At 33.7% G+C, this 57671-nt stretch carries 48 protein-coding genes (2 of these 48 only partly in view); 28 read left to right on the top strand and 20 right to left on the bottom strand.

The features are described from left to right. A protein-coding gene (locus AC6CH4_RS16875) for a GumC family protein (RefSeq protein WP_498104982.1) crosses the window boundary here: on the top strand, positions 1-1257 show its 3' portion. The gene continues 1140 nt to the left of window position 1, outside the view; the window shows 1257 of its 2397 coding nt (coding positions 1141-2397); the start codon falls outside the window, past its left edge; its stop codon occupies positions 1255-1257. Between the two features lie 67 nt (positions 1258-1324). Here the strand turns inward: AC6CH4_RS16875 and AC6CH4_RS16870 are convergent, their stop codons facing one another. Continuing rightward, complete coding sequence (locus tag AC6CH4_RS16870) at positions 1325-2068, bottom strand: tyrosine-protein phosphatase (RefSeq protein ID WP_498104980.1); 744 nt, start codon at positions 2066-2068, stop codon at positions 1325-1327. 149 nt (positions 2069-2217) lie between these two features. On the opposite strand from AC6CH4_RS16870, the gene AC6CH4_RS16865 reads away from it, so the two are divergent. Further along, positions 2218-3408 (top strand): DUF5009 domain-containing protein, encoded by a 1191-nt coding sequence (locus tag AC6CH4_RS16865; protein WP_498104978.1) that lies wholly within the window; start codon positions 2218-2220, stop codon positions 3406-3408. A gap of 64 nt (positions 3409-3472) precedes the next feature. On the opposite strand, the gene AC6CH4_RS16860 is transcribed toward AC6CH4_RS16865, so the two are convergent. Further along, positions 3473-3871 carry a hypothetical protein gene (locus AC6CH4_RS16860; protein ID WP_498104976.1) on the bottom strand — a complete coding sequence of 133 codons (399 nt, stop codon included), beginning with the start codon at positions 3869-3871 and terminating at the stop codon, positions 3473-3475. A 4-nt stretch (positions 3872-3875) separates the two neighbouring features. Further along, on the bottom strand, positions 3876-4448 hold the full coding sequence (locus AC6CH4_RS16855) for a hypothetical protein (RefSeq protein ID WP_498104974.1): 573 nt from the start codon (positions 4446-4448) through the stop codon (positions 3876-3878). 147 nt (positions 4449-4595) lie between these two features. On the opposite strand from AC6CH4_RS16855, the gene AC6CH4_RS16850 reads away from it, so the two are divergent. The 14 genes from AC6CH4_RS16850 (at position 4596) to AC6CH4_RS16785 (ending at position 15549) form a co-directional block, all read left to right on the top strand. Continuing rightward, positions 4596-5780, top strand: a complete 1185-nt coding sequence (locus tag AC6CH4_RS16850; protein WP_498104972.1) for a hypothetical protein — start codon at positions 4596-4598, stop codon at positions 5778-5780. Positions 5781-5810: 30 nt separating this feature from the next. Beyond that, a complete protein-coding gene (locus tag AC6CH4_RS16845) occupies positions 5811-6974 on the top strand; it encodes a glycosyltransferase family 2 protein (RefSeq protein ID WP_498104970.1) in 1164 nt (387 codons plus the stop codon). An 84-nt stretch (positions 6975-7058) separates the two neighbouring features. After that, a complete protein-coding gene (locus AC6CH4_RS16840) occupies positions 7059-8384 on the top strand; it encodes a dihydrolipoamide acetyltransferase family protein (RefSeq protein WP_498104968.1) in 1326 nt (441 codons plus the stop codon). Between the two features lie 216 nt (positions 8385-8600). Next, entirely contained in the window at positions 8601-9371 is a 771-nt protein-coding gene (locus AC6CH4_RS16835; RefSeq protein WP_498104966.1) for an exonuclease domain-containing protein, read from the top strand. Between the two features lie 88 nt (positions 9372-9459). Next, positions 9460-10071: a fumarylacetoacetate hydrolase family protein gene (locus AC6CH4_RS16830; RefSeq protein WP_498104964.1), complete on the top strand. Its 612-nt coding sequence runs from the start codon at positions 9460-9462 to the stop codon at positions 10069-10071. Further along, complete coding sequence (locus tag AC6CH4_RS16825) at positions 10071-10415, top strand: Hpt domain-containing protein (protein WP_026984878.1); 345 nt, start codon at positions 10071-10073, stop codon at positions 10413-10415. The genes AC6CH4_RS16830 and AC6CH4_RS16825 overlap by 1 nt, the downstream gene beginning before the upstream one ends. Before the next feature lie 223 nt (positions 10416-10638). Then, positions 10639-11892, top strand: a complete 1254-nt coding sequence (locus tag AC6CH4_RS16820) for a CinA family nicotinamide mononucleotide deamidase-related protein (protein ID WP_498104962.1) — start codon at positions 10639-10641, stop codon at positions 11890-11892. 71 nt (positions 11893-11963) lie between these two features. Beyond that, positions 11964-12200: a 50S ribosomal protein L28 gene (gene rpmB, locus AC6CH4_RS16815; protein WP_007805815.1), complete on the top strand. Its 237-nt coding sequence runs from the start codon at positions 11964-11966 to the stop codon at positions 12198-12200. Positions 12201-12227: 27 nt separating this feature from the next. After that, a complete protein-coding gene (gene rpmG / locus AC6CH4_RS16810; protein ID WP_008253902.1) occupies positions 12228-12410 on the top strand; it encodes a 50S ribosomal protein L33 in 183 nt (60 codons plus the stop codon). 74 nt (positions 12411-12484) lie between these two features. Next, the gene (locus AC6CH4_RS16805) at positions 12485-12637 is read left to right on the top strand and encodes a DUF4295 domain-containing protein (RefSeq protein ID WP_007805819.1); all 153 of its coding nucleotides are present in this window, start codon (positions 12485-12487) and stop codon (positions 12635-12637) included. Positions 12638-12805: 168 nt separating this feature from the next. After that, a complete protein-coding gene (gene ftsY, locus AC6CH4_RS16800; protein WP_056196222.1) occupies positions 12806-13759 on the top strand; it encodes a signal recognition particle-docking protein FtsY in 954 nt (317 codons plus the stop codon). 199 nt (positions 13760-13958) lie between these two features. Next, complete coding sequence (locus AC6CH4_RS16795) at positions 13959-14564, top strand: Zn-dependent protease (RefSeq protein ID WP_498104960.1); 606 nt, start codon at positions 13959-13961, stop codon at positions 14562-14564. 267 nt (positions 14565-14831) lie between these two features. Continuing rightward, positions 14832-15272 carry a hypothetical protein gene (locus AC6CH4_RS16790; RefSeq protein ID WP_498104958.1) on the top strand — a complete coding sequence of 147 codons (441 nt, stop codon included), beginning with the start codon at positions 14832-14834 and terminating at the stop codon, positions 15270-15272. Continuing rightward, entirely contained in the window at positions 15253-15549 is a 297-nt protein-coding gene (locus tag AC6CH4_RS16785) for a DciA family protein (protein ID WP_498104956.1), read from the top strand. The genes AC6CH4_RS16790 and AC6CH4_RS16785 overlap by 20 nt, the downstream gene beginning before the upstream one ends. A 152-nt stretch (positions 15550-15701) precedes the next feature. Here the strand turns inward: AC6CH4_RS16785 and AC6CH4_RS16780 are convergent, their stop codons facing one another. From AC6CH4_RS16780 to bshC, 3 genes are all read right to left on the bottom strand, one after another. After that, on the bottom strand, positions 15702-16121 hold the full coding sequence (locus AC6CH4_RS16780) for a nucleoside-diphosphate kinase (protein WP_026984871.1): 420 nt from the start codon (positions 16119-16121) through the stop codon (positions 15702-15704). Positions 16122-16365: 244 nt separating this feature from the next. Continuing rightward, the gene (locus AC6CH4_RS16775) at positions 16366-17637 is read right to left on the bottom strand and encodes an acyltransferase family protein (RefSeq protein WP_498104954.1); all 1272 of its coding nucleotides are present in this window, start codon (positions 17635-17637) and stop codon (positions 16366-16368) included. Positions 17638-17825: 188 nt separating this feature from the next. Further along, on the bottom strand, positions 17826-19415 hold the full coding sequence (gene bshC, locus AC6CH4_RS16770; protein ID WP_498104952.1) for a bacillithiol biosynthesis cysteine-adding enzyme BshC: 1590 nt from the start codon (positions 19413-19415) through the stop codon (positions 17826-17828). A 343-nt stretch (positions 19416-19758) separates the two neighbouring features. On the opposite strand from bshC, the gene AC6CH4_RS16765 reads away from it, so the two are divergent. Next, positions 19759-21036 carry an MFS transporter gene (locus AC6CH4_RS16765; RefSeq protein WP_498104950.1) on the top strand — a complete coding sequence of 426 codons (1278 nt, stop codon included), beginning with the start codon at positions 19759-19761 and terminating at the stop codon, positions 21034-21036. 56 nt (positions 21037-21092) lie between these two features. Here the strand turns inward: AC6CH4_RS16765 and AC6CH4_RS16760 are convergent, their stop codons facing one another. Then, positions 21093-26264, bottom strand: a complete 5172-nt coding sequence (locus AC6CH4_RS16760; protein WP_498104948.1) for a T9SS type B sorting domain-containing protein — start codon at positions 26262-26264, stop codon at positions 21093-21095. A 122-nt stretch (positions 26265-26386) separates the two neighbouring features. On the opposite strand from AC6CH4_RS16760, the gene AC6CH4_RS16755 reads away from it, so the two are divergent. Together AC6CH4_RS16755 and AC6CH4_RS16750 are read left to right on the top strand one after the other, a co-directional pair. Further along, the gene (locus AC6CH4_RS16755; RefSeq protein WP_498104946.1) at positions 26387-28594 is read left to right on the top strand and encodes a B12-binding domain-containing radical SAM protein; all 2208 of its coding nucleotides are present in this window, start codon (positions 26387-26389) and stop codon (positions 28592-28594) included. A 51-nt stretch (positions 28595-28645) separates the two neighbouring features. Further along, positions 28646-28960 carry a GIY-YIG nuclease family protein gene (locus tag AC6CH4_RS16750; protein ID WP_498104944.1) on the top strand — a complete coding sequence of 105 codons (315 nt, stop codon included), beginning with the start codon at positions 28646-28648 and terminating at the stop codon, positions 28958-28960. A 307-nt stretch (positions 28961-29267) separates the two neighbouring features. Here the strand turns inward: AC6CH4_RS16750 and AC6CH4_RS16745 are convergent, their stop codons facing one another. From AC6CH4_RS16745 to AC6CH4_RS16735, 3 genes are all read right to left on the bottom strand, one after another. Further along, complete coding sequence (locus AC6CH4_RS16745; protein ID WP_498104942.1) at positions 29268-30032, bottom strand: MBL fold metallo-hydrolase; 765 nt, start codon at positions 30030-30032, stop codon at positions 29268-29270. Positions 30033-30152: 120 nt separating this feature from the next. Further along, entirely contained in the window at positions 30153-30839 is a 687-nt protein-coding gene (locus AC6CH4_RS16740; protein ID WP_498104940.1) for a response regulator transcription factor, read from the bottom strand. After that, a complete protein-coding gene (locus AC6CH4_RS16735; RefSeq protein WP_498104938.1) occupies positions 30836-32098 on the bottom strand; it encodes a sensor histidine kinase in 1263 nt (420 codons plus the stop codon). Before AC6CH4_RS16735 ends, AC6CH4_RS16740 begins: the two co-directional genes overlap by 4 nt. Before the next feature lie 164 nt (positions 32099-32262). Between AC6CH4_RS16735 and AC6CH4_RS16730 the strand changes: the two genes are divergently transcribed. Both AC6CH4_RS16730 and AC6CH4_RS16725 read left to right on the top strand, forming a co-directional pair. Continuing rightward, the gene (locus AC6CH4_RS16730) at positions 32263-32670 is read left to right on the top strand and encodes a DUF1573 domain-containing protein (RefSeq protein WP_498104936.1); all 408 of its coding nucleotides are present in this window, start codon (positions 32263-32265) and stop codon (positions 32668-32670) included. A 174-nt stretch (positions 32671-32844) separates the two neighbouring features. Beyond that, positions 32845-34425, top strand: coding sequence for a L,D-transpeptidase family protein (locus tag AC6CH4_RS16725; RefSeq protein ID WP_498104934.1), 1581 nt, complete (start codon positions 32845-32847; stop codon positions 34423-34425). Between the two features lie 132 nt (positions 34426-34557). Here the strand turns inward: AC6CH4_RS16725 and AC6CH4_RS16720 are convergent, their stop codons facing one another. Next, positions 34558-34968 (bottom strand): C40 family peptidase, encoded by a 411-nt coding sequence (locus AC6CH4_RS16720; protein WP_498104932.1) that lies wholly within the window; start codon positions 34966-34968, stop codon positions 34558-34560. 308 nt (positions 34969-35276) lie between these two features. On the opposite strand from AC6CH4_RS16720, the gene AC6CH4_RS16715 reads away from it, so the two are divergent. The 5 genes from AC6CH4_RS16715 to AC6CH4_RS16695 all read left to right on the top strand — a co-directional run bounded on the left by AC6CH4_RS16715 (position 35277) and on the right by AC6CH4_RS16695 (position 42410). Next, positions 35277-36362 carry an SGNH/GDSL hydrolase family protein gene (locus tag AC6CH4_RS16715; protein WP_498104930.1) on the top strand — a complete coding sequence of 362 codons (1086 nt, stop codon included), beginning with the start codon at positions 35277-35279 and terminating at the stop codon, positions 36360-36362. After that, complete coding sequence (locus AC6CH4_RS16710) at positions 36352-37731, top strand: sialate O-acetylesterase (protein ID WP_498104928.1); 1380 nt, start codon at positions 36352-36354, stop codon at positions 37729-37731. The genes AC6CH4_RS16715 and AC6CH4_RS16710 overlap by 11 nt, the downstream gene beginning before the upstream one ends. A 271-nt stretch (positions 37732-38002) precedes the next feature. Then, entirely contained in the window at positions 38003-40297 is a 2295-nt protein-coding gene (gene bglX / locus AC6CH4_RS16705; RefSeq protein WP_498104926.1) for a beta-glucosidase BglX, read from the top strand. 313 nt (positions 40298-40610) lie between these two features. Further along, on the top strand, positions 40611-41567 hold the full coding sequence (locus tag AC6CH4_RS16700; RefSeq protein WP_498104924.1) for an aldo/keto reductase: 957 nt from the start codon (positions 40611-40613) through the stop codon (positions 41565-41567). 33 nt (positions 41568-41600) lie between these two features. Beyond that, positions 41601-42410 (top strand): hypothetical protein, encoded by an 810-nt coding sequence (locus tag AC6CH4_RS16695; protein WP_498104922.1) that lies wholly within the window; start codon positions 41601-41603, stop codon positions 42408-42410. 14 nt (positions 42411-42424) lie between these two features. Here the strand turns inward: AC6CH4_RS16695 and AC6CH4_RS16690 are convergent, their stop codons facing one another. The 9 genes from AC6CH4_RS16690 to AC6CH4_RS16650 all read right to left on the bottom strand — a co-directional run bounded on the left by AC6CH4_RS16690 (position 42425) and on the right by AC6CH4_RS16650 (position 54586). Next, on the bottom strand, positions 42425-44404 hold the full coding sequence (locus tag AC6CH4_RS16690) for a retaining alpha-galactosidase (protein ID WP_498104920.1): 1980 nt from the start codon (positions 44402-44404) through the stop codon (positions 42425-42427). 147 nt (positions 44405-44551) lie between these two features. Further along, positions 44552-45847, bottom strand: a complete 1296-nt coding sequence (locus AC6CH4_RS16685; protein WP_498104918.1) for a glycoside hydrolase 5 family protein — start codon at positions 45845-45847, stop codon at positions 44552-44554. 24 nt (positions 45848-45871) lie between these two features. Then, positions 45872-47596 carry an alpha-L-arabinofuranosidase family protein gene (locus AC6CH4_RS16680; RefSeq protein ID WP_498104916.1) on the bottom strand — a complete coding sequence of 575 codons (1725 nt, stop codon included), beginning with the start codon at positions 47594-47596 and terminating at the stop codon, positions 45872-45874. Between the two features lie 173 nt (positions 47597-47769). After that, positions 47770-49017 (bottom strand): glycoside hydrolase family 26 protein, encoded by a 1248-nt coding sequence (locus tag AC6CH4_RS16675; protein WP_498104914.1) that lies wholly within the window; start codon positions 49015-49017, stop codon positions 47770-47772. Between the two features lie 4 nt (positions 49018-49021). Next, entirely contained in the window at positions 49022-49579 is a 558-nt protein-coding gene (locus AC6CH4_RS16670; RefSeq protein WP_498104912.1) for a hypothetical protein, read from the bottom strand. A gap of 47 nt (positions 49580-49626) precedes the next feature. Next, complete coding sequence (locus AC6CH4_RS16665) at positions 49627-50814, bottom strand: AGE family epimerase/isomerase (protein ID WP_498104910.1); 1188 nt, start codon at positions 50812-50814, stop codon at positions 49627-49629. A gap of 6 nt (positions 50815-50820) precedes the next feature. Further along, on the bottom strand, positions 50821-52011 hold the full coding sequence (locus tag AC6CH4_RS16660; RefSeq protein WP_498104908.1) for a glycoside hydrolase family 130 protein: 1191 nt from the start codon (positions 52009-52011) through the stop codon (positions 50821-50823). Positions 52012-52039: 28 nt separating this feature from the next. Beyond that, entirely contained in the window at positions 52040-53431 is a 1392-nt protein-coding gene (locus AC6CH4_RS16655) for an MFS transporter (protein WP_498104906.1), read from the bottom strand. Between the two features lie 36 nt (positions 53432-53467). Then, the gene (locus tag AC6CH4_RS16650; protein WP_498104904.1) at positions 53468-54586 is read right to left on the bottom strand and encodes a glycoside hydrolase family 26 protein; all 1119 of its coding nucleotides are present in this window, start codon (positions 54584-54586) and stop codon (positions 53468-53470) included. A gap of 322 nt (positions 54587-54908) precedes the next feature. Here AC6CH4_RS16650 and AC6CH4_RS16645 point away from each other — a divergent pair, with 322 nt between their 5' ends. Together AC6CH4_RS16645 and AC6CH4_RS16640 are read left to right on the top strand one after the other, a co-directional pair. After that, complete coding sequence (locus AC6CH4_RS16645; protein WP_498104902.1) at positions 54909-55787, top strand: helix-turn-helix domain-containing protein; 879 nt, start codon at positions 54909-54911, stop codon at positions 55785-55787. Positions 55788-56099: 312 nt separating this feature from the next. Then, positions 56100-57671 carry the 5' portion of a SusC/RagA family TonB-linked outer membrane protein gene (locus AC6CH4_RS16640; protein WP_498104900.1) on the top strand. Its footprint extends 1623 nt past the window's final position, so only the first 1572 of its 3195 coding nucleotides appear in the window; it begins with the start codon at positions 56100-56102; its stop codon lies off the right edge, out of view.

Below are 57671 nucleotides of genomic sequence, written 5' to 3'. Positions count from 1 at the left end.
TCATACAATCAGTTAGTTTTAGATCGAAATAGAATTCTGAAATCGGCTACAGTGGAGAATCCTTCAGTAGTAAAACTAGATCAACAGATATCTTCTTTAAAATCTAATGTTGCTGCTAGTTTAAGACGTATGCAGTCTAATTTGCAAATTCAAAATCGCGATTTAAAGAGTCAGGAAGGAATTTTAAATAGTAAGATTGGTAAAATTCCGGTTCAGGAACGTCAATTTAGGGTGATAGCCAGACAGCAAAAGGTAAAAGAAGAACTATATTTGTATTTGCTTCAAAAACGTGAAGAAACAGCTATTTCATTAGCAGCGACAGAACCTAATGCTCGTGTTATTGATGCGGGAAAAGCAGAAAAAGAGCCGATAAGCCCAAAGAAGAAAATTATCTATTTAGCGGGTATGTTACTAGGGTTGCTTGTGCCGTTTGGTATTATTTATGCTGATGATTTATTAGATACAAAAATCAAGAGTAAGTTAGATTTAGAAGGTAAAACACAAATTCCGTTTATTGGAGATGTACCAACTTCAGATGATATCGCAGAATTGATTAAATCTGAAAGTAGAACGAGTTCAGCCGAGGCTATACGTATAGTTAGAACCAACTTGGAATTTATGCTAAATAAAGTTCCTGATGGACTCGCTAAAACAGTGTTTGTTACGTCTACGTTTCCCTCAGAAGGAAAGACATTTATATCAGTAAATCTTGCAGCGACTTTTGCCTTGTCGGGAAGAAGGGTTTTACTTATTGGTGCTGATATTAGGAACCCTAAATTTGGTGAGTATATTGATGTTCCAAGTTTAGGTTTAACAAATTACTTATCATCAAATGATAAAAATGTTCAGGATTTTATAATTAAGCATAAAGGATATGAGAATTTCTTTATTCTGCCATCAGGTGTAATTCCGCCCAATCCGGCTGAGTTATTAATGAGTAAAAGAGTCGACCAACTTTTTGCTGAGCTTAAAAAAGAATACGATTATATTATCGTAGATACAGCTCCTGTAAGTTTGGTTACTGATACGTTATTAATAGCCAAAAATGCAGATACTTTTGTATATGTAATGCGTGCAAATGTATTAGAAAAGCGTATGCTCTCAATTGCAAATACTTTTTATAAAGAAAAAAAATTACCAAATATGTGTATCGTTCTTAATGATACAGACTCTACAAAAGGTTATGGCTATGGTTATGGTTATGGTGTGAGAGAAGAGAAAAAAGCATGGTACAAAAAGTTATTTTTTAGAAAATAAAATAAAAGCACAAAAAAAGGGATCAATTAATTGATCCCTTTTTTTGTGCTTTATAGTTTAAAAAAAATTAGAATTTGAAAAATTGATTATTCGAAATGATTTCTTTTAAGAGAGGAACATTTTTATTATCAATTTTTATTTTTTGATTAAATGATGCGATGTGGTTATTATGATGCACATCAGTACCAACAAAATCATACATTCCTTTTTTTAGGAGTTCTTCTGCTACTTTAGTAATTTCGCTTCCATAATAACCAACTACTGCCAATAAGTTTAATTGGAACATGCACCCCGCTTTTTTTAGCTTATTATATTCATTAAAGTTTTTATGATAAAATAAATATCTTTCCGGATGCGCTAATACTGGAATATATCCTGCAACCTGCAAATCGAAGAGAATTTTATACAATTGAACAGGAGCATTCATATAGGACATTTCAACTAAGACGTAATTATCTTTTAAGGTCAGGAGTTTCTCGTTTTGAAAATGGCTTTCAAACCAATCATCCATGAAATATTCAGCTGCAGCCTGGAAGGGCATTTTAATATTTTCGCCTTCTAATAATAGTTTAGTTTCACTGTGTTTGGCAATAATGACTTCTGGAGAGTTATTCCAAATGTAGTGGCTAATATGGGGTGTTGTGATAAATTGAGATACACCAATTTCCTCAAAAGAATTGGTAAGTTTAATTGTATCTGCTATTGTTTTGGCACCATCATCAATACCTGGTAATAAATGTGAATGTATATCAACATAATTGCCAGCAAGAAGATCTTTTAAGTACGGTTTTGATTTTAAGAATGATAACATGGGTGCAAAAATAAAGAATTAGATAGTATTTTTAATGGTTAATTGTAATGATTTTATAGCAAAATCATTACAATAGATTTATTATCTAAATCAAATCTGATATTTAGTCTATTATTCTATATTTGTTACTATCAATAATGTAGCATTTTATGAGAATTAAGGAGAACTTGTATAATAAAAGAATTATTTCTATTGACGCTTTGCGCGGAATTACCATTTTTGTAATGATTTTTGTAAATGAACTTGCCAGCGTTAAAAATGTACCACAATGGATGAAACACATGCCGGCTGATGCAGATGCAATGACATTTGTGGATGTTGTTTTTCCATCTTTCTTATTTATTGTCGGGATGTCAATTCCGTTTGCATTTAATACGAGGTTAATTAAAGGAGATAGTGCCAAAACAATTTGGACTCACACCTTAAAACGAGCAGTAGCATTAATTGTTATTGGTGTATTTATGGTGAATGCAGAATATGGTTACGATGCATCAAAAATGTTAATCGCACCAGCTTTTTGGGGACTTTTAGCTTATGCGATGCCAATTCCAATCTGGAATAAATATCCTAAAGATTTTCCATCGTGGTTAAAAAACACATTGCAATATGGAGGAATATTAGTTTTAATAGCTCTTTATTTTTTATATGTTCAGGATACTGGAGAAATCGGAATGACACCTAAATGGTGGGGAATTCTCGGTTTAATTGGTTGGGCATATCTTTTTACAGTAGTATACTATTGGCTGGTTTCTGGAAGATTGTGGGCGATGATTGCTTTTTTAGTAATTTGTATAGCAGCAAATTCTATGAATTTAATTGAAGGATCTGCTATTCAGCAATTCTCATGGCTTAGTTTTATAGCCGGACATTTAACCCATGCATCTGTTGTTAGTGCTGGTGTAATTATTTCGTTATTATTTTTCGATCGAAAAGCAGCACCTAAAATCAATTGGCCAGTAATTGGTTTTGCTGTTTTCTTTTTTGTTTTGGGCTATTTTCTTCGTCCTTATTTTGGAATTTCAAAAATAAAAGGCACACCTTCATGGACCATGTTTTCAGCTGGAATTTGTACTGTCTTGTTTTACTTTCTTTATTGGTTAATGGAAATCAAAAAACAAACAAAATGGAGTAATTTCTTCATGCCTGCTGCAGCAAATCCATTATTGATTTATATTTTACCAGGCGTAATTTATTATTTCAATTTATCTTTCAAAATAGAAATTATACCTGAATATTTCCGTGAAGGAGTTCCAGGGATTATGTGGAGTTTAGTCTTTTCAACAATTATGTTATTCGTGATGAAAATCTGCAATAAATATAAAATACAATTACAACTATAAATAAGGTTTAAAAGTTTCAGGTTTCAAGTTCGCACGAACCTGAAACCTGAAACTTGAAACAATTTTATCGAACCCTTTTAAAAGAAATAGATCCTTCTCTTTTTTTATTATCTATAAAAGTGCCTTCAAGTGTATTTCCGTCTTTGGATAATGTTAAAGTATGCGTTCCTTTTGTTGCCCATCCTTCAATCGGAAGCGTGACATCAACAGTATAAATAATAGTGTTCCCATTTCTTTTTCCTGTGCCGCTTTCAACGAATTTTTGTCCCTTCCATTCTAAATAATGAGAAAAAATAACTTTTCCATTTTGTTCGGATATAATAGCAACTGCATTTTGAACGCCCGAATTAATGTCTTCCCAAACACCATTAATATCTTCTTTAGAAACGTCAGATTTGTTTTGGCTAAAGCCGAAATTTGAAAATAGTACAAAGAAAAACAAAAGGCTAAGTAGTGTTTTCATAGTTTTAAATTTGAACGATAACTGATTTTATTTCTAAAAATGCTCCAGAAATGGGATTATAATTTACAAAATTGAATTTGCAGAGATTATGAATGTTTAAAGGTTTTCCGTCAGGTAATCCATCTTGTTTAAAATGGGACCAGGGAATTTTAAGGGTAGTAAATTTTTTGGGAGATGCTGGCAAATCAGTTCTCGGATGCGAACCTCCATGTACACAACCAGTTCCTTCTTCGTTTCCTTCCCTGGCCTGAATTTTTATTAGATGTGATGATTTATAAGTAATAATTAGATACTTTGATTCATCAGATAAATTCTGCGGAATACCATCATTCGATTCTGATGGCGTAATGGCTACATTCAATTCAATTTCTCCAACAGGATTATTTTTTGCTGTAATTTTAATAATACCCTTTTTTAAACGAACGGTATTTATAATTTCCTGATTTTCTATAACAGGGCCGGCAATAAACCACGTATTTGATTTGACCAGATTTGTCTCTTTTTCTGAAACACTTTTTCTATCAAAACTAGAAGTGAAAATGGCAATTACCGATAATAAGAAATACAAACGAATCATAATCACAAACTTCTTTTATAATAAATATTTTATTTCAAATATACCCTTTCTAAACGATTTTGTTTTCTTCCTTAATTCTTTTCGAAATCATGTATTTGTCTTAATAAAATTTTAAATTTGTAAGAATACATTCTTAAAGGCTTTTTAATGAGTAGTTTAAAAATCAAATTCATCTGGTTTGTTTTTTTTATTTCACCATTTTGTTTCTCGCAAAATGACAGTACAGCTGTGGAGAGCAAAGATATTTTAGATGTCATTCGGAAAATTTTCAAAAAGAATGATTCGACAAATATCCAAAAAGATAGAAAATTAGCTTTTTCGTTATTGCCTGTTCCTGTGGGTGCTAATAATTCAAATGGATTGGTGATTTCTTTTTTAACGACTTTTTATTTAGGCGAAGATCACGAAACAACCAATATGTCGCAGGTTTCTTTTTCCCCTTATTTTAGTTTTAGCAAACAATATGTTTTCCCGATTCAGTCTTATATTTATACGAAAGAGAATAAATGGAATTTTATTGGAGATTATCGTTATATGATTTATCCCCAGCTTACTTACGGGTTAGGTGATCATAATTCAAAAGAAGAAATGTCTACTTTAGATTATCAACAATGGCGTTTTTATCAATTTGTGACTCGAAAAGTTGTAGGTAATTACAGATTAGGAATCGGTTTTCTGTATGATAATTATCAAAATATCTCTGAGGACTCTTATATTGATGAAGAAACGGACTATATGAAATATATGAATGGAGATTTCTCAGATGAAACTTCTTTTGGTTTTGCTTTTCAGGGTTTGTATGATTCCAGAAAAAACATCGTTAATCCCGAAGAAGGATTGTATGTTGAAGCCGATTTAAGAATAAACACAAGCGGTGTCGACGGAAATAAATGGCAATCCTTGTATTTTGATGCCCGAAAATATCATTCTTTCAGTAAAATGAAACATCGGGTTTGGGCTTCGCGTGCTTTTTATTGGTCTACTTTTGGAGGTAAACCTCATTATCTTGATTTGCCAAGTATAGGCTGGGATCGCGACGGAAAAACAGGTCGCGGTTTTACCAAAAACAGATATCGAAGCAATGCATTGATTTACTTAGAAACCGAATACAGAACAGATATTACCAGAAATGGTTTTTTTGGAGCGGTATTTTTTGGTAATATTTCGTCAGTTTCAAAATTAGATACTTATCAATTCGACAAATGGCATCCTGCCATAGGGACCGGAATCCGAATTAAGTGGAACAAAAAAAACAATAGTAATCTTGCCTTAGATTATGGAGTCAGTAAAAACGATTGGTCTTTACGGTTGGGATTAACAGAAAATTTCTAACTTTCCAAAAAATCAACAGCCTAATCTTTCATGCAATTATCGGTAATTATCCTTAATTATAATGTGCGTTACTTTCTGGAACAATGCGTTTTAAGTGTTCAGGAGGCAATTATTACACTTGATGCCGAAATTATTGTCATCGACAATAATTCAACAGATGATTCTTGTTTGATGATGAAGAAAAGCTTTCCATCTGTAAAACTTATTCAAAATAAAGAAAATTTTGGATTTCCAAAAGGGAATAATATTGGAGTCTCAGAAGCACAAGGAAAGTACATTTGTATTCTAAATCCGGATACTGTAGTTGCAGAAGATACATTTACTAAAATTTTGGCTTTCGCCGAAGAACAAAAAAATACCGGAATTATCGGCTGTAAATTAATTGACGGGATAGGACAATTTCTGCCAGAAAGCAAACGTGGAATTCCAACACCCTGGGTTGCTTTTACAAAGGTTTTTGGATTGTATAAAATTTTTCCAAAGTGGAAGCTTTTCAATCGATATTACGCACAACATCTAGATGAAAATGAAACCGGAAAAGTAGAAATTCTTGTTGGTGCTTTTATGTTTATGAAACGTGATTTGTATCTTGAACTTGGAGGTTTTGATGAAGATTGTTTTATGTATGCAGATGATATTGATTTGTCTTATCGTGCTTTGAAAAAACAAAAAACAAATTATTACTTTCATGACACCACAGTGTTACATTATAAAGGAGAAAGTACAATAAAAGACGAAAAGTACATGAATCGTTTTCAGGAAGCCATGAATTTCTTTTATCAGAAACATTTCAGGAAATCATGGTTTTTTACACTTTTTATTAAAATCGGAATTGTAGTTTTCTCATTCTTCAAAATGTTTCAGGGGAAACCAAAGGCAAAAGCGTTACCTGAAAGTTATATTTTTTACTCTTCAAATAAAATTTTGTCTGAAAAATTACCTTCTATTTTGAAAAATAAAGTACTCTTTTTCGATTTCAAAAAAGAAAAAATGGTAAATTCGTGCCTGATTTTAAAGGATGCTAAGAGTGAGATAATTTTGGATAATCAGTATGTTTCATTTAAAAAATGTATCAAAATCATAGAAACTCTTAAAGATAAGAACATTACTTTTAAGATTTTCCCCAAAAATGCAAGTTTTATTATCGGAAGCGATTCGCGAAATGACAGGGGACAAATTATAAAAATCAAGTAAAAAATTATATTAAATGTAATTTATATTTAAAATTTTCAGTAATTTCGCAATCAGAAAATCAAAATCACCCTTGAGGTTAACAATATGGCAAGATTTGAATTAAAGCTTCCTAAGATGGGAGAAAGTGTCGCTGAAGCAACTATTACCAACTGGTTAAAAGAAGTAGGAGACAAAATTGAAGCTGATGAAGCAGTACTGGAAATTGCAACTGATAAAGTTGACAGTGAAGTACCAAGCGAAGTATCTGGGATCTTAGTTGAACAATTATTTGGTAAAGATGATTTGGTTCAGGTAGGGCAAACCATTGCGATTATTGAAACCGAAGGAGATGCTCCTGCTGTAAAAGCAGTTGAAGAAGCGGCATTTGCTGCAGAAGTAACTGAAATTGAGAACACAATTGAAGCTGTTAAGGAAACAATGAGTATTCCTCAGGATTTTACTACATCTGATAAATTCTTTTCACCATTAGTAAAAAACATTGCTAAAGAGGAGGGGATCTCTATTGCTGAACTTGACGGAATGCAAGGTTCAGGAAAAGATGGACGCGTTACAAAAGAAGATATTTTAAAATATATTGAAGATCGTAAATCTGGTGCAGTAACTCCCAAAGTTGCTGAACCTGCAAAAACGGTTGAAGCGATAAAAGCTATAGAGCCAGTTGTTCAAAAAAGTCAACAAGCGATGCCTGTTTCTGTAAATGGCGGTGATGAAATCATCGAAATGGACAGAATGCGTAAACTGATTTCAGGATACATGGTGGCTTCTGTGCAAACTTCAGCTCACGTACAATCTTTTATTGAAGTGGATGTAACGAACATTGTAAAATGGAGAGATAAAGTTAAAACGGCTTTCGAAAAAAGAGAAGGCGAGAAGTTGACTTTTACTCCAATTATGATGGAAGCGGTTGCGAAAGCATTGAAAGATTTTCCTGGAATGAATATTTCTGTTGATGGTGATTATATCATCAAAAAGAAAAATATAAATTTAGGAATGGCAGCAGCTTTGCCAAACGGAAACTTAATTGTGCCTGTAATTAAAAATGCAGATCAGTTAAATTTGGTTGGAATGGCAAAAGCGGTTAACGATTTAGGAAACCGTGCAAAAGCTGGAAAATTAAAACCAGACGATACACAAGGCGGAACTTACACAGTAACAAATGTTGGTACTTTTGGAAGTGTTTTCGGAACGCCAATTATCAATCAGCCTCAGGTAGGAATCTTAGCACTTGGTGCAATTCGTAAAGTTCCGGCGGTTATCGAAACTCCTGAAGGTGATTTTATCGGAATCCGTCAAAAAATGTTCTTGTCGCACTCTTACGACCACAGAGTTGTAGATGGTGCTTTAGGAGGAAGTTTTGTAAAAAGAGTAGCTGAATATTTAGAAGCTTTTGATGTAGACAGAGATTTCTAAATCAATTAATAAATAAAATCAACCCCGGAATTTTTAAATTTTCCGGGGTTTTTTTTGTTTTGAGAAAAAATGAGACTAACTTAAATAAATGTGGTAAAAGAATCTTTTTGTAAATTGAAATCACAAATAAATGTCCGTTTTAACTAAAAAAAATAAAAAATAAGAAGGAGAAATTCGGCTTTAAAAATTACATTTGTAATCTTATAAAAACTAAAAATGGAACTGAAACTCAACAAACCAATCTGCTTTTTTGATCTTGAAACAACCGGAATTGATATCGGAAAAGATCGAATCGTAGAGATTTCAATATTCAAAGTTTTTCCAAACGGAAATAAAGAAAGTAAAACTTGGTTGGTGAATCCGACAATTCCAATTCCGCCGCAAACAACCGCTGTTCATGGAATTACTGATGAAAAAGTAGCAAATGAACCCACTTTTAATGAATTGGCGCCACAAATCCATAATATGATTAAGGATAGTGATTTGGGTGGTTTTAATTCAGATCGCTTTGATATTCCGCTTTTGGCTGAAGAATTACTGCGTGCCGGTGTCGATTTTGACATGAAAAATAAAGTTTCTGTTGATGTGCAGACTATTTTTCATAAGATGGAAGAACGTACTTTAAGTGCTGCGCTAAAGTTTTATTGTGGAAAAAGCCTGGAAAATGCCCATTCGGCAGAAGCGGATACAATGGCAACTTACGAAATTCTAAAAGCACAATTAGATCGTTATCCGGATTTAGAAAATGATATGAAATCATTATCTGAATTCACTACCCGAAAAAAAATCGCCGATTTCGCAGGGATGATTGCTTTTGATGCGGACAACGAAGAAGTTTTTACTTTCGGAAAACACAAAGGGGCAAAAGTCGAAAAAGTATTAGAAACAGAGCCAGGATATTTCAGCTGGATTCAAAATGCTGATTTTCCATTGTACACTAAAAAGGTTTTAACAGCGATTAAATTAAGAAGATTAAATACAAAATAAGCTGCTAAGTCGCTAAGATTCTAAGATACAGTTTTATTGTATTTTCTTAGAGTCTTGGCGACTTAGAATCTTAGTAACTTAGAGAAGAATGAAAATTATCTGTATCGGTAGAAATTATACCAATCATATCGAAGAATTAAAAAACGAACGTCCAACGGAACCGGTGATTTTCATGAAACCGGATTCTGCGGTTTTATTGAAACAACATCCGTTTGTAATCCCTGAATTTTCTGAAGAAATTCATCACGAAATAGAGATAATTGTTAAAATTAATAAGGTAGGAAAGTATATTGAGCCTAAGTTTGCACATAAGTATTATGACGAAATTAGTGTGGGTATTGATTTTACTGCCAGAGATTTACAAGATAAGTTAAAGGCAAAAGGATTGCCGTGGGAAAAAGCAAAAGCATTTGATGGTTCTGCGGTTATTGGAGATTTTTTACCAAAAACTGATTTTGTTTCAATGGAAAACCTTAGTTTTGAGTTAACAAATAATTCTCAAACCGTTCAAAAAGGCAATACAGCACTTATGCTCTGGAAAATTGATGAGTTAATTGCTTATGTATCGCAATATTTTACGCTTAAAATTGGTGACATTATTTTTACAGGAACGCCTGCAGGAGTTGCAGCGGTCAAACCAAACGATGTTTTGGAAGGCTTTTTAGAAGAAAAAAAATTATTTAGAATACAAGTAAAATAATGGCTTTAAAATACAACCTTTCGAAAGTATATGCGCTTTCAGACAATGATCCTGAATTTGTAAACGAAATTCTTAAATTGTTTGTTACTGAAGTTCCGGAAGATTTGAAACAAATCAAAGAAGGAATCAAAAAGAAGGATCATAAATATGCCTATGCTTATGCTCATAAAATAAAACCTACTTTAGACTTAATCGGTTTAAATGTAGCTTTTGAAGAAATTCTGCAGGTTGAAGCATGGACAAAAGCGGAAGGTAAGAAGAAAGAAATTATCGAAACTTTCAAAAGCATAAAAATACAGGTTAAAGAAGCGATTAAAGAAATCAAAAAAGACTTTGATGTATAATTTGGGCGCGCCTCTATTTTTGCCCTTTTTTACATCAAGTCAAAAATAGGGTCGTGTCGAAACTTCGGAACATCATATCTTTTGTTCCGGAAAATTTTGTTTAACGAGTTCTTATCGTTTGCTACAAAAGGATGCTGTTCTTACCCCTCGCACAAATCGTTCCGATAACAATCTACTTTCTAATAATGACTTACAATCTGGTAAGTAAAAAAAATACATTTACATGAAAGCAACTATAATTACAATTGGAGACGAAATTCTAATTGGTCAAATCGTTGATACTAATTCTGGCTTTATTGCTAAATCATTGGATAGAATTGGTGTCGAGATACATGAAATGATTTCGATAAGCGATGATAAAAAACATATTTTAGATACGTTTGCCCAGCTACAAAATAAAGTTGATGTTGTGATTATAACCGGAGGTTTAGGTCCAACAAAAGACGATGTGACTAAAAAAACTTTCTGCGAATATTTCGATGATGAACTCGTTGTTAACCCTGAAGTTTTAGCGCATGTAACGCAATTGATTGAAGGTTTTTATAAAAGACCAATTTCTCAATTAAATAAAGATCAGGCTCTTGTTCCGTCAACTTGTACGGTATTGCACAATCAGGTTGGTACAGCACCGGGCATGTGGATGAAGAAAGAAAACACCGTTTTTATTTCGCTTCCCGGGGTTCCATATGAGATGAAATATTTGGTAGAAGAAGAAATAATTCCAAAGATTGTTCGCGAATACAAACGTCCTTATATCATTCATAAAACCATTTTAACGTACGGACAAGGCGAGAGTATGGTGGCAGAGCGTATTGAAGATTGGGAGAATAATCTGCCTGATTTCATTAAATTAGCTTATTTGCCAAATCCTGGAAGAGTGCGTTTGCGATTAACCGGAAGAGGAACTAATAAAGAAGAATTAGAAGCAGCAATTGAAGAAAATGTAAAATCTTTAGATGCGATAATTCACGATATTATAGTGGGTTATGAAGAAAATGAAACAATCGAAACCGTAATCGGAAAAATATTAACGAAACAAAATAAAACAATTTCGACCGCTGAAAGTTTTACTGGCGGAAAAATTGCGTCGCTTTTGGCAGCTGTTCCCGGAGCTTCAAATTATTTTAAAGGAAGTGTTGTTTCGTATGCGACAGAAGCAAAGGTTAATGTTCTCGGTGTCTCGCAAGATATTGTTGATGAATTTTCGGTTGTAAGTGCGCAAGTTGCTTCGGCTATGGCTTTGAATGTGAAAGAGATACTCAAAACAGACTATGCAATCGCGACAACTGGGAACGCCGGACCGTCAAAAGGTGATTCAGATGCTGAAATAGGAGCTGTTTTTATCGCTTTGGCTACCCCAACTGATATAATTGTAGAAGAATTTAACTTTGGCCAACCACGTGAAAAAGTGATAGATAGAGCGACGATTAAGAGTTTAGAAATATTACAGAAAGAAATTTTAAAAAATGTGCAATAATTTTTTGCTACAATGGTTTATTTTTCTTTTCTTTGCACCCTGATTTTGAATAACGATAAAAGATAAGTATAATGTCAAGAGTTTGTGACCTTACAGGTAAAAGAGCGATGGTAGGAAATAACGTTTCTCACGCTATGAACAAAACTAAGAGAAAGTTTTCTGTGAACTTAGTTAAAAAGCGTTTTTATCTTCCAGAAGAAGATAGATGGATTACTCTTAGAGTAGCAGCATCTACGATAAAAACAATTAATAAAAATGGAATTTCTGCAGTTTTGAAAAAAGCGCAGTCAGAAGGATTTATCAAATAATCTTTTCCTAAATAAATATATAGCAAGATGGCAAAGAAAGGTAATAGAATCCAGGTAATTTTAGAATGTACTGAGCACAAGACTTCTGGTGTTCCAGGAACTTCTAGATACATTACAACTAAGAACAAAAAAAATACTCCGGACAGATTAGAGATTAAAAAATTTAATCCAATCTTGAAACGTGTAACTGTTCACAAAGAAATTAAGTAATAATTAGAGATTTTTGTAAATCTCAATGGTTTTGCCATTCGAGTTTTATAAAAGCTTCAAATAACATTTGAATCATGGCAAAGAAAACCGTAGCATCGTTACAAACATCTTCTAAGAGATTATCAAAAGCCATCAAAATGGTGAAATCTCCTAAAACTGGTGCATATACATTCGTAGAATCTATTATGGCTCCTGAAGAAGTTGATACTTTCTTGAAAAAGAAATAATAACAATCACATTATATAGAAAAGCTACTTTCGTTCGGAAGTAGCTTTTTTATTTTTTATATTTGTGTAAAATTTAAAGAAGCAGGATTAATTTTAGGTTTCTTTAAATATTAAGGATTATTTAGATTGTAAAATCATTTAATCTAAAAAACTAACAACCTATAAAAAATGAGTTTTTTTAAAAAATTATTCTCCACTGATAAAAAAGAGACTTTAGACAAAAGTCTTGAAAAATCAAAAACTACTTTTTTCTCAAAGTTAAGTAAAGCCGTTGCCGGAAAATCTAAAGTCGATGACGACGTTTTAGATAATCTGGAAGAAATTCTGGTAGCTTCAGATGTTGGTGTGAATACAACTTTGAAAATTATTTCAAGAATTGAAAACCGGGTTGCTGAAGATAAATACTTAGGAACTGACGAATTAAACCAGATTCTTCGTGACGAAATTGGGGCTTTATTGTCTGAAACCAATAGAGGTGAAGCAACTGAGTTTGATATTCCAAAAGACAAAAAACCATATGTTTTAATGGTAGTTGGTGTTAATGGAGTTGGTAAAACTACGACAATCGGTAAATTGGCTTATCAGTTTAAAAAAGCAGGTTATAAAGTAGTTTTAGGTGCTGCTGATACATTTCGTGCTGCAGCAATTGATCAATTACAAGTTTGGGCAGATCGTGTTGATGTGCCAATCGTAAGACAAAATATGGGAAGTGATCCAGCTTCTGTAGCTTTTGATACTTTACAGTCTGCGGTTGCTCAAAATGCTGATGTGGTTATTATTGATACTGCGGGACGTCTTCATAATAAAATCAATTTGATGAACGAGCTTACAAAAGTGAAACGTGTAATGCAGAAAGTTGTTGCCGACGCTCCTCATGACGTGCTTTTAGTTTTAGATGGTTCAACTGGTCAAAATGCTTTTGAGCAGGCTAAGCAATTTACTGCAGCAACTGAAGTAACATCACTTGCTGTAACTAAATTAGACGGAACAGCAAAAGGTGGTGTTGTAATTGGTATCTCAGATCAGTTTCAGATTCCTGTAAAATATATTGGTGTTGGTGAAGGGATTGAAGACTTGCAGGTCTTTAATAAATACGAATTCGTAGACAGTTTTTTCAAATAAATTTCATAATTCAATGAGTTTTTCTTCTTTAAAAAATATAACGCCTGTTACTTTTTATTTTGCAAGCGTTGTATGTTTTGTTTTGGCCAATGTTCTAAAAGATAAGAGTTTGTCTTCTTATTACGTTTTATTGGTTTTGGGTTTAGGTTTGTTTTTTGCAGGCATGCTTAAAAGAATCCGTACTAAGAAATAAGCTATTATGAAGTACTGTTTTCTTATTCTGTTTTTTAGCGTAATTTCTTGTACAAACAGGAATAATGAAAATAGTGTAGAAAAAATACATGCTCAAAAGGTTATTGTGATTCAGCCTTTAGGTAATTTTGAATTGGAACAATCCAATAAAGTTCTTTCTGAAATCAGGAGTATTAACCCAAATGTAGTTTTGAGACAAAATATTCCTTTTCCTGAAAATGCATATTACAAACCCAGAAACAGGTATCGAGCCGACAGTATTATTAAATCACTTCGTAATACTATTGGAAAAGATTCAGTAATTGTTGGATTATCACATTCTGATATAAGTACTACTAAAAACGGAATTAAAGATTGGGGTGTTATGGGATTGGGTTATCGACCTGGAAAATCTTGTGTTGTTTCTAATTTTAGAGTATCCGCCAAAAATGAAAATCAACAGTTTTATAAATTAGTTTTGCATGAACTTGGTCATACAGAGGGTTTGTCTCATTGTAAAGAGAAGACTTGCCTGATGAGGGATGCCGAAGGTGGAAATCATTTGGATGAAGAAAATGATTTTTGCCTCAATTGCAAAAACTTTTTATTGAAAAATGGCTGGAAATTGATTTAGATTGATCTTTTGAGTAATCTTCTCCTTTGCATAAAATTCCTTTTTTCTTTTAGTCAATTTATATTTACTTTTAGTTAGATAAAGTTAACTTTGTAGTTCACGAAATTTCTTTTAAAAATTGGAGCCCTAGCCCTGATGGGAGGGGAAATCCTTTTGTGCAGGTCCCGAGGCTTCGGGAGGCGTAAAAGATTGGAAGGACAGCAGGAAATAGCTCCTAATTCTTCGACTTCGTTCAGAATGACATTAATTGATTTTAATATAATAAATATGAAAAACACTTTTATGATTTTGGTTTTGTCGCTTTTGTTTGTAAGCTGCAAACAGGAAATTAAACCTGCAGATATTGCAAAATTGAATGGTTATTGGGAAATTGAAAAAGTCGTTTTTGATAAAGGTGAAGAGAAGGCATATGGAATGAATGAGAATTTTGATTATTTTCAAATTAAAGGTACTAAAGGAACTCGAACGAAAGTTATGGCGCAGCTTGATGGCACTTTTCTGACTACAAATACATTTGAAAATGTTTCAGTTCGATTTACAGATAAAGGAGCTTTTCTGGATTATAAAACAGATTATGCTAAATGGAGTGAGGAATTAATTTCGATTTCGGACAAAGAGTTTATCGTTAAAAATGACCAACAAAAGGAATATCATTATAAAAAAGCAGCACCAATAAATATTTTAAACGATGGCAAAAAGACTAAATAATCAAAGTACGATTGGCGATGTTTTGCACCAGATTATTCAGGTAAATAAATTACAGCCCGGAATGGATCAGATTGATGTAAAAGAAGCTTGGGGCAGCTTAATGGGAAATGGTGTAAAGACGTATACTAAAAACGTTGTTTTGAAAGGAAGTACGCTTTATGTCGAACTTGGATCTGCCGTTTTAAGAGAAGAATTAAGCCACGGTAAATCTAAAATCGTTAAAATGATTAATGAAGAGTTAGGGCGCGAAGTGGTTAAGGATGTAGTTTTACGATAGACTTTCTTAGACTAGCTTAGATTTTTAGACTGCTTAGACTTATATAGGAATTTATATAAAAAAGGAAAAACCCACTTCATTGAAGTGGGTTTTTCCTTTTTTATGAGATTTTAGGAAATCTAAGTTAGTCTAAAAATCTAAGAAGTCTAAAATTAGAACTGCTCTCTTCCAGCAAAATGGAATGCACCTTCAATAGCAGCATTTTCGTCGCTATCAGAACCGTGAACTGCATTTTCTCCGATAGAAGTTGCGTATGCTTTACGTATAGTTCCTTCAGCAGCTTCAGCTGGATTTGTAGCTCCAATTAAAGTTCTGAAATCTTCTACTGCGTTATCTTTTTCTAAAATAGCAGCAACAATTGGTCCGCGTGACATAAATTCAACTAATTCTCCGTAGAAAGGTCTTGCAGCGTGTACAGCGTAAAAAGCCTGAGCATCAGCTACAGTTAATTGAGTTAATTTTAATGAAACGATTTTGAAACCTCCGTTAGTAATCATTGCTAAGATGTTCCCGATGTGTCCGTTTGCAACAGCATCTGGTTTAATCATTGTAAAAGTTCTATTTGTTGCCATTTTATTGCTTATTTTTAATTTTGTGCAAAAGTATACTTTTTTTATGAATTGATTTTAATAAATTCATAATTAAAACATCGTGAAATGATGTTATGGCAAAGAAAATTGTTAATTGTGAATTGTAAAACGTAGATGTTTTAAATAGAAAAACGCACTGCTGTGCGTCTATACTTTAAGTTTGTCACATCGAGCGGAGTCGAGAACACGCATAGCATTTCGACTCCGCTCGATGTGATAGTATAAATTAAACTTTGAAGATCAATTTGTTTTTATAAAATATCCACAATATAAACGTCCAGATTCCTACGTATACTAATGCACCAGCTAAAGAAGCAGCCATTGGATTGGTGAAGAATGGAGCAATTCCGAAACTGTATAAATAATTTAAAAGATTGATTTTTTCTGCGGGATTATGTGGATTGTGGAATTGAATCATCACTAAGGCCTGCGGAATAATCTGAGAAGTAAAAAAGACAATCATTGGGTTTACACCCCAAATTAGAAAGAGTTTGAAACCTTTTTTATATTCTGCTATATCAATTACATAATATAATATTGCTAAAAATGCGGTAGCTAATCCTGTGGTGTACAAAACGTAACTACTTGTCCAAAGTGATTTGTTGATTGGGAAAACAATATCCCATAATAAACCTCCGATAATTAGTGCTACACCAATTATAGCCATTTTTTGAGCTTTTTCTTTTTTACCTATTTCTCGCAATAATATTTGGCCAATTAATAAACCAATAATTCCGTTTACGATCGATGGAATAGTACTTAAAATTCCTTCCGGATCCCAGGTAATTGTCTCGCGATACATGTGGCCTTCAAGCAAAATACTGTCTACCCATGAAGCTAAATTGGTTCCTTTTTCGAGATTTGCCGGACCAATTCCTGGTACCGGAATTAAGGTCATTACAGCCCAATAACTTAATAATAAAACCGCTCCTGTTATAATTTGTGTTTTTTGAGTAGTTTTTAAATGTAAAAGCGAAACGACAAAATATACAATCGCGATACGTTGTAAAACTCCCGGAAGACGTACATCGTGATAAGCTTCAATACCACTGTAAGCTAAGAAGAGATAAAATATTAGAATGGAGAAGGCCAGAATGTTTTTGACTTTGGAAGTAAAACTGCCCATTAAAGCATAACCAACTGCAATTGTAATGGCTAAACGGCCAATTAAAAGGGGAATCCCGCCAAGACCAAAAAGCTGTATCTTGGCGAAGAAATTAAAGAATATTCCGAGACAGAACATGCGTAAAGAGCGAACCAATATTTTGTTAAAAGTGGTTTCGTTCCAGATTTTATCAGGCATTGCAAGAGGAACTGCAACTCCCATAATAAAAATAAAAAACGGAAAAACTAAATCGGTTGGCGTACAGCCATGCCATTCTGAATGTAAAAGTGGTGCGTAAACATGGCCCCAATCGCCCGGGTTGTTTACAATGGTCATTAATAAAATCGTTAATCCTCTGAAGACATCTAATGAAATCAAGCGCTCTCTGGTCATAGTTTTTAGTAATAGGTTAATTTTTGTTTTAAAAGTTACTATTTGGTTTAGAGAGGCAATAATTTCAGAAGAGGCGGTTATTTATTCTGATGATTATTACTTTATTTTTTTGCCACGAATTACACGAATCATTAGCAGTTTTTGTGATTAAAAATTAGTAAAAATTCGTGTAATTTGTGGTGACTTTTTTAAATCGTTATTATGTTAAAATTGTTTTCTAAAGGTTTTAATTTTTGAATTAAAAGCGGAATCAATTGCTCACCTTTTTCTAAATAAAATTCGGAAAAATTGGTTTGACGTTCCTGTAGGCTTTGATTTGGAAATAACTCAAATTGTAAATCTACAACTCGCTGTAATTCGGAGTCTAATTTTCGTTTTTGAGCTTTTAATAATCTTTTTTCAAGGTTTTCTAAACCTTTTTTTTGTTTGACTTCCTGCGCTTTTACAGCTCCGCTAAATGATTTATCAGTTTGCTGCGCGAGTTCATAAAGATATTCAAATTGTTTTTCTAATGTTTCTTTTTGAGAAGTTAAATCAATTGGAAAAGCAGATAATTTATGTGTAATTGCATTTACCAAATTAGCAGGTTTTGTAAATAAATCGGCCCAGCTTAAACCTAATTTGTCCGCTTTTTTAGCTTGTTTTTCAGTGTTTAAAAGCACAGAATTACGAACTAAAAGCATCGGAAAAGTAATGTTTACAGCATCAAAGAAAGATTTTAGTTCTAACCAATACGCAATTTCTCCGCCTCCGCCAATGTAGCATAAATTTGGTAATATAATTTCCTGATACAGCGGACGCATAATTACATTTGGACTGAATTTCTCCGGATTATTTTCTACTAACTTAAAAATTTCTTCTTTTGAAAATGAAATCTTCGTGTTGTTTACGTAGTATTTATCATTTTCGAAAATGATTCTTTCCCTTAAATTATTTTCAATATAAAATAAATTGATTTCGCGTGGATTTACCTGAACGGTATAATCTGCAAATTTCGAAATGGTTTCCTGAACGGCTTTGAATGAAGTCTGTTGCTCTAGTTCTTCTTTAATAAAAGGAATAAAGGCACGTTTTAAATCGGCGTCATCAGCATCTAAAATGACCAAACCATAATTAGCAAATAAACTATCAGCCAAAAAACGAGTTGCATCTGCTAAATTTTCATGTTTTAGATACGCTTCTTCAAATAGCTTTTTTAGAACATTTGCATTCGTGCTGGATCCTAATTCTAAAGAGTAAATTTCTAAGAATTCAGTCAGACCTTCTGTTGAAAGTCTTCCAACAGGACCTGTACTTTCTTTGTTCCAACGGAATTTCTTTCCTTTAAAATTGAAATAATTTATTTCTTCAAAATCGTGATCCTCAGTTGCCATCCAATAAATGGGAACAAAATTATGCATTGGATATTTCGACTTTAATTCTCTAGTCAAATTAATCGTAGAAATGATTTTATATAAGAAATACAAAGGGCCGCTAAATAAATTTAATTGATGCCCGGTCGTAATGGTAAAAGTATTTGGATGTGCTAAAAGCGCAATATTTTGTTTGGTTGCATCTGAAATTTCGATTTTTTGATATTGCTTTTCTAAGGTTTCAACCAAAGGAATTCGGTTTGTGTTATCAAAATTGGCTTGTTTTTCAGCTATTTGTTTTTCAAAGTTTTCCAGTGTTGGAAAATGATTGTATAGGGAGTGTAATTCGGGTTTTTGATCTAAGTAATCTTGTATCAATTTAGAGAAATATCCTGAGGTTTGGTAGCTGATACAGTCGGTGGGCATAATTTTAGATTTATTTTTGATAGCTGTAAATTTAATGAAAATATGTACTTAAAAGTGTTTTTAACGAATGCTTAAGATTTGATTTTTAGTTTTTGATTTAAAATATTTATAATCAGTATTTTAATTTTTGGTTTTAAGGCTAGTTGAAGAATAATAATTTGATAAAGATTAAAAACAACAGATTTAGGTTTTTTGTTAAAATTTTGAGAGTAATATAAAACTGTTGTTTCTAAATGTGTGTTTTTAATAATGAAACTATATTTTTGCAGACAAATGTTTGTTGCCTTAAATGAGTCGATTCATTTTTACAGCACCATTTTTCAAAAAAAAAATATCAACTACAATGAAAAATAACCCAAATCAGGAGAACTCTCTTCGACACGTTCTTTTTGGTTCGTTAATTGGAACCACAATTGAATTTTTTGATTTTTATATTTATGCCAATGCTGCTGTGTTGGTTTTTCCACAATTATTTTTTCCCGGAGCTAGCAGTACAAATTCTACACTAGAATCTTTGGCTACTTTTTCGATCGCCTTTTTAGCAAGGCCCTTAGGTTCAGCTATTTTTGGACATTATGGAGATAAAATTGGTCGTAAAGTTACTTTAGTAGTAGCCTTATTAACGATGGGATTATCGACAATTGCAATTGGTTTTTTACCGGGTTATGCCAGTATTGGAATTGCGGCTCCGATTTTATTAATGTTATGCCGTTTTGGACAAGGAGTTGGTTTAGGCGGTGAATGGGGTGGAGCCGTTTTGTTGGCAATTGAAAATGCACCACCGCATAAACGTGCCTGGTATGGAATGTTTCCGCAATTGGGAGCACCAATCGGATTATTACTGTCGGGAGGTACATTTTTAATCTTAACCGATAGCATGACCAGTGAAGCCTTTATGGATTATGGGTGGAGAATTCCGTTTATAGCCAGTTCGCTTTTAGTAATTGTTGGATTTTACATTCGTCTTAAAATTAGCGAAACTCCGGCTTTTGAAAATTCTAAATTGGAACAAAAGGAAGTTAGAATTCCGTTTTTTACTTTGCTTAAATCATATAAAAATCAATTGATTTTTGGAACATTATCTGCAGTAACAACCTTTTTGGTCTTTTATTTAATGACTGTTTTTACGTTGAGCTGGGCTACTTCTGACTTAGGTTTTACAAAAAGAGATGCGTTGTTAATTCAATTGCTGTCAGTATTGTTTTTTGCTTTTTTTATTCCTATTTCAGCTTTGGTTGCTGACAAAATTGGTCGCAGAAAAATATTAATTATTACTACAGCCGCTATTGCCGTTTTCGGATTTTTCTTTTCGTACTTCCTTAATTCAGGAAATCCAGTTTTGGTAACTGCGTTCGTCTGTATGGGAATGTCTCTAATGGGATTTACTTACGGTCCTTTGGGAACTTTCTTGTCAGAGTTATTTCCGACGACAGTTCGTTATTCCGGTGCTTCTTTGACTTTTAATTTGGCAGGGATTTTAGGTGCGGCATTTGCTCCTATGATTGCAATTTGGCTGGCAAGTACTTATGGATTAAGTTATGTAGGTTTTTATCTGACTGCTGCGGCTTTAATTTCTTTAGTTTCCTTTTTAGTGATTTCTAAGAAAGTGCATCAATTTTAAAAAAAAATATATTTTTAAAAAAAAGAGTGGCTTACATTATTGTAGCCACTCTTTTTTTATCTCTTCAAACTAAAATGCCCTCTAAATTCAGTTCCGTTTAATCTTGTTACGGTAAACCAATAATCTGATGCAACTTCCTGAGATCCGAGATAATTTCCATCCCAGGCTGTATTACTATGAAGTTCTTTAATGAATTTACCATAACGGTCAAATATTCGAATTCCTGTATTTGGAGCTAAATAAGCAAAATCAATTGTCCAGGTATCATTATAACCGTCGCCATTTGGTGTGAAGAATTTTGGATAAGGAAGTTCATCTACTAAATTGATACATTCGCTAGATGTTGCTTCAAGTATATTTATAGTAACCGGTATTCTATCACTTTCACAATCATTTATAGTTTGAGAAGCGTAATATATTATTCCATTTTCAAGTAGGGTTGTTTCAGGTAAATTTATAGTTGAAGAAATACTTTGGAACCATTTAATATTTTGTCCTGTAATATCAATGTTGTTTATTGAAGCCTTTTTCTGTATGCAGAAAGTTTGTGGTGTATCAGCAATTGGGTTTTGAGTATCCTGAATTTTAATTGCAACAGGAGTTCTTTCACTTTCACATCCATTTATAGTTTGCGATGCATAATAAACAGTATTGTTTTCGAGTAATGTTGTATTTGACAAAAGTGTTCCAAGCGTTAGAGCATCATACCATTTAATATTTTGCCCCGTAATTACAATATTGTCTAATGTTGCATTTTGTTTAATGCAAAAAACTGTAGAGTTTAAATTTTGAGGAGTTGGTATAGAATTAACAAAAGATGTTATAGTTGTTTTTATAGCTTCAGAAATACATCCATTGGAGTTTTTTGTTTTTAGAAGATATTCACCTGGATTTAAAAATGACGATGTTGCATTAGTACCCCAGGTAACACCATTATCAAAACTATATTCTGATGCAACAGAGAGAATAGTTATCTTTCCTTGATTAATATTACAATTTGGTTGAATAGTGCTGTATGTAGGAACATTTGGAGAATCAGCAGGTGCATTTATTTGTACAGAAACTGCTTCTGATTCACACCCGGCCGAATTTTGAATTTTAATCTGATAATTACCAATAGTTAAATTTCCAGAATCTGAATTTGTTTTCCATGTTAGTCCATTGTCAAAACTATATTTTGAACCTATGGTTGTAATTGTAATTATTCCAAAAGGATTAGTACAGCTTATAGGTTGAGAAGCTATATAATTTGGCGTTGTTATAGCATCTAAAGGAGTGTTAATGGTTGCTTTTGTTGCAGTTGAAGGACAACCGGTACTGCTGTTTTTGATTTTTACAAAATAATCACCAGAAATTAAATTTGTTGCAGTAGCATTTATACCCCATGTTTGTCCGTTGTCAAAGCTGTAAAAAGAAGCATTTGTAGTCACCGAAATACTCCCTTTTGCAGAATTACAGCTGCTTGGTTGTTGAATTGAAACAGTAGGTTTTTGAGCTGGAAGATTTACATTATAAAGAGAAACTGAACTAGAATTGGATTCACATCCTAAAGCAGTTTTTATTTTTAAAAGATAATTACCAGGAGTTAAATCAAGAAAAGTGGAGTTAGTTTTCCAGGTATTACCATTATCTACACTATATTCTGAAGCAGCTGTATTGAAAGTTATGCTGCCTAAAGATTCACAATTAGGCTGTATTATTGAGTATAAAGGGGAATTAAGGTTAAATTTAGGAATATAAATATATTGTGGATAAGATTCACAACCTAATTCATTTTTTATCTTTATTACGTAAGATCCTTCATCTAAATTTGCAGCCGTTGGATTAGTTGTCCAGTTTACTCCATTGTCAAAACTATATAATGCAGCCGGAGTCGTTATTGTAATACTTCCTCCAGTTCCACATATAGGAGGGGTCGTAGTATAATTTGGTATAGGTAAATAAAAATCATAAAGTGTTGCAACTCTCCACCAAGACTCACAACCTAAATTATTTTTTACCACTATAGAATAATTACCAGAAGATAAATTTGTGGCTGTGTTGTATTGACTCCAGGTTCTACCATCATCAAAGCTATATTGATCAAATAGGGCATCGATTGTAATACTCCCTTTATTCTTTGATTCACAAGTAGGTTGAGTTACTTGTATATTAAAATTAGATAAATATTCTTCATTGAAATGTACAGAATAAAGTGTTTCTGAGATACATCCGGATTCATTTTTAATTTTAGGATAATAAGAACCAAGTGGTAAATTTGTAGCGGTTGGATTTGTACCCCAGGTTTCACCACCATCAAAACTGTAAAATGGTGCAGGTGTAGTAATTGTAATAGTACCTCCTTTGCCACAGCTTGGATTAGTAGCTATATATTGAGCCTCTTTTATTTTAAAAGGAGTGAATTCAACGATAAGGTTTCCTGACACACATCCTTCTTTATTTTTTATTTTTAATTGATATTTAAATCCTACAGGAAGATTTGAAGCTGTAGGGTTAGTACTCCAACTTAAACCGCCATCAAAACTATATAAAGCGGCTGGTGTAGTAATCGTAATACTTCCGGTTGCATTACTATCACAAGTTGTTGGCTGCACTATTGTATAAGTAGGAGGATCAAGGAAATTGAAGTTAAGAGCAAACCAATTATTTTCACTTATACAGCCTAATTTGTTTTTAATCCTAAGAAAGCCACTTACGCCACCATTTGGATATTTAATAAGATTTGGATCTGTACTCCATGTTCCTCCATCATCAAAGCTATAAAATGCAGCAGGAGTGGTTATGGTAATACGTCCTGGAGTGGTACAAGTAGGTTGTACAGCTGAAAATTCGGGACGTGCTAAATAATAAGCATTACTTATATTGGCAATCGCATAATTTGACTCACAGCCTAAAGAATTTTTTATTTTCAGGACGTAAGTTCCATAATCTAAATTAGAAATGTTTGGATTTGTACCCCATGTTTTCCCTCCATCAAAACTATAAGATGCAGCAGGGGTTGTAATTGAAATACTCCATTTTGATTCCGTTTCACAATTGGGATTTATTATTTTGTATGTAGGCTCATCAAGATAAAAAGGAGGTAAATAGGCATATTCAACATCGGATTCACAACCTAATTCATTTTTAATTTTAATATTATAATAACCCGGAAGTAAATTAGCTGCCGTTGGATTTGTTGTCCATGTTTCTCCATTATCAAAACTATAAAAGGATGCAGCAGTATTTATGGTAATACTGCCGTTTGTCGTACATGCAGGATTTATTGTGGTATAAGTTGGCTTAGATATATAAAAATTTATTTTAACTTGATAGACTTGTGATTCACAACCTAGTGCGTTTTTCGTTTTTAAAAAGTAATTGCCAGGTTGTAAATTATTAAAAATTGGTGTTTCCTGCCATGTTTGTCCGTTGTCAATACTATATTTATTTGAAGAGTTTACAAAAATAACGCTTCCGGTATTACTACATGTATTTGGTTGAATAACTTTAACTTCCGGATATGGTTTAAAAAATAGATCTAAATAAATTTGATTGAAATAAGGTTTCGATAGACATCCGGATTCATCTTTAATTCTAACATTATAATAACCAGAAGGTAAGTTAGTTGCCGTTGGATTTGTTGTCCATGTTTCTCCATTATCAAAACTATATTCGGATGCGGGGCTGGTAATAGTAATACTGCCTCCCTGATCACAGCCAGGCTGGGTTAAAGTATAGGTTGGAGAATTAATATAAGACGGAAAAAGCAAGACGCTTTGAGAATAGGATTCGCATCCGCTACTGTTCTTTATTTTAAGTAAATAATTTCCAGAAGGTAAATTTGTTTTGGTAGCACTGTTTTCCCATGTCAAACCATTATCAAAACTAAATTGTGACGCCGGGGTTGTTATAGTAATAGTTCCATTAGAACTACAAGTTGGCTGAATAATTGAAAATGTTGGGCGGTCCAGTAATATTGGGGGATTAATTGTTACAATTGTAGGTGTAGAAATACAGCCCGAAGCGGTTCTTGTCTGAACATAATATTTGCCATATTCTTTTGTGACAAAGTTGGCATCTGTCTGCCATACCAAATCTTTTGTAACATAGTTGTCATCTGAAAGGAAAGCCAAACCTTTATCAAAACTATATTCTATTCCCGGGTCGTTAACTTTAATATAGCCATTTATATCCTGACAAGTAGGCTGAACTACTGTTACAGAAGGATTAGGAATTGAATTGTTTATAGTTAATTTTGAACTTATGAAGCAATCACTTCCATCTGTAACTTTTACAGTATATTCTCCCAAATTTGTTTTAACTGAAGGAATTGGATAAGATTTATTAGTTGCTCCATTTATCGCTATTCCATTTCTATACCATTGAAAAGTTGTTGCTAAACTCATGGTTTTAGTCAGGTTAGCAGTCAATATTAAATCATTATTGCAGAAATTGCCACTTTGAACAGTAGTAACACCAAAATTTTCAGCAGTATTTAATCTTAAATTATCATATAAGAAAGAAGGTTCATAATCAGTGTTAAATGATGGAGGTAATGTTTTCTCTGGTCCCAGCATTATTGCGTTAATATCAATATTTGTGGTAAAACTAATTGTTACTTCTCCCCAAATAGTCTGAGGTTGGTATAAAACTTTTCCAATTTCAATCCAGGATGGGTCAAATGAATTTGGATCTGAATTGGTATATAATGGTAAATTATCTTTATTAGTACATCCATAAAGTGTTACATAAGTAGGTGCTAAAAAATCAAAATCAAAACGTTTACTTAGGTTAGTAGTTTCGATACTCATTAATGTGGCAATATTCAGTGTTAACTGATAGTTTATTCCACTACGTAATGGGCTAGATAATTTAGTAGCGATATATTCTTTTTTATTGTTTTTGTATACAGCCCTGAAAATTCCTTTACCATCGGGGAAATTTTGGAGTTTTTTGGTGTAAATAGTATTAAAAAGATAGCAGTCTGCGTTTAAATAATCCGGGGATGGAGTTGTTCCTTTTGTCCAATCAGTGGTTGTAGGAATGTCATCATAACCCTGAGGGCAATTTGTTTTTTCTTCAAAAGAAGAATTTGGTAAAATTGAAACAGTTTTATTACAAATACAATCACTGTCATTTAAATCTATTTTCCCATCACCGTCATCATCAATACCATTATTACAGTTTTCCTGAGAATAACAAAATAGAGAAATAAATAATAGGATAAAAAGTAATTTATGTTTCATAGGTTTGTTTTGGTGCATCGCAAATGTAATTAAATATCCACAAAACAAAAGTAAATTTGCGAGTATCAATCTTTTACTAAAAAGTCCCTAAATATCTCGTATTTTTGCAAAAATAATTCCTTTTGAAAACGAAACTCTTCATCATAACGCCTCCTTTTACACAACTGAATACACCGTATCCGGCAACAGCTTATATAAAAGGATTTCTAAACACAAAAAATATTGAATCTGCTCAGGCTGATTTGGGTATTGACGTGATTTTGGAGTTGTTTTCGAAGAAAGGACTAATAGATTTGTTTCAGGTTTCAAGTTTCAAGTTTCAAGTTTCAGGTTCTGAAATCTCAGATAATTCGAAACGTATTTTTGCATTGAAGGATGAATACATCAAAACTATTGATGCCGTAATTCATTTTTTGCAGGGAAAAAATCCAACACTGGCTTTGCAGATTTGTCAGGAAGATTTTTTGCCGGAAGCTTCTCGTTTTGCTCAGCTTGAAGAACTCGATTGGGCTTTTGGGACAATGGGAACTCAGGATAAGGCGAAACATTTGGCCACTTTATATCTTGAAGATATTTCAGATTATATTGTAGAATGTGTCGATGAAAATTTTGGCTTTAGCCGATATGCAGAACGCTTAGGCCGAAGCGCCAATTCGTTTGATGAACTTTACGAAGCTTTACAGCAAGAACCAACTTATGTCGATTCGATTTTAATTTCGCTTTTGAAAGTTAAAATTGAAGCTGTAAAACCAACTTTATTCTTAATTTCTGTTCCCTTTCCAGGCAATCTATACAGCGCGTTTCGATGTGCACAATGGGTCAAACAAAATTATCCCGAAATTAAAATTTCGATGGGAGGTGGTTTCCCAAATACCGAATTGCGTTCACTCTCTGATAAACGCGTTTTTGAGTTTTTTGATTTTATTACTTTGGATGATGGAGAAGTTCCGATTGAAGAACTTATAAACGCTGTCACTTCGAGCGAAGTCGAGAAGCATTATAAAAGAACTTTTTTATTAGAAAATGGAGAAGTGGTCTACAAAAACAATTCTCTAAAACACGATTACAAACAAGCTCAGGTCGGTACTCCGGATTATTCAGATTTGCCTTTGGATAAATACATTTCGGTTATCGAAATCGTAAATCCAATGCACAGAATGTGGAGTGATGGCCGTTGGAATAAACTCACAATGGCTCACGGTTGTTATTGGGGAAAATGTACTTTCTGTGATATTTCATTAGATTATATAAAAGTTTACGAACCAGTTGCTGCCAATTTATTGTGCGACCGAATGGAAGAAATGATGCTTCAAACGGGGCAAAACGGTTTTCATTTTGTCGATGAAGCAGCACCGCCAGCATTGATGCGCGCTTTGGCACTAGAAATTTTACGCCGAAAATTAGCCGTAACCTGGTGGACGAATATTCGATTTGAAAAAAGTTTTTCAAAAGATTTATGTCTGCTTTTAAAAGCTTCTGGCTGTATTGCCGTTTCAGGAGGTTTAGAAGTGGCTTCAGACCGATTATTGAAACTTATTGATAAGGGTGTAACCGTTGAACAAGTTGCAAAAGTAACCCGCAACTTTACCGAAGCTGGAATCATGGTTCATGCGTATTTAATGTACGGATATCCAACCCAAACCATTCAGGAGACAGTTGACAGTCTTGAAATGGTTCGCCAATTGTTTGAAGCCGGAATTTTGCAATCTGGTTTTTGGCATCAATTTGCGATGACGGCTCATAGTCCGGTTGGATTGTATCCGGAGAAATTTGGCGTTAAAAAAGCAACAGAAGCCATTGGAACTTTTGCAAATAACGATATCGATTATACAGATTCTACAGGAATCAATCACGATAAGTTCAGTTTCGGATTAAAGAAATCGCTTTTTAATTTCATGCACGGAATCTGTTTTGACTACGAATTGCAAGATTGGTTCGATTTTAAAATACCAAAAACTAAAATTGATCCCGATTTTATTTTTAATGCACTTGAAGAAGGAAATGATTTCAACACAAAACCAAATGCAAAAGTGGTTTGGCTTGGAGGAAAACCTTCTGTAGAACATTTTACAAAATCAAAAAAAGGAAATACCTGGGAAATGATAAGTTTTACTTTTCATGATAAAAAGGAAAGTTTCAATCTTCAGACCAATAAAAATGAAGGTGAATGGCTAGTCGAAATTTTGAGTAAAATTTCAATTTCAAATGCTAAGAATTATACTTTTCAGGAAGTAAAAGCAGATTTTGAAACACAATTGGAGGACTTCGAATTATTTTGGTATTCAAAGCCTGTTAATACTTTACGAGAGTTTGGGTTGTTGGTTTTGTAGATTAATTAAGATTTTTCTTGTTTTTACTTGAGAATAGAATTTTAATAAATTATGTATTTTCAAGAAGGTTTTCATACTTACTACATCTATATTTTAACGAATAAACCTAAATCTGTTTTCTATACAGGAGTTACTAATAATTTACGGAAAAGATTAAGTCAGCATCAGGAGAATATTTTATTAAAGAATAAAACATTTGCCTCAAAGTATAATGTTGAATTTTTATTGTATTATGAAAAATTCACTTGGATTCATGAAGCAATTGCTCGAGAGAAGGAAATTAAAGGCTGGAGAAGAGAGAAGAAAATTGAATTGATAAAATCAATTAATCCTGATTTTGAGTTTTTGAATTATCTATTTGAATAGGATTGCGGAGCTACTCTTTCGTTAAAATTGAAAAACTTTATAAGCGCGTTTTGATAATCTTTGTCGAGCTACTTGTGGGGATTCCTCGTTCCTCGGAATGACAAACTGGATGTAAATCCTTGATTTATTAATTAGATTATTGACAAAGTAACCACAAAGTATGTCATTCCGAGGAACGAGGAATCCCCGCGAGTAGCTCCGTAAAGATTAGTTAAACTTGGATTTGTAGATAAAGTGTGTCATTCCGACGGAGGAGGAATTCCCACAAGTAGCTCGACAAAGATTAACAAGCAAAGAGTAAAAAAAATCAATACTCCACAAAAGTTCCATCAGCAGGAACAGCCGTTTTAGACAAAAGATCATTTTCTGATAAAGCATTTTTCAATTGTTCTCTTGTAGTCGGACAATGGTTTAAAGCTTCTAAATGATTAGCGAAGACTTTGCCAGGCGCCAAAGCCGTAAACTTCAAAATATCATTCATTCGCATTAATAAAGGCTGGCCAATATCTAATCTAGCCGTACCGCAGGCCACAGTTGCAATGTCTGGTTTAAATTCAACCAGAACTTTTTGTACGTGTTCTGTAAAAATGGTATCTGAACTAATATAAATAGATTTTTCGTTCGCTAATTCAATAAAAAAGCCCATTACATGTCCCATGAATTTGGCGATGAATCCATAACCATGAATCGCTGGAACTCCCGTTATTTTTCCATCCAGAAAAGGTTGAGGTTCCCAATAATTTAAAGTTTGAGTAATATTTAAACCTCTTTTAGTTAATTCTTTTTCAATTTGTACACTACAGATTACTGGAATGCTTTTACGTCTTAAAAAAACTTCACCAGCTTTATCAATATGATCTGGGTGCAAATGTGTAATCAGGCAATGGGTTACTTTGCTCAAAATTTCCCGACTGTTTTTTGGCAAAGAAACCATAGGATTTCGATGGGGATTATAACGAAAGATGGTAAAGGGTGGAATTGTTTTTCTTTTTCCCAACATCGGGTCAACTAAAATCACATGTTGCTCCGTTTCAATAACTAAAGTAGCGTTACGTAAATGATGTAATTTCATATCATGTAAAATTAGAACTTAAAATTACGAAGATTTTTCAAATTTAATTTACAGATTTTTCTTTATTTTTAACAGAATTGTTATTATTTAAAATTGAAATTTCTAACCATTTAATGATGCTTATACAATTGAAAATCTAAACCCAATTCCGTGTAGGTTTTCTATCGAAATTCCGCTTTCATTGGCTAAAATTTTTCGCAACCGCGAAATAAAAACATCCAGACTTCTTCCCATAAAATAATCATCGGTTCCCCAAAGCGAGGTCAAAATTTGCTCTCTTTTTAGAACCGAGTTTTTATTGTCCAAAAATAACCTTAGCAATTCGGCTTCACGCTGTGTGAGTGTGATTTTTTCAGTTTCATTAAAAAGAATAAAATTGTTGGTATCAAATTGGTACTTCCCAATTTCATAAACTGATTTTTCTGTCGGAATACTTTTCTGTGAACGCTTCAAAAAGATCTCAATTTTCAAAAGCAATTCTTCAATACTAAAAGGTTTCACCAGATAATCATCGGCACCCAAACGTAATCCTTTAATACGGTCTTCTTTTAAAGTTTTGGCAGAAAGGAAAATAATTGGAATGTCTGTATTGGCTTTCCTGATTTCTGTTGCCAACTCAAAACCATCCATTTTAGGCATCATAATGTCAAAAATACAAATGTCAAACTTTTCTTTTTTAAAGGTTTCAAAGCCCAGTTTTCCATCAGGACAGTGAATAACTTCGTAGTTATTTTGTTCCAGATTGTCTTTGGTTAAAAACGCTAAGGTTTCATCGTCTTCGGTATAAAGTATTCTGAATTGTTTCATTTTTTATAAGGAATTGACAAAGTTACAGTGATGCCTTTTTCTGAGTTATTTTCGGCTTTTATTTTCCAGTTTTGAAGATTGCAGATTTCTTTGACGTAATATAATCCAAGTCCAAAACCATTTACTTCATTACTTTTTTCATTTTGAGCACGGTAAAACTTATCAAAGATAAGAGAAATGTTTTTAGGAGAAATTCCAATTCCGTTATCAATAAAAGCGAGCTTCAAAATTTGATTTTCTACTGAAATCCGAATCGTGATATCAGGTTTGTCAGAGCAATATTTTACAGCATTATCAAGCAAATTATAAACTAAATTGCTAAAATGAAAAATATCAGTTTCGATATAATATTCCGCAGATTCAGCTTCAATTTTAATAGAGGCTTCAGGATATTTCATCTGAATGTTTTCAATCGTTTCCTCGATAATAGGAACAATTAAAAGCGTTTCTTTTTTTAGTTCCAAAGGCGAATAATCTGCTTTCGAAATATTTAAAATCTGTTCAATATGACTGTTGAGTTTATTGCTTTGATTGATGATAATATCCGTATAAGTATGAAGCTTTTTATCTTCTTTAATTGGATTTTGTTCAATCAAATATTTCGAAGCAATTAATATAGAAGACAAAGGCGTTTTGAATTCATGCGTCATATTATTGATGAAATCCCTTTGCAGCTCAGAATATTTCTTTTGCTGTAAAAGCGTAAAAATTGAATAGACATAAATTAGTAAAATCAGAATTAGTGCAATCGAAAGGATAAACCAAAAACGCATCGAACTGAATAAATAAGTAGTTTCATTAGGAAAACGAACTGCAAAATAATAAACAAGATCTTTATGTTTTGGGAACGAAACTGCTTTTTTTTCTTTTCCTTTTTCAGAGGATGAAATGTACTTTCCATAAACCATTTCATCGCTTTGGCAATTGTAGACTGCATATTCAAAATCGGTTGTAATATGCATTTTCTTGAATTCCGATCTTAAATAAAATTCTAAAATATCAGGTTCAAAAGCATTTTCGATATTTACGATATAATAATCGTTGGAAATTTTCCGAACAGGATTTTGACACGATGGTTCATGATCTTTTCCATCGTATAATTTTCGGGCCACTTCAAGTAAAGCAATATTGGCCTTTTGACTCAGTTTTTTTTGTTCCAATGTAAAAGCCTCTTTGGTCCAAAGCAATTGCGCCACCAATATGCTGATAATGGCGATCAATCCTAAGAGGATAATACTATTAAGTTTATTTATTTTCAAGAAAAGGGTGTTTTTGAGAATGTAATATTAATGAAAATTATAGTGAAAAACAGCGATTAACAAGTCGTTAACAAAGATTTGAAACCGGTTAACAGCGATTTGATTTTGTCTGAAGTACTTTTGAAATACAAATTCCGAACTATAAACCATTAAATATAATAACTATGAAAATTATCAAAATCTCTATGTTGGCTTTGGCTTTAGGCCTAATGTCTTTCTCAGCAATTGTACCGGTAAAAGTAATTGCTTCTAAAATTGAAACAACTGCTTCAACAATCGCCTGGAAAGCAGAAACTATTGATGTAGGACAAATTCCACAAGGAACGCCAAAAGCAATTGTTTATGAATTTAAAAATACGGGAAAAACAGCGGTTGTAATTACAAATGTTCAGGGTTCTTGCGGTTGTACTGCAACTGATTATACTAAAGAGCCAATTTTGCCTGGTAAAACAGCTAAAGTTACTGCTACTTATAATGCGGCCAACAAAGGTGCTTTTACAAAAACAGTAACGGTAACAACAAGTGCCGAAACATCTCCAAAAATTCTTACCCTCAAAGGAACGGTAATCTAAATAAAGGTTGGTTATAAAGTGAAAAACTCCAAATATACAGTGTATTTGGAGTTTTTTTTATGTCTTTTTTGAAGTTGATTTGAAATGAAGTTTTGCTATGTAAAGTGAATATTATTTTTCCAGGAAAGGGTTTGTTTTCATTAAAACTTTTCTATTTTTATTAAAAATATTATTATGAAAATTTTCTACTCGCCTGTTGTTGTTATTGTTCTGTTTTTGGTTTTTTCATGTAATTCTAAATCAGAAAAAAAAGAAGAAGACTTAAAAAAGACCTCAGAAAAAGTGGTTCCGGAATTAAAACTTCACATTGACAGTGTTGAAGTTTCTAAGTTTTATGAAAATTATCCTAAGTTGATTAAATTCCAGAATGAGGTTTTAGCTTTATACAAAGAAAAGAAATCGACTCAATTATGGCTGGATAATAAAGGTGTTGTCGAATTTGGAAATACTTTATTCAATAAATACAAAGGGTTAGAAGCAGAAGGTTTGAGTGCCAATTTTCCGTATAACGAAAAAATTAATTCTGTTTTTGATAATATTGCCGAAAACAAACTATCAAAGATTGATACGGATTTGATGATTTCGAACCTGTATTTTTATTATGTGCAGAAAATTTCTGGTGCTGATGAAAAAACAGTAAAGAAACTAGAATGGCTTTTGCCTAGAAAAAAACTCGACTACAAAGTTTTTTCAGATTCCATTCATGAAAAAGCTACAATCAGCGATGATAAAAAGAGCAAAATGTTCAGTCAATATTATAAACTGAGAGATGCACTTCACCGATATAGAGAGATAGAGAAAAAAGGAGGCTGGAAAACAGTTGAGGTTGATGAGGATTTTAAAAATCTGAAGATTGGAGATTCTGTTGACGCCATTGGTCAAATTAGAGAAAGACTATTCATTACGGGCGATCTCAAAGAAAATGACAAAAGTAATATATGCGATACTACTTTGATTAAAGCCATCAAAAATTACGAAATACACCACGGATTAATACCAAAGAATATAATCCTAAAAGAACATATTGCCGAATTAAACGTTCCGGTTTCAGACCGAATCAAAACGATTATTGTCAATATGGAACGTTGCAGATGGATTGATCCTCAACTGGAAAAAGGAAAAGAATACATCGAAGTTAATATTCCCGAGTTTAGATTGTATTTAATTCGCGATCATGAAATTGCTTTTATTTCACCAGTTGTGGTTGGAAAAGCGATGACCAAAACCGTTATTTTCAGTGGAATAATGAATAACATTGTATTTAGTCCGTATTGGAATGTTCCCACAAGTATTATCAACAAAGAGATTAAACCCGGAATGGCCAAAAACAAGAATTATTTGGCGCAGAAAAATCTGGAATGGAATAACGGAGCTGTACGACAGTTGCCTGGAAAGAACAATTCGCTTGGTTTGGTGAAGTTTTTATTCCCGAATTCGAGTAATATTTATTTGCATGATACGCCTTCTAAAAGTTTGTTTGGAAGAGAAAGCAGAGCCTTCAGCCATGGTTGTGTGCGCGTTCAAAAACCTAGAGAATTAGCGATTGAACTTTTAAAACAAGATCCAAGATGGACACCGGAAAAAATTGATAAAGCAATGCACGCCGGAAAAGAAAATTGGGTGAGTCTAAAAAAGAAGATACCTGTATATATAGGCTATTTTACAGCTTGGGTAGACCGCAAAGGCGAACTGAACTTCTACAAAGATGTTTATCAAAGAGATGATAGTCTGATCAAATTATTGACAGAAGAGTAAAAGATTAATTTTTAATTTTCTCTCGCAGATTTGGCAGATTAAGCGGATCTATTTATTATGGATAAGCTTAAAAAAAATCTGCATAATCTGCCAAATCTGCGAGAGAAAAAAATTAAGCAGTTTGAAAAAAAACTATTTACTCAAAACATCAATACACTTATAAAAACGATTGGTATAATGTTCTGTGTCAAGAGAAGTAATCGTGACGCTGTTTACTTTTCCGGATGAAGCGTGAATAAATTTAGACTGCATTCCATTGGCTTCGCAGATAATTCCGAGATGACCAATTACAGTATGGTCTTTGTACCCGTAAAAAACTAAAATATCTCCCACTTTAAAATCTTCAGGTTTTAAAGCCTTACCTAAATTTTTATAACTGCCAGAACTTCTTGGTAAGTCTACATCAAAATGGTGGAAGACATAACTTATAAATCCGGAGCAGTCAAATCCTGTTTTAGGATCATTCCCTGCATATACATAAGGCGTTCCCAAATATTTTTTAGCATAATTTGCGATAGAATCCCGCTCAATATCCGTTTTCATTTTTTGTAGTTGAAATGTTTCAGTTTTAGGTTCTTCTTTTGATGTAAAGCAAGAACATAAGATGAACGTTGAAAATATAGAGATGTAAAAGAATGATTTCATTTTTAAGATGTTGTTTCTATAAAGATAGCTTGTTTTTAAATAGGAAAGAAGTGCTTTAAGATGGCTTTGTAAGAATAAAGAATAAAATTTACGGTTTTGATGTATTTATGTGGTGTTTTTTTATTGCATTTTGACGTTTTAGTATCTTTCTGTCTTCTACATTTCAGATATATTTGTGAATACTATTTCTATTTAACAAATAAATTATGTTTATCAGAAAATTACCGTTTTTAATTTTGTTTTTGCTGATTTCGACTGTTTCTATTTCACAAAACACAAATACTTTTTTATATGCAGGCCGGATTGAAAAGCTTCAAAATGACGCTGTTGTTTTAATCGGAACGGCTTCCTCAGTATCTTTTAATTTTACCGGAAATGAATGTTCAATTAAACTTCAAAGTGTTGATTCTTATGAGCATCATAATTATGTTGATTTAGTTTTAGACGGAAAATACATAGGAAAAATTAAAATTGAAAAAGGAGATATACAATCTTTCCCGATAAAAGTTACTTCAAATAAAAAGGAGCATCGTCTCGAAATTTATAAAAATACCGAAGCACATTCCGGTGGCATTTTATTTGCAGGAACGACAGCAAAGCTGACTTCAATTTCATCCAAAAAGAAAAAGAAAATTGAATTTATTGGCGATTCTATAACCTGCGCGGCAGCTAGCGATTCGGTTGATTGTGAGAAAGGAGAATACATGGATCATCATAATGGTTATTATGCTTACGGACCAGTGCTTTCGAGAGAAATTGATGTTGACTATTTAGTGAGCTCCGTGTCTGGAATTGGGATTTACCGAAACTGGAATGACGAGAACAAAGACGAGGCCATTATGCCCGATGTTTATCAAAATTTGTATTTGACCAAAGACAATTCAAAGCCTAAATATGATTTTGCTTTTCAGCCCAATATTATCAGTATTGCTTTAGGAACGAATGATTTTTCTGGCGGAGACGGCAAAAAAGAACGTTTGCCTTTTAATGCCGAAAAGTATGTTTCCAATTACATCAATTTTATAAAAATGCTTTATGTTCATAATCCAAATGCACAGATTGTGATTACAAACAGTCCAATGGTTAACGGAGAAAGAGCAATTGTTTTTGAAGATTGTCTGAACAAAGTAAAAGAAGCATTTTCTGCGGATAAAACACATAAAGAAATCCAGATTTTCAAATTCAAGCCGATGACGCCGAAAGGATGTTTAGGACACCCGGATGTTGCGGATCAAAAAGTAATGGCTGATCAATATGGTCCGTTTTTAAAAAAGCTGTTAAATGAAAAATAATATATTTAAGTTTGTTTTCTTTCTGATGATTTCCAGTACTATGATGGCAAACGTTTCCCTTCCGAATATTTTTGGTGACAATATGGTGTTACAGCGTAATTCTGAAGTGAAAATTTGGGGTTGGGCCAATCCAAAGGAAGAAATTAAATTGGTTTCGAGCTGGAACAATCAGGAATATAAAGTTGTAGCGAACAATCAGGCGCAATGGGAACTTCATATAAAAACGCCAGAAGCGGGTGGCCCCTATACCATTTCTATAAAAGGATACAATGAAGTCATTCTAAAAAATATTTTAATTGGAGAAGTTTGGGTTTGCGCCGGACAATCCAACATGGAAATGTCAGCAAGCTGGGGAATTGACAACGGCGAGGAAGAAATGAAAAATGCTGCGAATCCCAATATTCGTTTTTTTACCGTTCCGAAATTAACGGCAACTACACCTCAAAATAACCTTTTAGGAAACTGGACCGAATCGACTCCGGAAACTATGAAATACTTCAGTGCTATTGGCTACTTCTTTGCCAAACGCTTACGTGAAGATTTAAAAAATGTACCAATCGGATTAATTTCATCTAATTGGGGCGGAACTCCGGCTGAGATCTGGATGCCGGAAGAAGTCGTTCAAAACGATCCTCTTTTATTAGAAAATGCAAAAAAAATAAACGAACAAGAATACGGACCAAGACAACCCGGACGTGCCTACAATGCGATGATTTATCCTTTTATTGGATTTAAAATTGCAGGAACGCTTTGGTATCAGGGCGAATCAAATGTTGGTTCTTTGGTTTACGACAAAACATTATCGGCTTTAATCTCTTCCTGGAGAAAAGCCTGGCAGGACGAATTTCCTTTTTATTTCGTCCAAATAGCGCCATATAAAACCGGTAGCAACAACTTCTCAAATGTTACGGTTAGAAATTCTCAAAGAAAAGCTCTGAGTGAAGTTCCGAAAACCGGAATGGTCTTAACTTCTGATATTTCAGATACAATTGATATTCATCCAAAAAACAAAAAATCGGTTGGAATTCGTCTGGCAAATTTGGCTTTGGCCGAAACGTATAAAGTCAATTCCAATTTAGTAAACGGACCACTTTACAAAGACATTAAAATTGAAAAAAACAGAGTAACAGTTTCTTTCGATTATGCTGACGGCTTATATTTCAAAAACAAAACATCCAATCAATTTGAACTGGCTGGAGCCGATGGAACCTTTTATGCTGCAGAAGCTTCTATAAAAAACAATGAAGTGGTTTTGACAAGCAAGAAAGTTCCAAACCCAACGAAAGTGAGATTCGCCTGGGGAAATACAATACAACCTGATTTGTTTAATAAAGTGAATTTACCGGCTTCTTGTTTTATAACGGAGTGAGATCTTAGAACATAGAAAATAGAGAATAGAATATAGAAGATAGAGGAAAGAGTCAAGAGGAAAGATTTGGAATTTAGATTGTTTGCGCATTTTATGTCATCCTGAGGAACGAAGGAACACACTAGAAACTCGACAAAGATTGACGACGCTGCTTACGTAATCCCTTGTGTGTCCCTTCGTTTCTCAGGATGACAATATTGCGATAACCTCGCAAAGTTTTAAACCTTAGCATCTTAGTTCCTTAGAACCTTAGCACCTTTAAAAAACCACTATGAAAAATAAAAAATTACTAATTATTGGCGTTATAGCCCTGTTTACTGGAAATATGAATGCACAAAAAAAGCCCTATCTCGATAAAACTAAAACCATTGAAGAACGTATTGATTTGCTTTTACCTTTAATGACTTTGGAGGAAAAAGTGGGGCAGATGAACCAATACAATGGTTTTTGGGATGTTACGGGGCCGGCTCCAAAAGGCGGAACTGCAGAATTGAAATACGAACATTTGCGAAAAGGCTGGGTTGGTTCAATGCTGACGGTTCGCGGTGTTAAGGAAGTTCGTGCGGTGCAGAAAATTGCGGTGGAAGAAACCCGTTTGGGAATTCCGCTTATTATTGGTTTTGATGTAATACATGGCTATAAAACGTTAAGCCCGATTCCGCTGGCAGAAGCGGCGAGTTGGGATTTAGAGGCTATTAAAAAATCGGCGGCGATTGCGGCTGATGAAGCTTCGGCATCTGGAATTAACTGGACTTTTGGTCCGAATGTCGATGTGGCAAACGATGCACGCTGGGGACGTGTGATGGAAGGAGCAGGAGAAGATCCTTATTTAGGAAGCAAAGTGGGTTATGCTAGAGTAAAAGGTTTTCAGGGAGAAACTATCGCTGATTTGGCTAAAGTAAATACAATTGCAGCTTGTGCCAAACACTTTGCGGCATACGGTTATGTTGAAGCAGGATTGGAATATAATATTGTAGACATCAGCAATTCTAAATTGTATAATTCGGTTTTGCCTCCTTTTGAAGCGACAGTACAAGCTGGAGTTCGAACGTTTATGAATTCTTTTAATACTTTGAATGGCGTTCCGGCAACCGGAAATGCATTTTTACAAAGAGATATTTTAAAGGGAAAATGGAAATTTGATGGTTTTGTGATTTCAGATTATGCTTCGATTCGTGAAATGATCGCACACGGTTATGCCAAAGACGAAGCTGATGCAACTGCAAAAGCCGTAAATGCAGGTTCTGACATGGATATGGAATCGTATTTATATGTCGCAAAACTAACTGGTTTAGTGAAAGAAGGAAAAGTAAAAGAAGCTTTAGTTGACGATGCTGTCCGTCGAATTTTGAGAGTGAAATTTGAATTAGGATTGTTTGATGATCCATACAGATATTGCGACGAAAAACGTGAAAAAGCTACGATTGGAAGTAAAGCCAATAATGACGGTGTTTTGGACATGGCTAAGAAATCTATTGTTTTATTGAAGAACGAAAAGAATTTGCTTCCACTGAAGAAAACAGGACAAAAAATTGCTTTGATAGGTGCTTTGGCAAATGATAAAAACAGTCCATTAGGAAGCTGGAGAATTGCTGCAGATGATAATTCGGCTGTTTCAGTCTTAGAAGGAATGCAGCAATACAAAGACAATCAATTAACTTTTGAAAAAGGAGTTGATTTGTTGTCGCAAAAAGCTACTTTTTTGACAGAAACTGTTTTCAATACAACTGATAAAAGCGGATTTGAAGCAGCAAAAACAGCAGCTAAAAATGCTGATGTTGTGGTAATGGTTTTAGGAGAATATGGTTTTCAGAGTGGGGAAGGACGCAGCAGAACAGATCTTAATTTACCAGGATTACAGCAAGAATTGTTAGAAGAAATTTACAAAGTAAATCCGAATGTGGTCTTGGTTTTAAATAACGGTCGTCCGTTGAGTATTCCTTGGGCTGCAGAACATGTTCCTGCGATTGTTGAGGCTTGGCATTTAGGAACTCAAACCGGAAATGCAGTGGCTCAGGTTTTATATGGAGATTATAATCCGAGTGGAAAATTGCCGATGTCGTTTCCAAGAAATGTTGGGCAGGTTCCAATTTATTATAATAAATACAGCACAGGAAGACCAATTGACAGTGATAAAAATGTTTTTTGGTCGCATTATATGGATGTGGAGAAAACATCTCAATTTCCTTTTGGATTTGGTTTGAGTTATACCAAATTCGATTATAAAAATCTGAAAATAAACAAAACTGCTTTTTCAAAAGGAGAAAAAGTACAAATAACTGTTGAGGTTACCAATTCAGGAAATTATGATGGAAAAGAAGTCGTACAATTATACATTCACGATGAGTTCGCCAGTATCATTCGTCCGATAAAAGAGTTAAAAGGTTTTGAATTAATAAACCTGAAAAAAGGAGAAACGAAAACCGTGACTTTTACTTTAACAAATAAAGAACTTGGTTTTTATGATAACGAAGGGAATTATTTAGTAGAAGAAGGAACTTTTAAAATTATGGTTGGAGGAAGTTCTGACAAAGGTTTGGAGAGTGGTTTTGAAATAAAAGAATAAAAGTTTTTTTGCCACAAAGGCACTAGGGCACGAAGTTTTTAATCTTGCAAAGCAATAAAATTTTTCTGCATAGCCCCTAGCTTCAGCTAAGGGAAACAAGATTTGAATAGAGAAGGGCTTTAGCCAAACTAGTAACAGTTTGGCTAAAGCCTTTTCGTTTTATCTATTTTCATCCAGCTAAAGCTAGACGCTATTCAATCTTAACATTTAAAAATTAAACTTCGCGTCTTTGCGAGATTAAAAAAAGACAGCTTTATTTATTACTTTTTTTTACCTTTAAAACCTATTAAACTACAACCATTAAATAAAAATAATGAAATATAACAGATGTGGAAAAAGCGGGTTATTGTTACCTGAAATTTCTTTAGGATTATGGCATAACTTCGGATCGGTAGATAATTTTGATAATGCCGAAAGTATCGCTGTGGAAGCTTTTGATAAGGGAATCACGCATTTCGACCTAGCCAATAATTATGGACCGGTTCCAGGTTCTGCAGAAACTAATTTTGGTAAAATCCTATGGCATAATTTTCAGGGAAATTTACGTGATGAAATCATTATTTCGACTAAAGCTGGCTACACCATGTGGAATGGACCTTATGGAGATTGGGGGTCAAGAAAATATCTATTGTCGAGTTTAGATCAGAGTTTAAAGAGAATGAAAGTCGATTATGTCGATATTTTCTATTCGCATCGTCCAGATCCGGAAACTCCGATTGAAGAAACCATGATGGCTTTGGATTATGCCGTAAGAAGTGGAAAAGCTTTGTATGTCGGAATCAGTAATTATTCGGCAGAGCAGACTAGGGTTGCAGTTGATGTTTTGAAACAATTAGGAACACCTTGTTTGATTCATCAGGCAAAATATTCAATGCTGGAACGTTGGGTTGAAAATGGTTTATTAGATGTTTTGGAAGAAAAAGGAGTGGGTTGTATTGCTTTTTCACCTTTGGCACAAGGATTACTAACCGATAAATATCTTAACGGAATTCCGGAAAACTCAAGAGCACATAATCCAAATGGGCATTTGAAAGAAAATGAAGTTACAACAGAAAGAATTCAGAAGTTAGTTCAGTTGAACGAAATTGCTCATAATAGAAACCAATCTTTAGCACAAATGGCTTTGGCTTGGTTGCAAAAAGATAAACGAATTACATCGGTTTTAATTGGAGCAAGTTCTGTAAAACAATTATGCAACAATATTGATTGTTTGCAAAATACGGAGTTTACGACAGATGAATTGAATGCGATTGAAGTTATCTTGAAATAATCTTTTTAGATAATCAAGTAGAGATATAGTTTTATGAATGAAATTTTATTTACTGATCAGGAGCTAATTCATATAATAGAAAAAGCTAAAGATCCAGAGTATTCGCGATTAAACCTTTTGCATGTAGGAGAGAATAAATTATCAATTAGAGGTGTTTCACAAGTTAATGGATTGATATTGGCGTATGGTAATGAATCGACAGGTTACAAACATATTGATCAAAGACATTCTTATTATTCAAGAAAACCATATTGGCAAAATGATAGGATGGATAACCCAACAAAGTTTAGCCATGCTATAGCTCCAATTAATTATCTCTTTATTGCTTCTCAGATTTTTAAGCCTGAAAATAAAAATTTAGAAAAGAACAATAAACCTGAAGTTTTTGATTTATTTATTGGTTTTAGTAAGGATCGATTTGGTATAGGCTTAGAGTATAAATTACTTTTGTATAAAGACACAAAAGTAATACACACTTTCTTTGTAAATGACAATAAGAAACCATTCAATAAAAAGAAAGTAATCAATTTAAGGCAAGGATGGGTTAGTTCTAAACACGATTTATTTAATTGTATTCAAACATTTGAATTTTCTTATTTTAATAGTGATGATATTGCTAGGTTTAAGGTTATAATACGATATTTAGAAGTTCATAGAAAAGAGAAATGGTATATTCAAGCTAATTCTAATGATGGAATTCCTTGTTTTACGGCTTTTATAGAAGAATTTTCAATTAAGTATACAGAGTCTCCACCATCGAGAATGTTACAATTAGATTTTGTCGATGTATTTTGGGTTGAAAAAATAATAAAGAAGATGATAGAAGAAAAATATCCTCTATAATTAGAGGATATTTTTTATTTTATAATCATCGCCAATCCACCACCGCTTGCCAATCGATATTTCAGTTTCGTTGTCGAATCAACCGTAATATTTTCTTTTTTATAATCTACAGCCGATTTATCAGCATTCATTCCATCGGAGAAAATTGCAGCTTCAAATTTTTTACCTTTTTCAAGGAAAGAAAAATCAATTGTTATTTCTCGGGAATCCCAATTTGTTATAGCACCTAGATACCAAGTATTTGCTTTTCTGCGGGCGATTGCAACGAATTTTCCAACTTCACCATCCAAAGCCACAGTTTCATCAAAAGTGGTTGGAATCTTAGCAATAAAATCTGTGCTTTCCTGTTCCTTCATATAAGCGGTCGGACTATCGGCCATCATTTGCAAAGGTGCTTCAAAAATCGTGTAAAGTGCTAATTGATGACATCTTGTTCCCTGACTTACCGGATTCGAATTATTTGGTTTGAATTCGCTTTTAGTAGTATTTCGCATCGCACCGGGAGTATAATCCATCGGCCCCGCCATCATTCTGATAAACGGAATTGTACAATCGTATAACGGAACATCATCATTTGGCGTCCATTTATTGTTTTCTAATCCTTTAACGCCTTCAAAATTGAGGATGTTCGGATACGTTCTCTGAATTCCGGTTGGTTTGTACATGCCATGAAAATCTAAAAGCAATTTATATTTAGCGGCTTTTTCAGCAATAGCATAAACAGAATTTACCATTTTAGCATCATCACGATCAATAAAATCAACTTTAAAACCTTTGATTCCAAGTTTCGAATAATTCTCAAAAATACCTTCTATATTTTCATTCAATGCCATCCAGGAACTCCACAAAATAATGCCGACGTTTCTCTCTTTTGCGTAAGCGATTAAAACTTCCAAATCAACATTCGGATTGTGTTTCATGATATCGGTTTCAACGCTCCAGCCTTCATCCAAAACCACATATTCTACCTTGTTTTTTGAGGCAAAATCAATGTAATATTTATAAGTCTGGGTGTTGATTCCCGCTTTAAAATCGACGTTATAAATGTTCCAGTCATTCCACCAATCCCAGGCTACTTTTCCGGGTTTGATCCACGAAATGTCTTTTATTTTGGATGGCTCTGATAATTTCTGAACCATGTCATTATTGGCTAATTCGGCATCATTTTCAGAGATCACAATAATTCTCCAGGGGAAATTTCGTGTTCCTTTAGTTGTAACCAAATAATCAGCTCTTTCGGTAATTAGTTTGTTGAGGTAATTAAAACCGCCATTAATTTCTTTTAACGGATATTTTGAAAAGCGAGATTCAAAACCAGATTTTGAGCTATTATTAGTAACAAACAATCCCGGATAATCTTCAACATTCGCTTCTAGGAAAACTGCCTTTTTATGGTTTTTATAATCAATTAAAAAAGGCAAAAAAGCCAAAGTATCTTTTGTAAATTCGCTTACTTTCTTGCCTTCATAATGCGATTCAAAAGAAGAAATATAAGGATCTTTCGGATTTCTCAAATCTCTGACATACGGCATCAGCGTATTGTAATCCTGATCGAAATTTAAAACTACTTCTTCGTTTTTTATTGTAATGTCTTTTTTCTTTTTAGTGATAAATCGATACGCAACACCGTCATTAAAAGCGCGATATTCAATGCTAAAATCATTTTTAAAATTTAAAACTAACTGATTGTATTTATTCTGAACTGATTTCTTTTTGTAAAACCGAGATTCAAATGAAGTAGCAACACTTTCTTTCTTCGAATTTAAAACGACTGGTTCTTTTCCTAAAATAACATTTTCATCCAAAGTCATAGACATTTCAGAAGGAGCCAAAATCACATCTTTTTCATGCGAAATGTTCCATGAAATTTTATCAGTTACCAAAATCTTGACTTCAATTTTTCCATCAGGAGATTTCAAAACAAAATCTTGTTTCTTCTGTGAAAAAGAAAGATTTACAAAAACGAAACAAAAAAGAATAAAGATTTTTTTCATGCTGGAATGTTTTTTAAACCATATAGTGATATAAGTTCATTTAAATATAGCTCAAAGTTTAGCTTATATAGCTTATATGATTTAGAAAATATAAGTTTAGTATTGAGCAAAGTTTAGCCTATAATCACTTAGATGAACTTATATGGTTTAATTTTTTTTTAATTGGTCGTTATATTTTTTTACGATATTTAATGTCGATATATCCGAAGAAAAAACCGAATTCAATCCTTGTGGTTCCTGCGGAGGATCAGTCGTCAAAGGATCGCCCGGACTCCATTTTCCACTTTCATTTATGGCTTTTCCTTCACCGCCAAAACCCCAGAAATTGGCGCCTTGCAACGGTCCATTATTTTTAACACTTTCAGCAACTCTTCCAAAAATATAATTGTAGAAAACATCGCGGTTTGCAACCGATGCTGTTGGTAATAAACTTTCATTTTCTCTTCCTAAACCAAATTCTTCAATAATTATTGGACGTTTTAAATGATTTGCCACGGCCACATGTTTGTCAATATATTTTCCGGCATTTTCTAAAGTTGTTGGTAATGTTTTCTCCGCATTATCTGCTTTGAACCATCCCCAGTTTTTTGGCCAGATGTGCATAGTCAAATAATCAATATTCGGATTTTGATGCGTTCTCTCAAAAATCCCAATATCATCATTCGAGCTGTTCAATCCTTCCGAACCAGTCGAAATCAAATGGTTTTTATCCAAACTGTCCATTAAATTCACAATATTATTCAGCCAAACCGTAAATTTCGCTTCATTTTCAACGGTAAAAAGTCTCGGTTCATTTCCAACTTGCCACGCCATAATCGTATTATCGTCCGTATATTTTTTATGAGAATAAGGATTTGTTCTTCCCGTAATAAATTTCACATGATTTTCTAAAGCCTGCATACAAGGTTCGCAACTGTGAAATTGTTCTGTATACGCCATAAACTGAGGCCAGGTATTCGGTGCAATTCCCGGAACCGGAACCGGACCTTTGCCATTCCACTCTAAATATTGTGACATCCCGCCAGACCATTCCCAGTTGTTTGTCAGGTATAAAACTGCGTACATTTTACGTTTATGCATTTCATTCATCAGGAAATCCAATCCGTCAAGCAAATCTTCATCGTATTTTCCTTGTTCATATTGCAAAGCCGGACGAACAGTAAAATCGTATTTTCCGCCGTCGCCACCCACTAAAACTCTTAAGTTGTCAATGCCATTTTTCTGCATTAAATCGAGTTCTCGTAAAAGTCTTTTTCGGTCACCGATTTTTTTCGAAGCCAATAAACTTCCGTACCAATAATTCGTTCCAATGTAAGCGTACGGTTTATCTCCTTTGTAAAATTGTGTTCCTTTTACGGTAATTCTTGGTTGTTCCTGAGCCTGACAACTAAAGTTTACCAGGCATAAGGCAAGAAGCACTAATTTTGAAATTGAATTTTTCATTCTTATTAAATTGATAATTTTAATTTATTTTTTTTCAATAACCACAAAAACAGAAGACCTTGCGGGTAAAGTTACATTTGTTCCATTTGTTATCAAGGATGAAAAAGGCTTAATAGTGGCGTAATTTGTTGGTCCGCCTGCGGTCAAGGTTGGTCCGTTTCCGTTAATGATTACTTTTCTTGAGAATTCTCCATTATCAGTATCGCCAATTAAAGTATACCAAAACATTCTTTTACCCGTCAGGAAGTTATTCAATTTTAACTTTATATTTATGGAAGTTGTCGCTTTATTTACAAAGGTCAAACCTATTTTTCCGTCAGAAAATGAGGAAGCATATACTTCGTAATTTCCATTACTGTCTTTATCAGCCTCTATTAAACGATCTCCCATGTATTTTTGAAAATAATACATGTGATAAAATGCCGGACGAGGATTTCCTCTCGGAATATTAGGCTCATCTCCGTTGCTAAACATTCCGTGATCATCTCCATTTGCCCAGCCGTTTGCCAAATCCCAACGTGCTGCAAGGCCAATTTTGTTTTTTAAAACTTCTCCTAAAATCAAGACGGCGTGCATTCCGTTGATGTGTGATACTTGTTGTTTGCTTCCGATTGAGAAAATATTCCATTCATCTAAAGCAAAAGGTTTAATTTCATTACTGGTGGATGTCAATGCATTTTTGCAAAAAGTCATCATGTCAGCCGTTACTTTTTTAGGAGTTTCTAAGATTTCAGATGCAGGGGCATTTGTATTGTAGTTGGTATAGTAATTATGAATTACATAATAATCAGCTTTGTTTTCAATGTTTTTTAACAGTTTGTCATTCCAGGTTTTATAACAATCCGGTAGATAACTTGCAGGGGGACTTTCGACCATTATGGCACCAATTTTAATATTTGAGTTTCCAACAGCAGATGCAGCTTTTCGCATTGCATCGGCAATTATTTTAAAGTGTTGCGCATATAACTGGCCATTTAATAGTTCAGGTTGTCCATCTTTATTGTTGGCTGTATTGATTCTGTAACTTGCTTCCCAATCGGCATAAACTTCATTTCCAATTTCCCAATATTGTGTTCTTCCATTGTCGTACGTTACCCAGTCAGCTGCTAATTTTGCTGCATCCGCAACAGGATTTGCGCCTGTTCCGTATCTGGCATAACCGTAGTTAATGGTAATAATTCCTTTACTGTTTGTGGATTGTAAAAGCTGGTAATAATTATCTAATGAAATGGTCCAGTCTTCATCATTTTTTCCGAACCAGAAACCAGAGTTTTCTTCCGTTCCATCAGCCTTCATTAATTTTGAAGGTGCTGTTGAAGGATTGCTGCTTGCATTCCAAAAATAGATATCACTAATGCTTCCGCCGGGAAATCTAATAATATTTGGTTTTAGATTTGAGATGTCAGTTACTAAAGCCGTATTTGTAATTAATTTACCCGACCATAAATTGGCATTATTTCCGTAAATTGAAGAGGGAATTTTTGTTATTACGTTAGCATAATCAACAGTTACAGTTGAATTTGTTGCTTCAGGAATAGTTGCATCTGTAAAGCTGGCTGGAGATGTAAAGTTTTTGGTTGCCCAATTGTCCAGAAAAAAACCAATAGTATTTGCTATAGTTGGATCTATTTGTTCTTTTATTACGGGCTCCTCCGGGGTTGGAGTTGGATCAGAAGAATTTTCATCTGATTTTGAGCAGGAGCATTGCAACAAAATAATTGTAAATGCTATAAGGGTTAATTTTTTCATCTTGACTATTTTGATATTTTACAAGCTTTTTCATTTCGACGAAGGAGAAATCACACTAGAAATTTCGCAATCAAATTCGTGATTCCTCGTTCTTCAGAATGAAAAAAAACGATAATAAATCTGTGTAAATCCAGCTTAAATGCCGGTCATCTACATGCCACTTCCCCACTAGATTATTTCGGCAATTCATACATCTTCGGCAAAGAATTCAATAATGCCGATTTTGGCTTTTCTGTGAACGTTTTAAAATCAGCTGCATTTGGTACAGAACCATTCGGTACAAAATATGCTTCTTTACTATTTGTCCAAAACATTACATAACTTATCGAAATAAGAGGGACATCAAATGTAGGATGATCGTTTAATGCTGTGTATAAATAATTAGAAAACCAATCTGTAATAGGCGGAGTTGTTGCTGTAACCTGATATCCTGTTTCGGTCAATGCCGCAATTTTAACTTTTGTATAAGCCAAAGTCGATATCATTTTTAATTTTAAATTGGCATTTTTGGCGCCAGTAAGGCCTTGATTGTTAAAGTCGCCATAATTGTCCATTCCTAAAACATCAACATAGGCATCTCCGGGATATCGGCTTAAATAAGATTCGGATGTCGAATACGAGTTATCAGGCGAAAACGCATACAAAACATTATGAACGCCTTTTGTGTTTTTTAAATAATCAACTGTAAATTTATAAGCAGTTTTGTATTCTTCGGGCGTACAAAAATTAGCACCCCACCAAAACCAGCTTCCGTCAAATTCATGAAAAGGTCTGAAGATTATCGGAATCAATTCTCCTTTTGAACCTTTTAGATTTAAAAATACACTGGCCACTTTATCCAGTTTTTTCTTGTACCATTCGTGATTTGCTCCGCCAGGTAAAATACTTTTAAAAGCAGTATTTTTTTGTGCCGATGTCATATCGGATGCATAAAAAGAATCTTCGTTATTAGGTTCTCTTAAATGCCAGCTAAAAGTGTTGATAATGCCTTTAGCGTAAGCAAGTTTTACATCACTTATAGTTTTTGTTTCCTGTTGATAAAACCAGTTATCAGACTGATTATTATTGTTTTTATCTGTAATAAATATGAAATCCGAACCTAAAACGGCTGGATCAAAGCCTGTATTTTTCTTAATGTCAGATTCTCCTGCGGCATCCTGATAAAAATTATTAAATGCATCCTGTTGTCCAATGGCAACTTTGGATTCACCTAGTTTTTTTAAATTATAAAATAAAGCTACAGTTTCTGGAGTGGCACCTTTATCTACAATAAATTTTGTTACGTTTTGAGTGGTTATTTTAGTATCGTCTACGGGATTCGGGTCGATCTTTTCAGGGTCTGATTCATTATCCGATGAACAATTCACCAATGTTAAAATCGACAAACTTAAAAATGCTATTTTGAGAAATGTTGTTTTCATTTTTTTAATTTTCTGGATTTGCTGTAACCGGGTTTAATTTAGAATATTCTTCTTCAGATAAAGTAACAGCTTTTACATCATCAAAATAAATAGAACCGCTAGTCTGCGCCAAAGCCAGCATTATTCTTATTTTTTGTGCACCAGCAGGAGTCTTAATTGTTTTTTTGTAGTTTGTCCAGGGATTAGACCCTTTTACTTGTGCAATCGCTTCTGAACTAATTTGCTTTTCGGCATTGTTTGTAAATTCAGCAATCATAGCTCCTGCATTGTAGGCTTCTTTTCCTCCTTCAATACCTTCTGTTTTAATCCAGACACTAAACGCTACAGCATAAGTGTTTTTAGGAATCGTCATTATTTGGTCAATTGCCTTCCATTCGTTTCCAACAAATTGATTAATCACAGCGCCGTTTTTTCCTGTCTTTTTATCATAGGGAGAAATTGTCGCAACATCACCACGCCAATTGATTAATTCGGATTCAAATCCACCGTTTTTAACCAGATTGGTTTGGGCATTTGTTATTGCAGTTAGAAATAATAAACTAAAAAATAAGAATTGTTTCATAATCAAAATTTTTAAATACAATAATTTGTCTTTTGCTGTAAGGAAGTTTAGTCTTTTATTCTTAGAATTAGTTCTAAACACGCGCGGCTGTTATGATAAGGACATTTCCAAAAACCAGCTTTATCTTTTTCGATCAAGGAATAATCACGGTAAATTCCCCAAACCCATTCTCCGTTTTCCTGGTCTAAAATGTGTTTTTTAATGAAATCCCAGTTTTTCAAAACCAGGTCTAAAAATTTTTCATCACCGGTTAATTCGTAAGTATTATAAAAACCAATTAAAGCTTCGGCCTGAACCCACCAATGTTTTTCAGCAGTTAATTCGTTGTTTTTTGGATCTAATTCATACCATAAACCTCCATCTGTATCTAAACCTTCCTGAGTAACCTCAGCTATTTGAATAGCATGTTTTTTATAACTGGCAATTAGAGTTTCATCTTCTGAAATTTCGGCACATTGCAATAAAAGCCAGGCTGCTTCAATGTCGTGTCCGTATGAAATGACATCCGGTTTTTCGATCCAGTTTTCATCGAAAAATAAACGAAGATGTCCGGTTTTGGTATTAATGAAATATTTTTCTATTGTTTCTAATAATTCGATGCTGTCTTTTCGAAGCGTTTCATCTTTCCATACTTTAAACAAATTTGCATAAGCCTCAATAATATGCAAATGTGTGTTCATTGTTTTTTTTTCGTTGGCATCTTTATCGCTTAAACGTAAATCTTCAATGGGCTGCCAATCTCTTGTAAAAGCTTCGAAATAACCTTTGTTTACAGGATCGTAGCTATGTCTTTGTATTTGTAAATATAAGTTTATAGCTATTTCTAAAGCTTTTTCTTCTTTAGAAATAGCATAATATTCAGTTAATCCATAAATCGCAAAAGCCAAAGCATAAATCTGATTTTTAGTATCTTTTGGCGTTTTATCAGTATTGATACTCCAAAATAAACCTCCAAACTCTGCATCGTAAAAATATTTTGAAAGAAAGTCAAAAGCTCTCGTCGCTAATTTTTTATGCTCTTCATTTTTAGTAACCTGATAGCTGGCAGAAAACGACCATAAAATTCGGGCATTCAAAACAGAACCCTTTTCAGCAGTAGCAATCGTATGATCGTTAAAATCAATCTGACCAATAAAACCTCCATTTTGATTGTCAATCGTATTTTTTGACCAATACTTCAGGATAGCATCAAGTTCGGCAGTTAATTCTGATTTGAGTTGCTTTTGTTTTGACACGATAAATTAAATTGCGTTATTTTTTTCAATTTGACTGATGATTGTTTTCACAGATCCTGCAGAAATAAAAGTATCTGCCGGAGCGTTCATAACATAGTCAACTAGTTTTGCAACTGATGAAACCGCAACATGCATTCTCGTATCTGATGAAGCATAGTATACATAAACTGTTCCGTCGTTATCTTCAATCCACCCGTTAGAGAACAGAACATTCGATACGTCGCCAACTCTTTCAATGCCTTCAGGTCCCATAAAATGACCGGCAGGAACGTGTGTTACTTTTGTAATATCATTCAAATCGGTCATGAACATATAAAGCGTGTAGCGTAAGCCTGCAGCGGTGTTACGAACCCCGTGTGCCAAATGCAGCCAGCCTTTTTCGGTTTTGATCGGAGCAGGGCCAAGACCATTTTTTAATTCATAAATAGTATGATATTGTTTTCCGAAAATAATTCTCTCCTCTTTTACAACAGGATTTGTAATGTCATCAACATAACCTAAACCAATTCCACCACCAGCTCCAACATCGATAAATCCATCTTGCGGACGTGTATATAAAGCATATTTTCCGTTTACAAATTCCGGATGCAAAACTACATTTCGCTGTTGTCCGGTGTTCGAAATCAAATCAGGAAGTCTTTCCCAATTCACTAAATCTTTAGAACGCACAATTCCTGCATTGGCTACAGCCGAACTTGTATCGCCTTTTGGTGCTTTCGGATCTTTTCTTTCAGTACAAAAAATGCCATAAACCCAGCCGTCTTCATGATTGATTAAACGCATATCGTAAACGTTAGTGTCCGGCTCTGCAGTTTGCGGAATAACGCATGGTTTCTCCCAAAACTTGAAATTATCGACACCATTTGGACTTTCCGCAATAGCGAAAAAGGATTTTCTGTCAATTCCTTCAACACGAACAGCCAATAAATATTTACCGTTCCATTTCATGGCACCGGCGTTAAAAGCAGCATTCATTCCGATGCGTTCCTGCAAAAATGGATTTGTTTTTTCGTTCAAATCAAAACGCCAGTTCAGTGGCACGTGAGCCGCTGTAACTACTGGTTTTTTATAGCGTTGATATATGCCGTTTCCAGCATTTTCTTCAGGAGCATTTTTTTGCTCTATAAGGGTTTTATGTTCTCTTTCTAATGCTACTTTTCTATCCTGAAATGTAGTGGAAGTGGCTATTGTTGTCATATTAATCAATTTCTGTATCTGTATAATTTTAAATGGTCTGGTCTCTTTTTTCGTTTAAATCTTGTTCTATGGTTTGCAGTTTTTCTTCAGATAAGGGATAAAACAAAATAAAAGCGACTGATATAAAAGCTGCAATTGCAGGAAGTATGCTTAACATTAATTGAATTCCGTTTTGGGCAACAGCAGTTTGTTCGACATTGGCCTGAAATCCATAATAACCTAACAGCCATCCGGCTCCGGCACCTCCAATGGTCCAGCCAAATTTTTGTGACATAGATGAAGCAGAGAATACTAATCCTGTGGCTCTTCGGCCTTGTTTCCATTCTGAATAATCGGCGCTGTCAGCATACATTGACCAGATTAATGGGAAAATGCAACCTGCACAAATGCTGATTAAAACCTGAAAACTCAGAATTAGGAAAATATCCTCTTTTCCGAAGAAATAAAACACTAAACTCAAAATGGCAGCTAAAGCCATGGCTCCAAAAAAGGTTTTTTTCTTCCCGATTTTATTCGCAATAGGTGTTGCGATAATAACGCCGATGATGTTGGCAGCCTGACCCAAAACCAAATAAATAGAAGTTGGAGTCATGTGAAAATCTGTTCCGAAAAGTGAAAAATCGAAGTTGATACTACTGCTTACATAATATTTAAAGTAATAAACGGCAGCTCCATCGCGGATAGAATTGAAAACTAAGGCACCAATTCCGGCTCCCAGCAAAATCCACCATGGTTTATTTTTTAATAAGTCTTTTAAATCTTCTTTTAAGTTGGATTGTTCATCAGAAATTGGTTTCACTCTTTCTTTTGTAAAGAAAAAGCAACCCCAGAAAAAAGCAGTTGTGATCACTCCAAAAACGGCAATCGTAGCCAACCAGCCTGATTTAGAATTTAGGCTTCCACCGAAATAATTTACCAGAGGTTCAATTAGCCAAAGCGCCAATAAACTTCCGCCAAAAGCAAAAACCATTCGGTAAGAAGATAAAGTGTTTCTCTCTTTTCGGTCAGACGACATTACGCCCAAAAGTGATGCATACGGTACGTTGATTAATGAATAAATCATCATCATTGCCGAATACGTTACGTAAGCATAAATTATTTTCCCTTTTTCGTCAAAATCGGGTGTGTAAAAAGTTAAAACTCCAATTACGGCAAAAGGTATGGCAACCCACAATAAATAAGGCCTGAATTTTCCCCATTTGCTTTTGGTTCTGTCGGCAATGATTCCAACAATTGGATCAAAGCAGGAATCCCAGATTCTGGTGATTAAAAACATGGTTCCTACGACAGCAGGTGCCAATCCGAAAACGTCGGTATAGAAAAAGAGCAGGTACATGCTGAAAATTTTCCAGAACATGGATGATGCAGCATCTCCAAGACCGTAACCTACTTTTTCTTTTAAACTAATTTTGTCGTGCATTGGGTTCTTTTTAAAGGTTGTAATTAGATTTGGTTATTATTTTAATGCTTTCTGAATGTCTTTTTCAAATAAGGTTTTGTCAAGATTATAAAAATCGACAAAATCTTTTTCACTTATTTGTCCAGTGTATGGAACGTAATAATGCATTTTTTGTTCTTTTTCCTGCCAGCCATGATTTCGCCATAATAAAACATAAGATATCTTGTAATCGCCAATAGCTTTTGATAAAGTACCTGTCCACCATTTTGGGTCGGGAATTGCTTCGTAACCTGCTTCTGCGACAGCGATTAATTTGTGTTTTTCGATCCCGATTTCGTTTACTATTTTAAGTTGATTCTGAACTTCATTAATGAATTTCACACCTTCTTTATCGTCATTATTCTGATACGAATCGAAGCTTAAAATGTCAGCATAATTATCACCCGGATAATGTACTAAAAAATCTTCTTTTGAGTTGAAACTGCTGGTGTTGTAGACATAAATTAAATTATGGACGCCTTTTTTCTGAAGGTAGTCAATAGTAAATTTCCATAAAGTTTTAAATTCTTCAGGAGTACAATTTCCCTTTCCCCACCAAAACCAGCCTCCGGTAAGTTCATGATAAGGTCTGAAAAGAATTGGAATGTTTTTTCCTTTTTTATCTTTTAAGGATAAAAGATAGTTGGCTGCTTTATCTAGCCAAAGGGTAAATTTTTGATGGTTTTCTCCGCCCGGTAAAACTGTTTTTGCAGCATTTGGAGTATTATCCCAAGCACTTTTTCCGGTTGCGGGATTGTCAAAATGCCAGCTTATGGTTGTAATTCCGCCTCTTTCATGACTTTCCTCTATGTATTGTTTCATTTTTGTAAATGGAATTCCGTCTATATTATTAGGACTGCCTTTTTCCAGGCCTGCCAGATCCCAACCATACACAGCCGGATAATCTCCAACAACATCTTTTATATCACTTCTGTCCTTTTCGTATTTCCAGTTTACGCCATAGGCAAGATCATCCTGATGTCCAAATAAATAACCTTTTAGGGCTAATTGGTTTAGTTTTTTATAAAGAGAAACAGTTTCAGGTGTCGCTTTTTTATCTGAAAGTGACAAATTAGTATTAGTAACAATTGCTTTAGAAGAACATGAAGTTCCTATAAGTATTGTAATTATTAGCATTTGTATATTTTTTCTCATTATAAGTATAGTTGTCTTTCAGTATATAAGTGTAAAAGTAACAATTGATAAATGTATTATAAAACTGTCACTTTTTCAATCTTTAAATCAATATTGTTTATTGGTTAAAATTATTAAAACTTTAAAAAGTTATTATATTAAAAATGATTAATGTTTATTATTAAGCTCCTTTTTATAAAAATGATAATTCTATTTTTCAAAGATAATCGGATGTTTATCGCATAATTAATATTATTTTATCAATTATATATCATATTATTGCAAATGGAAAGTCACAAGTTGTTTAAATAAATACCTTTTAAAGATGAGTAGTGCTAAAAATTTTTACAGAGAAATTGCTCCGCTTTCAGCTGGAGACAGTTTTTTAGTTTTCGATAGAGTTAAAGATAGTTTTGATTTTCCGGTTCATTATCATCCGGAATTTGAAATCAATTTTATTTTAAACGGAAAAGGAGTGAAGCGTGTTGTTGGAGATAATATTGAAGAAATCGACAGCGTTGAATTGGTTTTAATTGGTCCAAATTTATATCACGGCTGGGAATTAAGTAAATGTACCAGTAAAAAAATTCACGAAATTACAATTCAGTTTCATAATGATTTATTTCATGAATCTTTATTGTCCAGGCGAATTATGAATCCGATTCGCGATATGTTCAATCGTTCCATTCATGGTATCTTATTTTCTAAAAAAGTGGCAGAAGAATTAACTCCAAGACTTGTAAGACTTTCTAAATTAGATGGTATGGATTATTTTTTGGAAATTACTTCCTTATTATATGATCTGGCTAATTCAAGAAACCAACGATTGCTTTCAACTTACACAGTCGACTATGATACGTTTGATGATTATGATAAAATGAAATTAGTTTATGAGTATGTGCAAAAACATTTTGCTGAAAAAATTACGTTAGAAGGTGTGGCGAATGTTGCCAGCATGTCAATAATTTCTTTTAATAGGTTTATTAAAAAACGTACCGGAAAAACTTTTGTGAATTATATTAACGATATCCGAATTGGATATGCAGCGCGCTGGCTTGTTGAAAAGGATATGAGTGTTTCAGAAGTTGCTTTTAAATCCGGATTCAATAATATTGCCAACTTCAATCGTAGTTTTAAGGCTATTAAAAATTGTACCCCTAGCCAATATAGAGAAGATTTTTCTGGATTAAAGCGTATTTTGTAATGATACTTTTTTTGCACAAACAAATATTATTTTTAACGAAATCGTTTGCTTTTTTGCTGATTCGTTAATTTTTATTTATAGTTTGTATTGATTCAGAGGAGTGTAATTGAGAAAAATGCAATTTTTTATATATTTTATTTTCATATATGTTTTTTTAAGAAGATATAGTAAAAATATTATCATTAAATGATATAATACTATCGATTTAATGTTTTGTTCTGTTATAGATTTGTTAAATAATTTAGAAAATAAATCACACGCATTTTATTACTTGATTATGAATAAAACAATTTAAACTAACCAAACTTTATTATGAAAAAACTAATGACTAACTTTATTCATTGGAATGCTAACCACAGAGCAGTTCCTTTGATTTTATTCTTATTACTGAGTAATTTTATTACCGCTCAGGTAAAGGTTTCGGGAACCGTTTCTGATGAGAAGGGGCTTTCTATTCCAGGTGCGAATATTTCGGCTGTCGGATTGAAAACAACAGTTTCAACCGATTTTGATGGTAAGTATACTATCGATGTTCCTGCAAATACAACTTTGCTATTCTCTTTTATTGGTTTTGATACGCAAAAGATAGCCGTAGCAGGAAAAACAACTATAAACGTAGTTTTAAAATCTAATGTAGAAGATTTAAAAGATGTGGTTGTAATTGGTTATGGTACCCAGAAAAGAAAGGACGTAAACAGTGCAATTTCCAGCATTAGTTCCAAAGATATGGAAAATTTAAAAGTTGCTTCATTTGACCAGATGATGCAAGGTAAGGCTGCCGGAGTTGTGGTAAACAGTAATTCAGGTGAGCCGGGAAGTAACGTTTCAGTTAGAATTAGAGGGGTTTCGTCTCTGACTGGTACAAATGAGCCTTTGTATGTAATTGACGGTGTGCCAATTTCTGGGGATGCCCGTAATTCATCTACTTCTGGACGAAATGCACAGGGAAACAGCAATTTCTCTAATAATGGTAATATTACGCAGAGCCCGTTAGCTCTTATTAATCCTAGTGATATTGAATCTATTGATATTTTGAAAGATGCTTCGGCTACAGCAATTTATGGTTCACGTGGAGCGAACGGGGTTGTAATTGTTACTACAAAATCGGGTAAAAAAGGAACTGGAAAATTGACTTTCGAAAATTCTTATTCTATAAGCAATTTGCCGAAAAAATTGCATTCTATGAATTTGCAAGAATATGCAACTCATCAAAATGCTTTGTCTGATGTTTATGATCCGTCGTCAAAACGTCCTGAATTTGCTCATCCGGAACTTTTAGGAAAAGGTACTGATTGGCAGGATGCAATTTATGAAACTGGAATTATGACTTCGAACCAATTGTCTTTTTCAGGTGGTAAAGAGGGAATCAGCTATTATATTTCTGGTGGCGTTTTGAATCAGGAAGGTATTGTAATTGAATCAGGTTTTAAAAGATATAATGTTAGATCTAATATTGATGCAAGAGTTAATAAATTCATTAAGGTAGGGGTAAACATTAGTGGAGCGCTTACAGACGAAAAATTGACTTTGAATGGTCAGTTTAACGGAGTTGTTGCTACTTCTTTATTAGCTACTCCTGATGTTGCAGTTAGAGAGTTGTCTGGTGCTTTTTCAGGACCGCCTGCTGGAGGTAACACATCATTTGTAAATCCGGTAGCGACCTCTTTGTTAGGTTCAAATACTTTGGTAAGAAAAAATTATTCAGGAAATTTCTATACTCAAATTGATATTGTAAAAGGTTTAGAATATCGTTTTGAAGCGGGTGGATATATGTATGATAATTTAGGAGAGCGATTTGATCCTATGTATTCATTGGGTAATGCAGTAAAAAGCTTTGCTAATTTATATTACAGTCCTTCAAGTGGTAATTCATGGAACTTAAAA

The organism is Flavobacterium sp. GQ95 (assembly GCF_059758655.1).
The sequence above is the reverse complement of the archived record's forward strand: the minus strand, read 5'-3'. Positions and strand labels throughout refer to the sequence as shown.

Coding starts and splice junctions, on each gene's coding strand:
- AC6CH4_RS16775 (WP_498104954.1), bottom strand. CDS start 17,637: ATGACCAGAGAGCGCTTGATTTCATTAGATGTCTTCAGAGGATTAACG.
- AC6CH4_RS16750 (WP_498104944.1), top strand. CDS start 28,646: ATGTATTTTCAAGAAGGTTTTCATACTTACTACATCTATATTTTAACG.
- AC6CH4_RS16715 (WP_498104930.1), top strand. CDS start 35,277: ATGTTTATCAGAAAATTACCGTTTTTAATTTTGTTTTTGCTGATTTCG.
- AC6CH4_RS16660 (WP_498104908.1), bottom strand. CDS start 52,011: ATGACAACAATAGCCACTTCCACTACATTTCAGGATAGAAAAGTAGCA.
- AC6CH4_RS16825 (WP_026984878.1), top strand. CDS start 10,071: ATGGCTTTAAAATACAACCTTTCGAAAGTATATGCGCTTTCAGACAAT.
- AC6CH4_RS16860 (WP_498104976.1), bottom strand. CDS start 3,871: ATGAAAACACTACTTAGCCTTTTGTTTTTCTTTGTACTATTTTCAAAT.
- AC6CH4_RS16645 (WP_498104902.1), top strand. CDS start 54,909: ATGAGTAGTGCTAAAAATTTTTACAGAGAAATTGCTCCGCTTTCAGCT.
- AC6CH4_RS16710 (WP_498104928.1), top strand. CDS start 36,352: ATGAAAAATAATATATTTAAGTTTGTTTTCTTTCTGATGATTTCCAGT.
- AC6CH4_RS16760 (WP_498104948.1), bottom strand. CDS start 26,264: ATGAAACATAAATTACTTTTTATCCTATTATTTATTTCTCTATTTTGT.
- AC6CH4_RS16690 (WP_498104920.1), bottom strand. CDS start 44,404: ATGAAAAAAATCTTTATTCTTTTTTGTTTCGTTTTTGTAAATCTTTCT.
- rpmB (WP_007805815.1), top strand. CDS start 11,964: ATGTCAAGAGTTTGTGACCTTACAGGTAAAAGAGCGATGGTAGGAAAT.
- AC6CH4_RS16780 (WP_026984871.1), bottom strand. CDS start 16,121: ATGGCAACAAATAGAACTTTTACAATGATTAAACCAGATGCTGTTGCA.
- AC6CH4_RS16655 (WP_498104906.1), bottom strand. CDS start 53,431: ATGCACGACAAAATTAGTTTAAAAGAAAAAGTAGGTTACGGTCTTGGA.
- ftsY (WP_056196222.1), top strand. CDS start 12,806: ATGAGTTTTTTTAAAAAATTATTCTCCACTGATAAAAAAGAGACTTTA.
- AC6CH4_RS16795 (WP_498104960.1), top strand. CDS start 13,959: ATGAAGTACTGTTTTCTTATTCTGTTTTTTAGCGTAATTTCTTGTACA.
- AC6CH4_RS16765 (WP_498104950.1), top strand. CDS start 19,759: ATGAAAAATAACCCAAATCAGGAGAACTCTCTTCGACACGTTCTTTTT.
- AC6CH4_RS16870 (WP_498104980.1), bottom strand. CDS start 2,068: ATGTTATCATTCTTAAAATCAAAACCGTACTTAAAAGATCTTCTTGCT.
- bshC (WP_498104952.1), bottom strand. CDS start 19,415: ATGCCCACCGACTGTATCAGCTACCAAACCTCAGGATATTTCTCTAAA.
- AC6CH4_RS16845 (WP_498104970.1), top strand. CDS start 5,811: ATGCAATTATCGGTAATTATCCTTAATTATAATGTGCGTTACTTTCTG.
- AC6CH4_RS16745 (WP_498104942.1), bottom strand. CDS start 30,032: ATGAAATTACATCATTTACGTAACGCTACTTTAGTTATTGAAACGGAG.
- AC6CH4_RS16805 (WP_007805819.1), top strand. CDS start 12,485: ATGGCAAAGAAAACCGTAGCATCGTTACAAACATCTTCTAAGAGATTA.
- AC6CH4_RS16720 (WP_498104932.1), bottom strand. CDS start 34,968: ATGAAAACGGATATTGAGCGGGATTCTATCGCAAATTATGCTAAAAAA.
- AC6CH4_RS16785 (WP_498104956.1), top strand. CDS start 15,253: ATGGCAAAAAGACTAAATAATCAAAGTACGATTGGCGATGTTTTGCAC.
- AC6CH4_RS16685 (WP_498104918.1), bottom strand. CDS start 45,847: ATGAAAAATTCAATTTCAAAATTAGTGCTTCTTGCCTTATGCCTGGTA.
- AC6CH4_RS16850 (WP_498104972.1), top strand. CDS start 4,596: ATGAGTAGTTTAAAAATCAAATTCATCTGGTTTGTTTTTTTTATTTCA.
- AC6CH4_RS16830 (WP_498104964.1), top strand. CDS start 9,460: ATGAAAATTATCTGTATCGGTAGAAATTATACCAATCATATCGAAGAA.
- AC6CH4_RS16865 (WP_498104978.1), top strand. CDS start 2,218: ATGAGAATTAAGGAGAACTTGTATAATAAAAGAATTATTTCTATTGAC.
- AC6CH4_RS16855 (WP_498104974.1), bottom strand. CDS start 4,448: ATGATTCGTTTGTATTTCTTATTATCGGTAATTGCCATTTTCACTTCT.
- AC6CH4_RS16840 (WP_498104968.1), top strand. CDS start 7,059: ATGGCAAGATTTGAATTAAAGCTTCCTAAGATGGGAGAAAGTGTCGCT.
- AC6CH4_RS16670 (WP_498104912.1), bottom strand. CDS start 49,579: ATGAAACAATTCTTATTTTTTAGTTTATTATTTCTAACTGCAATAACA.
- bglX (WP_498104926.1), top strand. CDS start 38,003: ATGAAAAATAAAAAATTACTAATTATTGGCGTTATAGCCCTGTTTACT.
- AC6CH4_RS16700 (WP_498104924.1), top strand. CDS start 40,611: ATGAAATATAACAGATGTGGAAAAAGCGGGTTATTGTTACCTGAAATT.
- AC6CH4_RS16650 (WP_498104904.1), bottom strand. CDS start 54,586: ATGCTAATAATTACAATACTTATAGGAACTTCATGTTCTTCTAAAGCA.
- AC6CH4_RS16675 (WP_498104914.1), bottom strand. CDS start 49,017: ATGAAAACAACATTTCTCAAAATAGCATTTTTAAGTTTGTCGATTTTA.
- AC6CH4_RS16725 (WP_498104934.1), top strand. CDS start 32,845: ATGAAAATTTTCTACTCGCCTGTTGTTGTTATTGTTCTGTTTTTGGTT.
- AC6CH4_RS16680 (WP_498104916.1), bottom strand. CDS start 47,596: ATGAAAAAATTAACCCTTATAGCATTTACAATTATTTTGTTGCAATGC.
- AC6CH4_RS16820 (WP_498104962.1), top strand. CDS start 10,639: ATGAAAGCAACTATAATTACAATTGGAGACGAAATTCTAATTGGTCAA.
- AC6CH4_RS16835 (WP_498104966.1), top strand. CDS start 8,601: ATGGAACTGAAACTCAACAAACCAATCTGCTTTTTTGATCTTGAAACA.
- AC6CH4_RS16790 (WP_498104958.1), top strand. CDS start 14,832: ATGAAAAACACTTTTATGATTTTGGTTTTGTCGCTTTTGTTTGTAAGC.
- AC6CH4_RS16730 (WP_498104936.1), top strand. CDS start 32,263: ATGAAAATTATCAAAATCTCTATGTTGGCTTTGGCTTTAGGCCTAATG.
- AC6CH4_RS16695 (WP_498104922.1), top strand. CDS start 41,601: ATGAATGAAATTTTATTTACTGATCAGGAGCTAATTCATATAATAGAA.
- AC6CH4_RS16740 (WP_498104940.1), bottom strand. CDS start 30,839: ATGAAACAATTCAGAATACTTTATACCGAAGACGATGAAACCTTAGCG.
- rpmG (WP_008253902.1), top strand. CDS start 12,228: ATGGCAAAGAAAGGTAATAGAATCCAGGTAATTTTAGAATGTACTGAG.